A 48464-nucleotide genomic window follows, 5' to 3' on the forward strand; every position below is an offset into this window, starting at 1 on the left:
GCCACGGTGCTGCGCACCCTGTGGGCGGACGAGAACGCGGCGGCGACGCCGTGGGAGACCGACGACGGCAAGACACCCGAGGTGACCTGGGCCCCACTGCCCAGCGGTGGCGCCTTCGCCGCGCTGCTGGGCCTCGTCGGCACCGGCCTGCTCGGCGAACTGCACGACGGCGCGGGCAAGTTGGTCTGGAGGGAGACCCGCGGCCCGGCAACCGCCTTCGGCCCCGTGCGCAATCACTACAACGCTCCCGTGCCCACCGTGCTGCCGGCGATGGATCTCACGCCGAGCCCGGCCCAGTCCCGCCTGGTCGGCGTGCGCAACGGGTTCGCCGTCAGGGAGGGGGACGCCGAGCCGCTCGGTGGTGCGAGTCCCTTCACCGTGTGCTGGACCGGTGCGCTTCTGGTCGACGAGGCGGGGGAGTACCACTTCCACGCCGGCGCGCCCACCGAGGGCGACACCGCACCGGACTTCGCCCGCGCCCGCGAGCACCGCTGGCGGGTCACCCTGGGGCGCGGCCAGAAGACCTGGATCATGCTGGACCACAACGGGGCCTCCGACGACGCCCCGGCGGCCGAATCCCGGGGCGTGCGGCTGCGCCGGGGCGCCTACCGGATCACGATCGAGTACGCCCAGTCCGATCCGACCTTCGAGCGGGCCGAGGAGGTCTGTCCGGAGCACACCGGGTTCCAGCTGAAGTACCGCGGCCCGGACAGCGACGGTGTGCTGACGGAGGTCGGCTTCGACCGGCTGTTCCGGGACGCCAAGGACGGCACGCTGGGCGACGGCCTCGTGGGGTCCGAGGGCCGGTACGCCTCGGGCGAGGCCGCCGCGCAGTACCTGGAACAGCGCTACGGCGCCACCCTGCGCGACATCCGCCGCACCTACCAGCGGGCGGTGAAGGCGGCGCTGCTCGCCCGCCGGTTCGCGCTCTCCGCGACGATCGTGCCCGGATACCGGCAGTCCGAACTGGGCCACCTGATCACGCATCCGGAATCCTTCGCCGGCACGTCCTACCCCAGGACCGGGCCCTCGGCGTTCGGGGTGCACCACGCCTGGTTCGACCTCGACCTCCTGCCGGTGTCCGACCCGTACCCGCCGCAACCGGTGGGGGACCAGCGGACCGCGCCGAGCCCGCGCCGCCAGGCGGCACTCTTCGACTGGTGGGAAAGGCTCTTCGACTACTGCCTGCTGCGCGCGGAGACCGAGTCCGCCCGGGAGCGCCCGGTCTGGCTGCTCTTCGCCGATGTGCGCGAACAGCAGCCCGACGACCCGGCGCAGCTGCTCAGACATCTGGGCGTCGATCTGGCGCACTCGCCGCTGCTGCACACCTACTTCGCGACGCCACCGCATGTGCTCGACGCCGACGACCTCACCGATGAGCGGTGGGCGCTGCGGGTCTGGCAGGGCGAGAAATGGCTGACCCGGCTGCGCAGTCACTTCGCGTGCCGGTGGATCGGCGATGCCGTGCCGTGGAAGTGGGCCGCCGACGACCCCGGGGCGCAACCCGATTCAGGCAACGCGAACCTCACCCGGTTCGTGCGGGACGGCTGTTTCGAGAACGGCGAGCCGCTGCGCTACGAGGACCTGCGCGGGCTCAACGACGGTCTGCGTGAGCGGGCGAGGACGGCCCTGTTCGGGTACCTGTGCGGGATGGACCGGGTGCCGCTGCCATGGGCGCCGGGCACCTTCGCGACCGCACCGAAGGATCTCTCGGATCTCCTGGTCCAAGACGTCGAGACGGGCATCTGCCAGCGGATGAGCCGGATCGAGGAGGCCGTCCGGACCGTGCAGGCATTCGTCCAGCGGGCCCGGCTCGGGCTCGAACCCACACTGACGCCGGGGCCGGAGTTCGTCCGGCTGTGGGAGAGGAGGCTCGCCACCTACCGGGTGTGGGAGGCATGCCGGCGCCGCGAGGTCTACCGGGAGAACTGGATCGAGTGGGACGAGCTGAGCACCGCGCGGGAGTCGGAGGCGTTCGCGTTCCTGGAGTCCGAGCTGCGCCGGTCGACGCTGACCGTGCCGGTACCCGGAGGACTGGAATGGTGGCCGGTGCAACGGCCGCCGGAGCACCCGTCACTGACCCTGTTGCAGGCCCGTGAACCCTCCGGAATCCAGCTGCGGCAACCGGCCCCGGAGGGACTGGGGTTGCTGGGCTCGCCCGAGCGGGCCGCCCGTAACTCCTGGCTCGCGCCGGTGCTCGGCCTCACCCCCGACGTCCGCCTCCCGGACGACGACCGTCCCCGACGTGAAGGTGACGCGCGCGACTGCCAGGAACGTGAGGATGACAAGCGCGACCGCCAGGAGGGATCCGCGGACAGCGACGGCGGACTTCCGCTGTGGCTGTCCGCCGCGGTCCGCCTGGGCACCCGGTTCGTCCGGGTCGCCGCCGCCGGCCTCCCGCCCGCCGGGACGCATTTCGATGCCTGGCGCGAGGAGTCCCTCTGCTGCGCGCAGTGCGGCGAGGAACGGCACCACGTCGACGAGTACTACTTCTGGCTCGCCGATTCCGCGTTCTACTCGGCGCAGGGCCAGTACGCGGATGTCGGCGCTGAGCCGGACCGAACGCACCGCGACACCTCCGACTGGCACCGGCCGGAGAAGCTGCCCGCGTTGCTGGACTGGGACGCACAACCCATGGTGCATCTGTGCTGGAGCCGGGTGCGGCACGGCGAGTTCGACCCGCCGCGCCGGTCCGGCCAGGGCGTCGCGGTCACCGCGGAGACGGCCACCCTGAAGTTCTCCGGACGCACGGCGGATTCCCTGCGCTTCGAGGTGGTGGGCGCGGTCACGCCGGTGATCGGCCACGCCGACCCGACGCCACCGGGGTTCCGCTACGACCTGGCCGAGGACAACGCCGTACCGCTTCCGTTGGTCCAGACGCCGGACCCTGTGCCCAGCTTCCCCGGTGGGCTCGCCGCCTACCCCTACTTCGTCCACGTCGCCCCGGGGGCTCCGCTGTTGCCGCCCTCGCCGTTCAGCGTGGCGATGACCGTGGCCGGCGCGCTGCGCACCCACTGCCAGTACGAGTCCGCGCTCAAGTGGTACGAGCTGGCGTACCAGCCTCAGGCCCGCGACAACGCCTGGGCCTCCTGCGCCACGGACAACCAGCGGCGCCGACGAGGACAGGACCTGCCGTGCTGCCCGAGTGCGCCCGTCGGCGAGGACCGGGCCAGGAACCGGGCGGTGCTGCTGGCCCACTTGGAGACCATGGTGCAGTGGGCCGAAGCCCACGCCTGCCACAACACTGTGGAGGGCGCACAGCAAGCGGGCGTTCTCCTCGCCGCCGTACAGCGGATCTTGGGCGATCGCCCCACCGTGGTGCGGGCCCGGGACCACGTCGGCGAGTCCATGACGGTGAGCGGCCTCGTCACCCGTCCCGCGCCGCTGAACCCGCGGCTGATCGCCCTCTACGACGACACCGCGGACCGTATCGCCCTGATTCACCACTGTCTCAACCGCTACCGGCTTCCCCAGCGTGGTGCCTTCGGTCGGACCGGGCTGCGGGAAGGGTGGCAGGAGACCGCCGAGCAGTGCGCCGGTGACTGTGCGGAGGACTGCAAGTGCGGCGGCAGCCCGTACCGGTTCACCTTTCTGGTGGCCAAGGCCAACGAACTCTGCGCGGAGGTACGCCAACTGGGCGCGGCGCTGCTCGCGGCCTACGAGAAAGGTGATGCCGAAGCCCTGGCCGCGCTGCGCAACAACCACGAGCGGCAACTGCTGGACCTGGCCCTGGAGATCAGGAAGAACCAGTGGCGGGAGGCCGACTGGCAGGTGCAGGCGTTGGACAAGACCAAGGAGGGCGCGCTCGCCCGGCTGCGGTACTACCAGGAGCTGATCGCCGGGGGGCTCAACGCCGGCGAGACCGGCTATGCGGCGCTGACCGGGGTGTCGATCGCGTCCCGGATCGCCGGCAACGTGTTGGAGGGCGTCGCGCAGGGCATCGGGATCAGCCCGGACATGTGGATCGGCATCGCGGGCATCGCGGGTACCCCGCTGGAGTTCAACCAACTCCCGGTCGGCAACAAGCTGGCCTCCGGCTTCTCCACCGCGGCACGGATCATGATGGCGATCGCCGACAACGCCAACACGGGCGCGGGTCTGAGCCTCACCGAGGGCGGCTGGGACCGCAGGGAGCGGGAATGGCACCACCAGGTCGAGGTCATCGGCATCGAGATCGAGCAGATCGAACGACAGATCCTGGCCGCCCACCGGCGACGTGACATCGCACTGCGCGAGCTGAACAACCACCAGCAGCAGATCCACCACAGCGCCGAGGTCTCCGACTTCCTCCGGGACAAATTCACCGGCACGCAGCTGTACCTGCACCTCCAGCGGGAGACCGCCGCGCTCTATCGCGGCCTGTATGAGGTGACGCTGCACACCTGCCGCCGGGCGCAGCGCGCCTTCAACTACGAACGCGGCCACACAGCCCGCGCTTTCCTGCCCGAGGCCGGCTGGGACGGCCTGCACGAGGGCCTGCTGGCCGGCGAACGGTTGCAGTTGGCGGTGCGGCAGATGGAAGGGGCCTATCTCGACGCCAACTGCCGCGAGTACGAGCTGACCAAGCACATCTCGATGCGCAAGGAGTTCCCGCTCGCCTTCCTGCATCTCCAGCATGCCGGCTGGGCCGAAATCGAGATCCCTGAGTGGCTGTTCGACCTCGACCACCCCGGGCACTACATGCGCCGGATCAAGAGCGTGACGGTGACGATTCCCTGCGTGGTGGGGCCCTACACCGGCGTACACGCTCGGTTGACTCTGCTGGCCAGCAGTACCCGGATCGATCCCGCGCTCGCCGAGCCGCCGGCCGGATGCTGCTCCGGCCCCGACTCCGACGGCTACCAGACTGCCGGCGACGACCGGCGGGTGGTGCGCACCTACGCCGCGACCGAGGCGATCGCCACGTCGAGCGGCCAGAACGACTCGGGCCTCTTCGAGCTGCGCTTCACCGACGAGCGGTACCTGCCCTTCGAGTTCGCCGGGGCCGTGAGCCGCTGGCGGATCGAGATGCCCCAGGAGAACAACCAGTTCGACTTCGACACGCTCGGAGACATCGTGCTGCACGTCAACTACACGGCAAGGGAGGGCGGTGACGTTCTGCGCAGGGCCGCGAGCACGGCCGCGCGGCGCCAACTGCCGGGCGGGGGCATGCAGTTGTTCGACGTGCGGCACGACTTCCCCGACGACTGGCACCAGCTGACCGCGGCCACCGGTCCGCGGCGGTTGCCGCTCCGGTTGGGGCGGGAGCACTTCCCCTACCTTCCCGGTCATCAGGACCTACGGGTCAACAGGCTCGGCTTGTTCATCGAGACCGCGGCCCGCGATGACGTCGGCCGCTTCGCGGTGCGGTTCAGGACCGAGCATGAGGTCCCCCACGGGTCCGACGAGAACGGCCGCTGTGGCGGGCACGACATCACCTGCGTGACCAGTGCCGAATATCCAGGCCTGTTCCACGGCGAACTACACCTGCCGTTGGCACCGCTGCGTCGCGCCCGTGACCGGGAGCTGGGAGAGTTCACCCTCCCCACCGAGCTCGGCCCGGTCACCCGGATGTACATCCTGTGCGGCTATGAACTCGTGCCCTGAACGAGCCGCTGACCGGTGTCTCCCTGCCGTGGCCACCAAGGCCGTGACCCGCACGGATGCACTGCGTAGCGTCATCAACCTTGGCCGGCTCGTGCGGAAACAATCCTGGGACCAGGGCTTGGTGCCACATCAGGCAGCGTTCGTCTCTTGCGCCGTTGACTGGTAGTGGGCCGGACGCTCACACCTGGTCGTAGGAAAGGACCTGTGCTGCCCAGTTGCAGTTCCGGATCAACGGCGAGGAAGCGTTGGCAGAGGCGGTTGGAGAGGGAGGCCGCGGCCCGTATGCGAAGGAGGCACTGCCCGCCGACGGTCACGGTCCCCAGCATTCTGGAGAAGCGGTTGACCGCCGGGCGTCCTGGGTGGCGCGTGGCCGTCAGGCTGTGCGGGGTGCTGAACGAGTACGCGTCGTGAGATCGATGACGATGCGGTGCGCGGATGGGGGAGTGCAGGGGAGTGCCTGTGCCTGAGCGGTACGCGCCGCACGCCCGACCCGAGCGGCGGCATCAGCACAAGATCGCGAATCCAAGGACCCACCGCACTCCGCGCAGGGGGTCATGCCTCCCCCTTCCCCCTCGCCGGTCCCAGCCACCCCGGTCACGAACGTCAGCTGGAACTGCGGCCGAGGTCGACATCACGCATATGCTTTCAGTAGTTGGGGGACTGGCGGCTCAGCGCTCCACGCGCTTCAGGCCGCGCACGGCTGGGATTGCCAGCAGCAGGGCGCAGGCGACGAGCGCCATGGACGCGGACACGCACAGCAGCGGCACCGTCCCTGCGACGACCGCGAGCGGCCCTGCCACCGCCTGCCCAACTGGCTTCATCACCAGCGAGCCGGCCGCATCGTACGCGTGCACCCTGCCGAGGACGTCCTGCCGGATGTGCGTCTGCACGCTCGTGTGGAACATGACGATCCAGAACGCCATCCCCACGCCGCTCACCCCGTAGCACCCGGCGATGACCGGAGCGGGAAGGCCGAGAGCGACACCCAACGGCATGAGCGCCCAGAGAGGCATGGAGAGGGCGCCGGCCCGGAGTGGGTACCGCGGGCGGAGCCTGATCGCGACGATTCCGCCCACCACGCTTCCCGCGCCGAGGGACGACATGACCAGGCCGAACGTCGGTGCCCCGTAGTCGGTGACCAGCGTGCTGTTGCCGAGGGTCATGGTGGGGCCGGCGCCCGCCAACTGCCAGAGCATGAAGACGACGATGACGCTCCACAGCCAGGTTCTGGCCCGGAACTCCCGCCACCCCTCGACGAGATCGGCCCGGAACGACGAGGCGCCGTCCCGCGCGGCCGGCCCCATCGGGACCGAGCGGAGCAGGAGCAGGCAGGTGCCGCTGACCGCATAGGTCAAGGCGTCGAGGGCGACCACCGTTGCCGGTGAGGAGATCACCAGCAGCAGGCCGGCCAGCGAGGGGCCGATGACGGCAGTGACGGACTCCGAGATGCGGAGGGTGGCATTGGCCTTCTGCACGTCCTGGGCTATGCGCGGGGTGATGCTGGCGACTCCCGGCTGGAAGAGTGCGCTACCTGCCCCGACCAGGGCCAGCAGCAACAGGATCTGCCACAGTTGCGGCGTACCCAACAGGAACAGCAGCGTGAGCACCGCCTGGAAGCACAGCCGGACCGTGTCCGAGACGATCATCAGCCGTCGGGCGCCGAAGCGGTCGGACAGCACCCCACCAAAGATGATCAGTGCTGCGAACGGGGCCACGAGCGCGGCCAGCGCATAGCCCACCCCGCTCGCGCCGTAGCCCGCCCGGATCACGGCGGCCGTGATCGCGACGGGGAGCATCGCGTCGCCCAGCAGAGAGGTGGTGCGGGCGGTGAAGAACAGCCGGAAGTCCGTTGCCCACAAGGGCAGTTCAGCCGAGGTCTTCTTGACTTGCAGGTCATGGGCCATGCTCGAGCCAGCCACCGCTCACCGTCCCCCGTATGCCGTTGGTCTCGACCAGGGCGACACTTTCCTGCCTCGGATGGCCCTCGGTCAACGGAATATGTTCGGCAAGCGCAGCACGTACGCGCGTTGGTCCTCGGCCACGCCGACGCCGGGGGCGAACAATGCCTCTAGCCCACTGCTGCTCTTGCCGCGGCCACGAATGCGGCGATCGCCGGATGTGTACCGCCGCCCGCGCGGAAGGCGACCCTCGATCGACGGAACAACGGCAACTTGGTCAACACCACGCCCGCGGGCGGATGCGCAGTGGCCATTTCCGGTACGAATCCTGCCCCTTGCCCGATGGCGGCCAGGGACAGCGCCGTGCGGAAATCGTTGACCTGGTGGTGGATTCTCGGCTGGAACCCGGCCGCCTGGCAGGCGCGCACGGCCATCGCGTGACCGGTCGTGCCGTCCCGTGCGGTGATCCAAGGGGCCTCGGCATAAGGCCCGAGCAGCTCTGCCAGCGTGTTGCCGCGGCTGGTGGTCTTGGTTGCGGTGTTGGTCGCGAGGTACATGGGTTCCTCAAGCAGAGGCACCTCGTCCACGGTGGTGTCCGGTGAGGCGGGTACGAAGTCGTAGTCGTGGACCAGGGCCACGTCGAGCTCGCCGGCTCGCAGGCCGTCGGAGACGCGCGCCGAGTCGATCTCTTGCACCATCGGTTCCAGCGCGGGATGCCGTTGGGCCAGCTCGGCCAGTGCGGCGGGAACGATGGTGTGGCCACCGGAGGGAAAGGTCCCGATGCGCAGCGACCCGCCGATGCCCTCCCGCGCGCTGGCGAGTTCGGCGACCGCCAGTTCCAGGCGTTCCAGCACGGCATCGGCGTGTGCGACGAGGGACCGGCCGGCGGGCGTGAGGATCACGCGCCTGCCGCTGCGTTCCAGCAAGGCCACGCCTGCCTCGCGTTCCAGCACGCTCAGTTGCTGGGAGACAGCTGAGGCGGTGAAGGTCAGCGCCTCGGCCACGGCGGCGATCGTGCCCCGCCGGTCCAACTCGCGAAGCAGGTAGAGGCGACGAACATCGAGCATAAGTTCAGCTTAGGTATTCCGGCAGAAATCAGCAATGGACCTACAGGATCAGCATGAGCAAGGGTGGGAACATGAAGTCCGAGCTGAATTTCACAGGCCTCTACGTCCCCCTGGTGACTCCGTTCACCGACGATCTGCGCTTGGCTCCCGATGCGCTGGCCCGACTCGCCGACGAGGCGCTGTCGGCGGGTGCCTCCGGGATCGTCGCCCTCGGCACCACCGCGGAATCGGCCACATTGACCGCGGAGGAGAAGCAGACCGTGGTGCGGGTCTGCTCAGCCGCCTGCCGGGCACACGGCGCCCCGCTGATCGTCGGGGTCGGCACCAATGACACCGCCACCGCCATCGAGTCGCTGCGTGAGCTGGCGGCCAGCGGCGACGTAGCCGCGGCGCTGGTTCCCACGCCGCCCTACATCCGTCCCGGTGAAGCGGGGACCCTGGCGCATTTCACCGCGCTGGCCGACCACGGCGGCATACCGCTGATCGTGTACGACATCCCCTACCGCACCGGACAGACTCTCAGCGCCGACGCGCTTGCGGCACTCGGCCGCCTACCAGAGGTCGTCGGGGTCAAGCACGCGACCGGCGCGATCGATGCGACCACGGTCGAGTTGCTCGCCTGCGCACCGCACGGCTTCGCCGTGCTCGGCGGCGACGACGTCGTCATCGCACCCCTCGTCGCGGCGGGCGCCCACGGTGGAATTCTCGCCTCTGCCAATGTCCGTACCGCCGACTACGCCGAACTGATCTCGTTGTGGCGCCGCGGCTCCGCCGCACCCGCGCGCAGGCTCGGAGCCGAGCTGGCCCGGTTGTCCGCTGCGCTCTTCGCCGAGCCGAACCCGACAGTCATCAAGGGAGTGCTGCACGCCCAGGGACGCATTCCCAGCCCCGCCGTCCGGATGCCGCTGCTGGCCGCCTCCACCAGCTCGGTCGGTCAGGCGGCGCTCCTGGCCGGCAGCGGCGCTCCCGCAACGGCGGCTCACTGAACATGACCTTCGCGGACGTGTTGGAGGCTGCCGGAAGCGACGACCTGCCCGACGACGAGTTTGCCGGAAGAGCGCTTGGGCCAGGGGCACCAATCTGCCTCACGAGCCGTCGTGGAAGTCGGGGCGTCGATGCCCTGACTGGTCTCGGCGACGTTGCCCGAGGTCTTCACGCTCTGCGCGTCCACCACGGCCGTGGCCGGCTCCGTGCTGCGGCCGTGGGTCCGGCGGGTCCTGTCCCGGAACGGGTCGCGGGTCAGCTGGGTGGTGCCGTCCGTTTCCCACGTGGCGTAGGAGTCGTACACGGTCTTGTAGGAAGGGAAGTCGTGCGGCACGCGGCAGGTACTCCCATGGGATGCCGGTGTGGTTGACCCAGAGGATCGCGTTCGCCCAGCGGGCATCGGACACGCCACTTTACGTACGACCGAGCACTCGCATACCGAGCAACGACAGCCAAGGCAACCAGCCGCAACACCATCCCGAACTGCCCGCCGTCCAGATCAGATTCCCTCTCAAGACAGCCGTTCCGCGAGCTCGGCCACCGACTTCCCTTCATGCTCGGCGAGCAGCGATCGCAGCGCAACGCACGACTTGGCGTGGCGCATGTCGCTCAGCCCGACGCGCCGGAGGGCTCTGGCCCATGAGTGGTCGTCCGTGGTGCTCTCCGCGAGAATCTCCAGTCCCGTCGCTCCATCGAAGCGTCGGCGCAGGGGCGTCTGGAGCGCCGGCCAGCGGGCCGCGATCTCGGAAAGCACCACCAGATGGACCGCCTCTTGTACCGACAGCCTTTCCAGTCCGTGTTCCTTGTGGCCCAGCACCCGAAGATAGAACTGCCACAACGTCAAAAGCCGTTTCACTTCACGAAGCGAGAGATCGTTCTGTGCGCGCAGGCGTTTGCCGAGCTGGTCGCGGACCGTGTGGTCCGTCTCCAGGGCACGTACAAGTGCCTCGGTCTCCGATGTACGGCCGTACGACGTGGTCGAGGACGGGGCCCGAGCAGGAGCCACGACAGACTGTTGTTCGCCCGCCTCGTCGAGAGCGACGACGGCCGGCGGAGCCGACGGGGCAATCTCGCCCAGTAGCCCGGTCAGAGCGGTTTCGACGCTGCCCTGCGACGTCGGCGGCAGGGCCACCGGCAGCTGGACGAGCTTGCGCAGGAAGGTCCAGCCCACGGAAGGGTCCTGATGCGAGTCGGCCAGGTCCGCGGTCACGAGATCTGCATAGGCTCGGTCCAGATGAGCGGCGACGACTCCAGGGTCGAGCCCAAGAACAAACCGGCATCGGGCTTGGTCCTGGGCGCTCTGGCGCGTAGGGACGTACAGCGCGCCCGACAGAAACAGATTGATTGCTTCGAAAACATCGGCGGTCACCCGGGGTGAGCAGCGGTCCAGGTCGTCGATGAAGACGATCAGCTCGTGGCCGCCTTGCTTCAAGGTCGCGAGCAGCTCCCGGATGTCGTGCTGGACGAGATAGAGGTATCCGGACCGGGCGTGGTAGTACGGGTCTCGCAAGGCGTCGTTAACGCCTCCACTTCCCGCCGGGGCGAGGACACCGCTCATCACCGGGCCGTCCAGGAGCTCGCCCGGCAGGTAGGAACGCGCCCGCCCACAGGCGAGGCGCAACACCGTATGAATGACCCCCACGACGGCCAAGAGCGTCGGCAACGCCCCTGCCAGCAAAACCGCGCTGATCTGATGCCCAGCGATGTGGTAGTTCTGCCCTCCCTTGGCGAGCTGTGCGACCAGGGGAGCAAGCAGCGCGAAGACTGCTACTCGCAGCACTGGGGAGCACAGCCGCCGCAGCATCGTGCGACGCAGTTGATGACGGTCCAGGCGAACCGAGTTCCTACGCAGCCAGTACGTCTCCCGGCTCCGCCCGTGAGATCCCAGCGCAGGCTGCGCAGCCTCGACAATCGTCCGAGTCAGGCCTGCCCATATCTGATCGTTTGTCTGATGCGCCCAGGGGTTGAAGTGGGCTGTTATGGACGTCGAAGGCCGCCCCGCCCGTGCTGCATTTCCCGGCCGAGACATTTCTCTGTTCGTGGGTGCCTCGGGGGTGGTCCGAATCAGCTGCAGAAGCGCGGCCTTGACCGAAAGATGCTCGGGCGAACGCCTCCACCAACGCCTCCACCAACGCCTCCACCAACGCCGGTGCGGGTCGGTCTTGTCGCAGCGTGCCGACTGCCTGCGAAGGACTTCCCTTTCGATCAGCCGCATCATGCTCGTCTTGCCCGACCCCCATGGGCCTTCCAAAGCCACGACGGTCGGGCCCGTGGTGTCCACGAAAGCGCCGCCGGCTTCAACCGTGGTTCTGACGTTGTCTTCGCCCGTCACCAGCAGGTCGGCGACAGCTGCGACCAATGCGTCCCGGTTCAGCAGGTCCTCGTCGGCGGGCCGATCGCCGAAACCTCGGCAGCGGACAGAACCATGTCCGCCCAGAGGGTCCGACACGGCCTTTCCTGGCAGCGAGCGGCGGCTGGCCATTGCTTCTCGCAGACGCCTGCCCAGGAGGTCTGGTGAACCCGCAGTCAGGTAGGAGACCAGGTCAGGTTGGTCACCGAGCAGGCGATTCAACCAACTCAGGCCGTGCCACTGCCGGACGAAGGGAAATTCATCGCGAAGGCCTGCGAACCATGCATCCTCAGAGGGCGTCGCGTCGATCGGCACCACGAGATCCCAGTGATCCGGCTGAGGTTCGAGCCTCTGGAGCGCACGGCGAATCTGCGCTCTGCGATCCGACGTCATGCGGCCGGTGAAGGCTTTCAACTCGTACTGGACGAGGCCGCCGTCATCCGAGTGCTCAAATACATCGTATCCGCGGCCTTTACCACTGCGCTGGGCCACCTGGGCATGAGGACGAATCCGCAGAATGAGCAGAGATACCAGTGTCTCGAACATGGCAGGATTCTTGACCACCTCAGCCCACCCGAATGGCGCCCTGGATTCGGCGCGAACACCGCGCTCCCGGCGAGCCGCATCGAGAAGTTCCAGCCACCGGCGCTGGTCCCGTGTTCGGGTGTTTCCCGTGGTTTCTCCTGTCACCCTTTGCAGCAGGGAGATCAGCGCCAGGAATTCGCTCGTCAGGGCTTCGCTTGGCAGGGCGCGACCGTTGAGCCAGCCGCTGATCGTCGATGCCGCCAGACGATTCTCGCTTTGCCTGGATAACTGCCTCAGGGTCGGCCTTCCGGCCTTCTCGTACAACGCACGTAATTCGTCTCGGAACTGGTCCGCATGCTTCCCCAACTGACCGCCCTTCCGCGACGACCGGGCCGCACTGATCCAGAGGATGCGGCTCCGAGGCCTGCCAGTTTAGGCCTGATCCAGGCTTGTCAGCCATTGCCGTCGGTGAGGAACGTCGTACGCCTTGTGTGCGTGAAGACGCCCGGACTTGGAATGGGCGCCGTACCGTACGAGCCCTCCGAACGCACGCGATGCAGCAGGTCCTCGGCCCGGACCACCCGACAACGCAATCGACAGGCCCGCTTCGGCGGCGGTCCGGGCCGCCCCTCGGCGAGCGGAAGTTCAGCTACCACGGGGCCTCGTACGCCGAGCTGTTCCCCCGCCGGATCCGCGCCGCGGCTTCCGCGACGCCCTGGGCTTCCGCGACGCCGCCGTCGACGCCACCCAGGACGCCACCGCGTTCGTCTCCGGCGCCAGCCGCAGCGACCGAATTCCCCCGGAGACCCCATCGATCACGGCAGCCCCGGCGACGGAGCGGGCGTGAACATCCAGCCCGGCATACGTACGCTCGTTGACCCGCACCTGCCGCAATTGCGGCTCTACCGCCACCCAGAGCGGCGGCAGCCCCCACTACCTGCGAGCGAGGCCCCGGTTCTCCATACGGTCCAGGGCCTCCGCCGACGCCGCCTGCGGTCACACCTCCGCTGGGCTGAGCGCCCGGCGCCAGTACCCAGTGACGGCGTGGCGCAGCCGTTCGGTGTCGACGGCCTGTGGGTCAAGCAGCCGCTGCAGTCCAATCCCGCGGAGTTGCCCGACGATCGCGACCGCGACCTCGGTGGGAGTGAGGTCGGTGCGGATGGTGCCGTCCTTGATGCCGGCATGGACGTCGTCGCGCAGGTCGGCGCGGAAGGCGTCGTCCCGCTCACGGAAGATCGGCGCCAGCTCCGCCTCCGTGGCGGCCTCGGCCCACAACAGCAAGAAGGCCCGGTTGAACACACCGATCTCCCCAAGCGCGCCAACGTAGCCGTCAATCAGCCGCAGCAGGCGGTTCAACCCCGGAGGCAGGTCGCTGAGTCCCGGCACGAATCCGGCCTGCGTGGCGTGGGCGAGGCGATGGAGCAGTGCCTGCTTGGAGCCGAAGTGGTGCGTGACGATGCCTCGGCTGTAGCCGGCCCGTTCCCCTACGCGAGCCAGCGTCAACGCGCGTAGGCCGCGGTCGACGACCAGTTCGGCGGCGGCGTTCAGCAGTGCGGACTCGGCGTGGTCCCGGCGTTCGCGCTGGGTACGGCGTGCGGTGGTCATGGCTCAAGCGTACAAACTTGCGTGTCAGTCAACAAGTATGTGAGGGTAAGGCATCGCATTCCACCGCCCGGAGGTTTCGATGACCGAGAGAGATGGCCATGACCTGGATGTTCTGCTCGCGGACGCCCCCGGCGGGCCGGTGGTGATGCTCAGCGGGTTGCGGTTCCGACCACGCGGCGGCCGCGAGAACTGCCGGCGCTACGCGGAGACGATCCGCTCCTCAGTCACCGCCCACTTCGGCGTCTTTGTGGAGTACCTGGGCGAGGGCGGGCGTGAGTTGGCCGCGGAGGACGTAGCTGCCCGGGCCAGGGTGTTGGTGCGCCACCCGAACCGCCAGGCGTTCGCCCACCCGGTCCGGGACCCCGGCTACGGCACAGTCCCCCATTCGAGCGGCGAGGCGCCCGTGGCGTCGGTCCCGCAGCCGACCAAGCCGATCGCGGTCTGAGCCCGATGCCCGCGGTCTTCGTCCACGGAAACCCGGAGACGGCGGCGGTCTGGGAGCCGCTGCTGTCCGAACTGGGGCAATTCCGATCCGATCTGATCTGCCTGTCGCCACCCGGGTTCGGGACGCCGCTGCCCGCCGGGTTCGGCGCCACCCGCACCGAATACCGGGACTGGCTCGCCGATGAGCTGACGGCCCTCGGGGAGCCGGTCGACCTGGTGGGCCACGACTTGGGCGGCAGCCACGTCGTGAACGTCGTGCTGAGCCGTCCGGACCTCGTCCGCAGCTGGGTCAGCGACGTACTGGGGATCTACGACCCCGAGTACGAGTGGCACGAGCTCGCCCGCCGTTGGCGGACGCCAGGCATCGGAGAAGCCGACGTCGCCGCGCGATTCGGCGGGACGGTCGAGGAACGGACCGCGGTGCTCGTCGAACGGGGCATGGGCAGGCAGGTCGCCGCCCGCGTCGCCGCGGGGCAGAACGAGGCGATGGGCCGAGCGGTGCTCGCGGTCTACCGGTCCACCGAGCCCGACGTGACCGGCCCCGGCTTGGAGTTGGAGCGTGCGGCTGCCCGGCCGGGACTCGCGCTCCTCGCCACCGCCGACCACCTCGTCGGCACCGAGGAGCAACGGCGTCGCGCTGCACGCCGAGCAGGGGCACGGGTGCAGGTCCTCAGCGGACTTGGCCACTGGTGGATGACCGAAGACCCCGTCTCTGGCGCCTCAGCCCTGCGTGCGTTCTGGGCGACGGTCCACTGAGGACATCACTGGGGGCGGGGTTCTCAGCTGCGCACCATCGTGCAGACCCTCGCGGCGCTCGACCTGCCGCCGGACGAGATGCTGCACCACCTCGACGAGCACGCGCCGCACCTCGGTAGCGACCACGAAACCTGCGGAACGGCGAGCGGCCTCTCCGCTCGCTCGCTTTGAGCCCGCAGCCTCTGCAGAGCCCTGCCGAGGGAGCGGTGTGACCCGGAGGCGAACGCCCGACGGCCTGGACGATGTCGTGGGGGCGCCCTCGGTGTTGAGTGGCGCGACCACGAGGTGTCTCGCGAGCATCTCGGCTATCCCGAGACGGTTCTCCAGTTGGAGATCCGGTCGTCGCGCAGTCACCCAACGAGCCGTCCTTCTGTCAGCGCTGACCTTGCCGCAGTGAGAGAAGAGCGCGGACCACTGTGTTTGATTGGCTGGTCGAGATGTTCGACCATCGCGCTCCTGGCGTTCTGCGGCTCCGGTGAGAGGTCACGAGGACGCCTTGTTCAAAACGCGGGGGGAGCCGGACGCGAAGGTGCTCGACCTCAACGTCGTGGCCGTGTTCGCGAAGTGCTCGGGCAAGGTTTTCTGATGCCGGTGAAAGACCGGTTGCTGAGTTAAATGCCAGGTCAGCAGCTGCCTCTCCTGGCGGGATCGGGGCCATGTCGATGGATCCGTTGCTCTTCAGAGCGTGGGTTGTGGGAGGACCTGGCCCGGGTGCCGGTGTCGTTCGCGCCGACGGGTGGTGTGAATGTGGTGGTCTCCCCGGCGTCAGGGCTGTGGCCTGCTGGCTGGGTTGGGGCAGTGGTTCTGGGTGGATCAGCGATCGTGACCGTGCCGACTGGCTGATCATTTCAGAATGAGTTGGCGTTGAGGGCTTGGCAGTTGGGCTTGGCCGGCGGCAGAGTTCTGCGGGTGCCTGTTGATCTTGTGCCTGATGACCTGTGGGAACGCGTTGCTCCGCAGGTGTGTGGCCACGTCTGCACGAGATCCTCCTGACGCCCGACCCGGCCGCGGACCGGTGGGATCGCGTCGAGCAGCGGCAGCAGCTGAGTGACGTCGCCCGCCGACCGGAGGGTGGCATCTGCAACCCGTGCAGGAACAAGGAGCCGGATGCCAAAGAGGAATGCGCCGACTGCCACCGGATGATGACCTCGTACCGGCGTATGCCCGACGGCGCCAGCCTCTGCCGGACCTGTGCTCCGAAGAATCGTCAGATGTGCTGCCGTTACGGGCGGGTACGCCGGGTCAACGTACGGACCCCCGACGGGCCGGTCTGCGACGGCTGTTACTCCAGCCCTCCCTGCCCGTGCGGTGTCTGCGGACAGATCGCTTCCCTCAGCATCCGGGCCGACGGCTCCAGGCCGGACACCTGCGACAGGTGCTACAAGCGACACGAAAAGAGCTTGGGGCAGTTCAGTGCCAAGCGGGTCCCGGTCAGGCTGCCGGGGCGGTCAGGACGGCCTGGGCCGCCAGCCGGAGACGCCTGATCATCGGATTCGGGTCGCCCTTGCGGCTGACCAGGACGACCTGGCTCGGGGGAGCGCCCTCGACCGGGACGGTGACGAGGTGGGGACGCAGTGAGCTACGCCGATCGCCGACCGGTAGCACGGCGATCGCCCTGCCGCTCGCGACGAGTTCGAGCTTGTCCTCGTAGCTCTCGATCGGCGGCACGCCGGCCCCGAGGACCCGGTAGGAAGTCCAGTCCGCGGTCTCGAACGCGCACGGCGCCGCCTCCTCGCCGGCCAGTTCTTCCGCGGTCACCGACGTGCGGTCGGCCAAGGGATGGCCGCGCGGGACCACGAGCATCCGGGGCTCCTCGTACAGCGGCGTGGTGAGCACGTCGTCGGCGGCGAGCGGCAGCGGGGCCCGCGCGATCAGGGCGTCGACGCGCTTGTCGGACAGCGCCCCGATGTCGCGGCAGCTGAGGTACCGGGTGGCGATCTCGGCGTCCGGGTAACGGCGGCGCAGTTCCCGTACGGCGGCAGTGATCACCAAGTCTTCAACGTAGCCGATGGCGATTCGCTCGGTCTCGGCTCGTTCACGCACGGCCAGCTCGGCCTGGCGGGCGGCCTGCAGCAGGGCTTGGGCACGGGGGAGGAAACTCTGGCCGGCCGGAGTGAGCCGGGCGCCCTGGGGCCCGCGGTCCAGCAGTCGTGCGCCCAGGTACTTCTCGAGCCGTTGGATCTGGCGGCTCAGCGCCGGCTGGGCCACGTGCAAGTCGGCGGCGGCCCGGCCGAAGTGCTGGTGCGCCGCCACCACGGTGAAGTAGCGCACCAGCCGCAGTTCCAGGTCCTGTCCGCGATCGTTCACCCGTCCAGCGTACGCGTCATGCCGTTTCGGAATGATCGAGTTGCCGAACCGGTCTTGGACGGCCATGCCGGCCTGGGCCTTGACTGAAGGAGCAACGTTTCCCCAAGAAAGCGACAGGCGCGATGAAGGCGATCCAGTTCCACGAAGCGGGCGGGCCGGAAGTTTTGCGGTATGACGAGGTGCCGGTTCCCGAGATCGGCCCGGGCGAGGTGCTCGTTCGGGTCCACGCGGCGGGCATCAACCCGCCGGACTGGTACCTGCGTGAGGGGATGAAGGTCATGCCGGCCGAGATGAGGCCGGCGCTGGAGTTCCCCCTGATCCCCGGAACGGACATGTCGGGCGTGGTGCAGGCGGTCGCTCCGGACGTGCTGGGGTTCGCCGTCGGTGACGAGGTCTTCGGCATGCTGCGGTTCCCCGGATTCGACGGCCGGACGTACGCCGAGTACGTGGCCGCGCCGGCCTCGGACCTGGCTCACAAGCCGGCCGGTGTCGACCACGTCCAGGCGGCTGGGGCGCCGATGGCCGTGCTGACGGCCTGGCAGTACCTGGTTGATCTCGGCCACGACGTGCCGTCTCCTTTCACCGGCCAGGTGCACCAGCCGGTGCCGATCACGCCAGGGATGACCGTGCTGGTCAATGGGGCCGCCGGTGGAGTGGGCCACTTCGCGGTGCAGCTGGCGAAATGGAAGGGGGCACACGTCATCGCGGTGGCCTCGGGCCGGCACGAGCAGTTCCTGCGCAAGCTCGGCGCCGATGAGTTCATCGACTACACCAGGACGCAGGCCGCGGACGTGGTCAGCGGTGTCGACCTGGTGATCGACACCGTCGGGGGCCCGGACAGCTCACGCTTCCTGACCGTGCTCAAGCGCGGCGGCACCATGCTTCCGGTGTTCTTCGCCCAGTACGCCCCGGAAGAGACGGCGCGTCTGGGCATCACCGTCTCGAACATCCAGGTGCGTTCCAACGGCCCCCAACTCGCCGAGATCGGGCGCCTTTTCGACGAGGGCAAGCTCCAGGTCGGGGTGGACAGCACCTACCCGCTGTCCGAAGCGGGCAGCGCACACACGCGAGCCGCGCAGGGCCACATCCAGGGCAAGATCGTGCTGACGGTGGTCTCGTGATCGCCGAACTCCAGTAGGCGGTGGCGAACTGCGCCCACGCCCTGGACGAGCTGAATCTGCCCGAGCTGGAAGCGGTCCTGACCGAAGACACCACCTGGACGTCTTGACGGCCTCCTGGCTGCTGACGTTGAAGCAGATCGCCGCCGCGTTCGGCGATGTGCCGAGCGACCGCGCCGCGGCGGGTCAATACACCTGGCCCCGCCCTGAAAGACGTTGTCCAGCGTCAGGGTCGTTCGTGTCCTGCATTCTCGGCAAACTCGGGCTTCGCGGACTGGCGTTCAGGTTGGTCGTGTCCGCCTACTGGCGGGGGCTGGTGACTTGATGTGGGTCCCGACTACGACGACGCTCCGCCCATGGCCAGTGCGGTTCGCGCCAGCCCGCGCAGCCAGGCGTGGGCGTGGTCGGTGTCGTAGCGCTGATGCCACGACAGGTATATCGGTGCCGATGGGAGTTCGAGCGGGAGGGGGAGCACGACCAGGCCGAGGTCGGCGACCGCTGACCGCGTGGTGGCTTCGGGGACGCTGACCAGGAGATCGGAGCCGCGCGCGAACTCCAGTGCGGCTGCTTCCGTGGGCGCGGTCGCCACCACGCGGCGGGTGAGGCCGAGCCGCGCGAGGGCGTCGTCGAGGGCATCGCTGAGGTTTCCACGTCGCGAGACGGTGACGTGCTCAGCGGCGGCGTACCGCTTCGCGGTGACGGTCCTGACGCGGGTGAGGGGGTGCCCCTGCCGCACGACGATGACGAGGCGGGTCTCGCCCACGTTCTCGGCACGGATGTCCGGTGCGCTCGGGCGGTTGGCGTTCGCCTCCAGGTCGACCTCGCCGCGCCGCAACTCGGGGGTGTCGATGCTCGATTCCGCGACGAAGCGCAATCGCACGCCAGGCGCCTGTTCGCGCACGGCCGAGAGCAGTGTGGGGCCGCTCAAGGCGACCAGGGAATCGTGCCAGCGGAGGGTGAAGGTGCGTTCCAACGTTGCCAGATCGAGTTCACGGCTCGGTGCCAGCACCCCCTGGACCTGGTGCAGCAGCTCGTGCACCTGTTCCCGGACGGCGATCGCATACGGCGTCGGGGTCATGGTGCGGCCGGTGCGCACCAGGATCTGATCCCCGGTCGTGCGCCGGATCCGGCCCAGACTCCGGCTCATCGCGGGGGCGGTGACGTGCAGGCGCGCGGCCGCCCCGGCCACACTTCCCTCCTCCAGCAGCGCATCGAGCGCGGCGAGCAGATTCAAATCCAATTGCATGGGAGTAATTCTAGCCGTGCGTTACATGCATTTGAAGTTAATCAAGAGGCTGTATAGCTTCGAGACCAGAGCGCTGAACAGAGCGCCCAGTTCGGCCCGAACGGCCCCATCACCTCCTTCTCAAAAGGGAGTTCGCCATGTCCGAAACGCTTCCAACCACTGATGTCGCCGTCTCCGACGCCGACCTGCTCGGCCAGACCGCGATCGCCGTGCGCGCGGCCGGTTCGGCGCTGCGCGAGCGCTTCGGCGAGGTGGTCCGCTACCGGAACCGTGAAGAGCTGATGCGCGCGCTCGCCGCCAACGACGACACGGCCCTCGACATCCTGCGCCCCCGCCTCACGCGCCTGCGTCCGGACGCCGGCTGGGTGGCGGACGAGCTGGACGGCGGGGCGCTGCCGCCCGGCGAATGGTGGGTCGTGGATCCGGCCGAAGGCAACGTCAACCACCTGCACGCCCTGCCGGAGTGGGCGGTGACCGCCACCCTCGTGCGGGAGAACCAGCCGGTGCTCACCGCGGTCCACCTGCCGTTGACCGGCGAGACCTACACCGCGCTCACCGGCGCGGGCGCCCACCTCGACGGCCGGCCGCTGCACGTCTCCCAGACCGCGGACCTCGGCCTGAGCATCGTGGCCACCAGCCAGGCCCGGCCGGACGAGGACGAGAAGGTCGTGCGGCGCGTCGGCTCCTCGATCACCGCGATGCTCTTCGACGCGCTGGTCGTCCGCACCGCCGTGCCCGCGACCCTGCACCTGCTGAACGTGGCCGCCGGCCGGATCGACGCCTTCTGGCAGTTCGCCGGCGCCCGCGCGGATCTGCTGCCCGGGGCGCTCCTCGTCACCGAGGCCGGCGGCCAGATCTCCGACGCCGAGGGCCGCCCCTGGACCCCGCAGAGCGAGAGCCTCCTGGCCGCCGGGCCCGGCGTCCACGCCGAGGCCGTCGCCACGCTCTCACGCTGACCGCGCACCACGACCTGCACGACAACCTGCACGCACGGAAGGACCACATCATCATGACCACGATCGCAGTTCTCGGAAACGGCCGCGTCGGCGGCAATCTGGCCACAGCCCTCACCCGGGCAGGGCATGAGGTGACCGTGGCGGACCGCGCGCCGGGCGCCGCCGCCGACGCTGCCCGGACAGCCCAGATCGTCATCAACGCCACCCCGGGAGCCGGCTCGCTGGACCGGCTCGTCGCCCTGCGCGAGGAACTGCGCGACAAGATCCTCGTCGACGTCTCCAACGCCACCGTCGAGGGACCGGACGGACTGCCCGCCGACCTGATCTACCCCGGCTCAAGCCTCGCCGAGCAACTCCAGGAAGCGCTCCCCGAAACCCGCGTCGTCAAGACACTCAACACCATGCTCTTCCCGGTGATGACCGCGCCGGCCACGCTCACCCAGGCACCCGACGCCTTCCTCTCCGGCGACGACCCGCAGGCCAAGCAGACCGTCCGTGAACTGCTCATCAACCTCGGCTGGCGCAAGGAATGGATCACTGATCTCGGCGGGATCCGAACCGCCCGCGCCACGGAGGCCGCAATACTGTTCGTACCGCATGTGATGCGGTCCAGCGGATTCGCGCCCTTCGCGATCTCGGTCGCCCGCTGATCCGCAGACAGTGCACCGCCGGGGCACGGCATGACGCAGACGAAGTTCGACAAGCAGGTGGAAGAGATCGCCGAATCCCTCGCTTTCGGTATCGGCCCGTTCCTGGCCGGGCGCCCCATGGACGGGGTGAAGCGGACCGACGCGACGTTCTGGCGCTCGGGTACCCGGGTCTTGGCGAAGTCCAAGGCCGCGTGGGGCGTTCCTCCTACCGGGCCGGGTGGCAGCGCCTGGCCTTCCGGATCACCTGGCTCGCAGCGGCGGGGGAGGGCGCCTACCTGGTCGGCAGGCACCCGGACACCAGCTGGCAGGGCGGTCAGCTCGACATCCACGAGTACAACGGGCAGCTCGCCCTCGAAGCGGCCGGCCTCACCGACGAGTTCCGCGCGATCATCCACGAAGGTGGCGAGGCCGTACGCGTGCTCGACCGGCACGGCGCGGTCCTGCTTGACCAGCCCGACGACGGCACGGGCGGGCGCCCCGAGGTGCTCCGCGGAGGCCTGCGTCGGATCCTGAGCAACTCGCTGCCCGGCGAGATGATCCAGTGGGGACACAAGGTCACCAGTGTCCGCCCCCTCGGAGACGGAAGGCACGAGCTGACGTTCGCCGACGGGCCGACCGTGACGACCGGCCTCCTCGTCGGCGCGGACGGCGCCTGGTCGAGGGTCCGGCCGCTGCTCTCCGACGCGAACCCGAGTACGTCGGCACGTCGCTCATCGAGACCTACCTGTACGACGCCGACCAACGCCACCCCGCAGCGGCCAAGGCCGCCGGCGACGGTTCCCTGTTCGCCGTCACGACTGGCAAGGGGATCCTCGGCCATCGAGAGGCCGAGCCGTTCTGCACACTTACGTCGCGCTCGATAAACCGCAGGAATGGATCGACGCCATATGGCGGTAGTCGCCGGGCAGGGCGGCCTCGTCGGGAGTCGCGCTGCGGTGCGGGACCAGCAGTACCGCCCGCCCCGCCACCTGGGCGGGGGCCGGGGCGCCGGCCGCGGCGGCCTCCGTCGCGGCCCGGCTGCTCGGCCGGCCGGACCAGGACCCGCTCGGCGATCACCAGTTCCTCCCGCTCAGCCCGCACCTCCTGCAGCTGCTTGGCCAGCTCCTCGGCGAGCGCGTCCAGACTGCGGCGAGCCGTGATCCGCTCCAGCTACGGAGATCAGTGCGGCCTGCATCGACCCAGCCTTCCGCGGGCAGGGCCTGGCCGCCCGCATGGTCCTCGAGGTGGCCCCCGGCGTCCGTGCCCGCGACGAGAGGCCCTTCCTGCACACCTCCGCGCGCAACACCAACGCCATCCGGCTGCGCCACCGCACGGCGTTCCTCGCGGCGCGGGTTCCGGAGACAGCGCGGCAGCAATAACGCAGAGGTGCGAGCGGGCGGTGGGCGATCGCCCACCGCGGCTGGACGTACACTCCACACATGGGTCGCACATGCGCAGTGAGGGAGTGCCTGTTCCAGGCCGCTCATGCCCTGTGCCCGCCCGCCGCGTGCGCGACGGCCATCGACCCGGTGAACGCGCCGGCGATCTGCTGTCGCGCGGTGCACGGCCACGGCTAGCGATTCCGGGTAATTCTCGGCATTTCCAAGATCATTCCGCCCCTGCAGACGGGCCATATTCTGCGCGGCCGCCCCTCCCCGCCTCTGTAACCACACGGCGACGGTCCTCGCCACAAGTTCCTGCTTTGTCATCCTTTGGCGCCCTGGCGCCACCTGCGCGCCGACCGTCGGACGACCGGCAGCCGGTGCATCTTCGAGAGGACCCTTGTGAAGTTGAGCGAGCTGCTCGCCGGGCACGATCATGAAGTCATCGAGGGTGATCCGGAGACGAGGATCACCGGAGGCACCTGCTTCGACGCCCACCGCGCCGCTCCGGGATCCCTGTTCATCGCGGTACCCGGTCATCGCGAGGGCGGCCCCGAGTCCGTCGGACCGGCTCTCGCACGCGGCGCGGTGGCGATACTCATCGACTCCGCGACGGCGCAACTTCCGGTCGCGACCTGGGCGTCGGCAGCTGGTGTATGCGTCGTAGCCGTCGCGGACACGCGCAAGGCGGCCGCGGTCGTCGCCTCCCGCTACCACGGAGAGCCAGGCCGGCAGATGAAGATGGTGGCCGTCACGGGCACCAACGGGAAGACGTCGGTTTCCTCCATGGTGGAGTCGGTGCTGAGGGTCGCCGAGCACGCCAGGGTGGGGGTCATCGGGACGGGCGGCAGCCGGATCGGCGACGAACTGATCCCGATGCCGAGGTCGGTACTGACCACACCGGAGTCGCCGGACTTCCAGTATCTGCTCGGGTGCATGCGCGACCGCGGTGTCGGCACCGTGGCGCTCGAAGCCACGTCGATGGGCCTGCTGACCCACCGCCTGGACCACTCGTTCATCGACGTAGGGGTGTTCACCAACCTGACACAGGATCACCTGGACGACCACGGCACCATGGAGAACTACCGGGACGCGAAACTGCGTCTGTTTCAGGGGCTGTGCCGGCGTGCGGTGGTCAACGCCGACGACCCGGTCGGAGCCTGCATCGGGGCGATGATGCCCGGCGCGGTCGTCACGTACGGCATCGACGCGGAGGCGGACTACCGGGCGACCGACCTCACCATGGACGCCCTCGGCACCCGCTTCACTCTGCACCACGCCGGCCACAAGTATCCGGCGGCGATCCCCGTGCCTGGACGGTTCTCCGTCTCCAACGCACTGGCCACTGTCGCAGCCTGCCACCTCATCGGGCACAATCTGGCCGGACTGGTCGCCGCACTCGAGCAGATGCCTCCGCTCCCAGGAAGGTTCGAACGCTACGAGACCCCGGACGGCACGTCCGTCATCGTGGACTATGCGCACTCCCCGGACTCACTGGAGAAGGTGCTGACCACCATCCGCAACTTCGCCTCCGGCCGGGTCGTCACGGTCTTCGGCTGCGGCGGGGACCGGGACGTCACCAAGCGCGCCCGGATGGGGGAGATCGCCGGCACCTACTCCGATCTGTGCGTTCTCACTTCGGACAATCCCCGCAACGAAGACCCCCGGGCGATCATGGATCAGATCGTCCCGGGCCTGCTCGCGAGCGGCACCACTTTCGAGCGGTTCGCGGACCGCCGCCGCGCCATCTCCTTCGCCCTGTCCGCCGCGGGTCAGGGCGACGTCATCCTGATCGCGGGCAAAGGCAGCGAGCCCTACCAGATCGTCAACGAGGAACTGCTGCCGTTCAGCGACATGGCGACGGTACGCGAACTCGTCACGCGGTAGGGCGTACCGGCCTTCTTGACGCCCGGCGCTGGTTGCAGTGCCGGGCACGAGGAATTGCAGCTGCTCCAGACACCGACCTGCTGGCTGATGCGCAATGGCAGGTCCGCGGCCCTGGCCGAAGCGAAGGTGGTCGTCCGGCACATCGTCGGCCTCCAGTGCCGTCAGGGGCCCGCTGCCCGCTCCACGCGAGCCCTTGGGGCCCCGCGGCTACCTGGGGGACGTGCGGGCCGCCCGCATTTCCGTCGGCGTGGACGCCTGATGGCGCTGATCGGGGCGGGCTGGGGTCGGCCCGTCCGGCTGCTCCATGCCACAGCTCGGTGCGTTCAGCACCCGGCACCAGACCAATCGCCCACCTCAAGAACTGGCGCGTGCTCTGCAAGGTACGCACCGACCCGAAATGGGCGACCGCCCTGGTCAGGGCCCTGCTCGTCCTGACGAACCGAAGTCGTCCGCTGACCGACGATCTTCACCGAAGCCATCCGCCCTCAACCAGCACGAGCATCCAGAATCCCGCGCACGCCAGACCCGTGACCAGCAACTTCACGATGCACACCGCTCAATGAAGAAGTATCAGTGAGTAGAGGAGCCGCGGGGGGCGAGCCGGGTCTTGGCGCGGCTCGCCCACCGTGGCTCAGGGGCGACGGGCGATCCAGGTGGTGCGGCTGGTGCGCATGCTCAGGTCGTCACGGCGCACGATGCTGTGCGGCTGCGTCTCGTCCAGCAGGGCGTCCAAGGCGGCCAGGTCGTCCATGTCGAGGACCTCGGTGGCGTGGGAGCGCAGCTTGGCCAGGCAGACCTGGGCGTAGCTGCTCAGGGCTGGTGCCGCCTGTGTGCGGTCGAGACGGATCTCGAAGGTGCGGCGCGCCTCGACGGTGAATCCGGCGTCCGTGAGCCGGTCGGTCCATTCGTGGGACGGCAGGGTGTTCGTGGCCGCGTGCAGGCGGGCCTCCAGGCCGGGCCGGCCGATGCCGGTGTCCTCGGGCAGGAAGCGGGGGAAGAAGTCCATCTCGGTGACGGCCAGGAGCCCGCCCGGCCGCAGGCGCTCGAACCCCTGGGCCAGGGTGCGGGCGGGATCGGCCACATGGTGCAGGAAGGCTGCGGCCCACATCAGGTCGTACGGCCCGTCCTGACCGGTCTGCGGCCACTGCTCGTCGAGATTCGCCTCCAGCGTGCTGATCCGGTCCGCGACACCGTGCGCGGCTGCCTGCTTGTGCAGGCGGTGCAGCATCTGCGGAGAGATGTCCACCGCCATCACCGCCGCCATGGGGAACCGGTGGGCGAGGGCGAGGCTGCCGGTGCCGGGTCCGCTGCCCAGATCCAGGATCCGGACCGGGGCGCGGTGCGTGAGATCGGCAAGCCAGCCGGTCAGCTCCGCGAGATAGGGCGCCAGGACTTCGGCATCCAGCTCCAGCAGCTGCGCCATCGCGATATCGGAGCCACTTGCCCGCTCGTGTCCGATGTGGCCCTGAGTGTCGTGGTGTGTGCTCATGCTTGGACGGTAGAGCGACTGTTGTCGCCACGTCATACACTCTTGCCGGTGGAGCAAGAATCGACATTGGACGCCACCGTCAGGATGCGGATCAGGTCCCTGCGCAAAGCGCGCGGCTGGTCACTGGACAACCTCGCCGAACGCGCGGGCATCAGCCCTTCCCAGCTCAGCCGCATCGAGACCGGACACCGCCGCATCAGCCTCGACCAGCTCACCGCCATCTCCGGAGCGCTGGGCAAGTCCCTCGACGAGCTCGTCGAGTCCCCCGACGATTCCGACGTAGTCATCCGCCCCGACCGCGACGACAGCCGCGGCCTGACCACCTGGCTCCTCACCAAAGACAACGGCCCCCAGGGCCTGACCGTCGCCAAAATGCGCATCACCGAGCCGGCGGGCAGCGTCACGCCCGACGACTTCGGCGTCCATCCCGGCCGGGACTGGTTCACCGTGCTGTCCGGCACCGTCATCCTCTACCTCGGCGAACGCGTCATCCGTATCGAGGCCGGCCAGGCCGCCTCGTTCTCCACCATGACCCCGCACACCCTCCGCAGCGAGCGCGGCCCCGCCGAGATCCTGTGCATCCTCGACCACAACGGCGAACGCAGTCACCTCCATACCTGAAGCGACCACAACACCCCTCGCCGTGCGGCCCTGCGTCTGCCTTGATGCCGCGCCATCGGGACGCGCCGCAGAGCGCCGCCGGCCGATGGGGCGGGGCACCCGGCCGCTCCACACCGAGGGAGGGCACCTTGACCGCGGTGAGCTGGCCGGCCAGGCCGAGTTGGCCGCCGAGTTCGATGCCCGCGGTCGCGCTCACGACGGGATGCCAGCGCCGATGCCGCCCTGCACGAACAGCCGCAGACCGGCGTCGGCCGGGATCACCAGCCGGGTGTCGCCGACGACTTGGGTGGCGTCCTCCCGGTCCGGGTCGTAGCTGACCTCGATTCCGGGGCCCCGTGTCGAATTCGAGCTCGCCGGCAACTTCGAAGCCCTCGTTCTCTTTCAGTGTTGCCTGGAACCAGCCCTTGGCCAGTTTCTCGATGCCGAAGTTCACCCGGCCCGCGGCGGCGAGACCCTTGGGGTGTCGTGCGGTGAGTGCGAGGTGCCCGCCGGTGACCGTGAACGGGCCGGGGAGGTTGAAGCTGTCCGCCGTGAGGAGTCCGTATACGCCCACACCGCGTTCGTCGAGCACGATGCCGATGTCGGCCCGTCCTGCGAGCAGAGGCAGGCCGGGCAGGATTCTCCCGAGGCCGACGAAACCATGGTTGACGTCGAAGTCCAGCTGCACCGTTTCGATGGGGCTGAACATATCGGCGACGAGGGGGTACCGGCTGGTGGAGAGATATCCGCCGTAGCCGATGCCCTGGATGCTCCGCACGGGGAGCTCGAAGGGGGCCTGGTGGATGACCTGATGCCCTTGAAGGCGCTTCCCTTGACCGAGCCGACTTCTTCTCCGGTCGCGCCGGTGTGCGAGCCGCTGAGGGACCAGTCGACGTCGCGCTGACGACGTCGGCGCGCCGGGCTGCCGCGACCGGGTCGGGCCGGGACGCCGTATCGGGCCGCGCCGCGCGAATGCGCCGGCGGGCGGAAGAGGCCATCCTGGACGACATCCTCGGCATCGGCCAGTGAGTCCAACAGCCGGTGCGCGAGGTTGGTCAGCCGGCTTTCGACGTCTGCGGATCCGATGGGAGCGACGGGCTGACATCCACGAAGGACTCCTCAAGCTCGCCTGCTGCCTGATCACCCATCGACAACTGGGCTCATTGCGCTGGCCGTTGTGAGTGGTGCGGGTTACGTCCTGCCGTGGCGGCCGCGGCGCGGCCCCGGCATGAGCAAACCTCGCCGGCACCTCCTTGGTCCCCCCTTCAGCCTGACGACTTCGCGATCGCGCCTGGCGGGCACCGTGGCCCAGCATCGGGACCGGGCGGTGCCCGGTCGGGTCATGCTCGCGTGAGCACGATCTTCTTACCGCCGGCCCGTCCGGTAACCACCCGGGCGAACGCAGCCGGCCCTTCGCTCAGCGGCATGGGTTCCGGTGCGAGTTTCAAGGTTCCCGCGGCAGCCTGCTCCGCCAGCTGGACAAGCTGCGTGGCGTTGGGCTCGACATAGAGGTCCCCACTCGTGATGCCTCGTTCCTCCGGAGGCGCGTCCGAGGTCAGGGAGCACAGTCGGCCGCCGTCCCGCACCAAAGGCAGGGCGGCGTCCGCCGTGCCGGCGGCGATGATGAGGGCGGCGTCGAACCCGCCGCGTACCTTGGCCGACCAGTTCGGGTCGTGGTAATCGACGACCTCCCTCGCTCCCAGACCGAGCAGGCGCTCTGCGGCGGCAGCAGACGCGGTCGTGGTCACCTCGATGCCCTTGGCCGCGGCGAGCTGGATGGCCAGGGATCCGGTGGCCCCGCCTCCGTTGGTGATCAGGAGCCGCTGTCCTCGGCCGAGGTCCAGCTTCTTCAAGGACTGCACCGCGGTGAGTCCGTTGACCGGCAGCGCCGCCGCCTGCACGGCGTCCAGCCCGGGTGGGCAGGCTGCCGCGTGATCCGCGTTGATCAGAACGCGTTCGGCCCAGAAGCCGCTTCCCCCGGGCAGCGGGGCCTCGTGTGCGAGCACCCGGTCGCCTACGGCAAACCCGGTGACACCCTCGCCGACGGCCACCACCTTGCCCGCGCCCTCCACTCCCAGCGCCGCCGGGGGGCGCAGCCCCACGTCCCAACCAGCGCCGTTGAGCAGTTCGTCCCACGGGCCGACCCCCGCCGCCTCAACCGCCACCAGGATCTGACCGGGCCCTGGCGATGACGGTTCGGGCAACTCCAGCAGGGCGACTTCCTTCTCGGCCCCGGACACTCCGCACGCCTTCACAGCAGATCTTTGTCCTCTCACTCAGTCCGGCCGACCGGGAGGTACGGGCCGGAAATCCAAAGCAGGCACCAGTGTCGACCTCGGGATCCCCTACAGAGGTCGCTTGTGGTCTCAGCCGCATTGGTGTCGAGCCTAAGCAGATAATGGCCCGGACATATGGCCCATTTGAAGCGTGACTGTCTGGGCCAATCGTGGAATGGATCTGCGTCTGGGACCTTGGGTCGGGTTGCGGCGTACGTCATCGTGTTCGAGTAGCGAAAGCGCCGCTCACGCTGCGGCAGCAGCGGCTCCAGGCCACGTTCAGCCGAAGAAGAACCGGACGATGCCGGAGTCGGTTGCCGAGCCGACCCAGCCGTGGGGTCAGCGAGGGCGGGCGGCGGAAGCAGCCGTCAGCGCAGCGTCCAGAAACAGTCCCTTGAGCAGTCGCCAGTTCAAGCCCTGTTCCGCACGCCACCGAAAAGCCATGGCCATGCGGCCCGCCGCTGAGATCCACACCGTGTCGGAGTTCGGCCGGTACGGGAGCCAACCGCGGTCGAGGAGGATGCTCGTCCGTATCCGGGGGATGCGGTACATCCCGGCGGCGATGCCGGCGAGGAGCCCTTGCCCGTCACGGACGAAGTGAGCGCGGTGCTCGTCGCGGTCGATGAGCGTCAGGTCCTCGAACTGCCTGGTGGTGAGCTTCTTCGGGTCGACGGCCATCTCCAGAGTCCGGGACCTCGCGACTCGACCGGGGATGGTGAGGGCACCGTATTCACGAGTGGAGAACATCCGGTTCTTGGACGCCGCGCGGCCGATCATCAGGTCGGCCTCCCAGCCGGTCACGTATCCCCTCTCGTTTACCCCGGGGCCTATGACGATCCGGGGGCGTGCACATGCTGTTCGCCGACCCGCAAGACACCCCGCCGGAGGCCGGAGCCGGCCGCAAGGTCGTGACCGCGGTCATCGCCGGTGTGGAGTAAGAGCAGCATCCAGCACCAGGACGCTGCTTTCGGCGACGGCCATCTCGATGCCTCCCTCCGGGGGCAGGCCCGTGCCCGCCGGTACCCGTCGGTTACCCGGGGGCCGTCCCGTCACGCAGCTACGGACGACGGCGGCGCGTGGCCCACAACCGCCCCGGTAGTCCATCGCCGGCGTGTTCACGCCTCGCGGGTGGCGTAGTCGAGGGCGCGCCCGCTCAGCGTCTCCTCGACCACGTCGAGGAGAGCAAGGACGGCTTTGGCGATCGTGGCGGGTTTCTCGCCCGCCACGATGCGCCGGCCGATCTCGCTGTAGACCAGCGAGTGGAACCAGCCGATCTGGCCGGCCACCACGCGTGGCGTCGGGTCATCGGGCGGGGCGCCGGTCTCCTCGGCCAGGACCGCGGTGAGCGCATCGGTCATCTGCCGGCCGAGGTCCTCCAGCCTGGCGGTGAGCGTGGGGGCGGCCCGCATCATCTCGAAGACCGGGGCGAATCCCGTGCTCAGGCCGATCTTGCGGTCGCGGCGCCGCAGTTCGTCGCGGAGCCGGGCGAGCACGGCCCGCGCGGCGGACTCGCCCGGCTGCCGGGCGCGCACCATGTCGGCGAGCCGTTGCGGGGACGCCTCGTCCGGCGGGAGCACGAGGTCTTCCTTGGACTCGTAGTAGTTGTAGAGGGTGTTGACCGACACCTCCGCGGCCGCCGCGACCTCGGCGATGGTGACGTGGTCGAAGCCCCGCGCCACGAACAGACCGATGGCTGTCTCGGAGATGCGCTGCCGCGTCTGCCGCTTCTTGCGCTCCCGCAGCCCCTCACTCATGGCGCGAGTCTAACCGCACTCCTCTTTTGCAGCGCATTGCAACAATGCCGGCCGCTGTGGCCTCCGCTCCGGTTCCGCCGCGCGGTCTGTGGGAAGCCACCGGTCGGACAACCGGGCCCGTGCCGCGAGGTGGTGGACATAGGCCTCGCGGACCTCCTCCGGCCCCGAGAACCCCGGCTCACCGGCCAGCCAGACGTCCGGGACCGCAGCGACGACCTGGCGGAGCAACTCCGGGGTGACCCGCTGCGCGAGGTCGGCGTCCGCCGCCGCCAGGTCGAGGTGACGCGACCCCAGCGCGTGCCAACGGAAGTCATAGGCCCTGCCGGCTGCGTCCGAGGCGTCCGCCCAGCGGTGGTGGAAGACCAGGGCGGCGCCGTGGTCGATCAGCCACAGGCGGGGCGTGTGGTGGCCGGAGGTGGGCCAGGTCAGGAGGTTGGGGCTGTGTACGGTGCGGTCCACGTTGGCGGTGAACGCGTCCAGCCAGACGATCCGGGCAGCTTCCACCGGGTCGACCTCCGGCCCGCCCGGCGTGAAGTCGGCGGCTCCCGGCAGGAGGTCCACGCCGAGATTGAGCCCCGCGCTGGCGTGCAGGAGATCCTGCACCTCCTGGTGCGGCTCCTCCCGCGCGACCGCGGGGTCGAACCGCACCAGTACCAACTCCGGTGTGCGAAAGCCAAGGTGACGGGCGAGTTCGCCGACGATCACCTCCGCGACGAGCGCCTTCCGTCCCTGCGCGGAGCCGGTGAACTTGACGACGTACGTCCCCAGGTCGTCGGCCTCGACGATGCCGGGGACCGAACCTCCGCTCCGCAACGGGGTCACGTAGCGGACGGCCGTCACCGTGCGCAGTTCGTCCGTGGATGTCGCCATACGTTCCCGCCCCCTGCTCCCGACCGGCAACCGGCCGAACCGAACCCGCGAAGCCCAAAAAGTGAAGTGCACTGCAAATATACAGTCCACTAGAGTTTCGCCGGACACTTCGACAGGTGCTTCAACGGGAGGACGACCATGGACATGGAGATGACACCTGGTGGGCGCGACGCGGCGGTGCGGCGCGCCAACGCGGCTCTGCAGACGTACACGCTCTCGGGCGACGGCTGGCGCCGCAGCCCCGGCGAGACCCTGCAACAGGTCCTCGCCGACCTGCTGTTCTGGTGTGACGACACCCAGCGCGACTTCGACGCGGCCCTGGAACGCGCGCGGTCCCGGCATGCCGGCGGGCTTATGTAAGGCGCCAATGCGGCGATACTCGGCGTTGGTCTTCCGCCACCCCCATCAGGAGCGACCGGCCGGGGCCGGGTTCAGCCGCTCGATGCGCTCACCGCCTTCACCAGCATCGACCGACGTGTCAGTTCCAGCCAGGAGCCGGGGGAGACGCCATCGTGGTGGGATCGGCAGCGGTTGGTTCGTGTGGAGCTGCGGGTCTGCGCCACGTCCGCCGAGCCAGGCGAGCAAGGTGTGGCCAGGACCGGTGACGGTGGGGCCGGTCGAGGAAAGGTGCCAGGTTCGGCTGAGGTCTTCGGCCTCGATGCGGGTGGCGGGAAGTGTGGGCCGGTGAGCGCGGTGAGGGTGTCGTCGAGGGCCCAAGTGGCGCACTCAGCAGTCCAGTTGGCGGTGGAATAGCCGAACTTCAGGTCTACGTGGTGGGTTTCGAGTTCGCGTCGGCAGCGGGGGAGGGTGAACCAGGCCGGGTGGCGCCAGCCTGCCAGTGCGGGGACCAGCGCGGTCCAGCCTTCGACGGGCATGGCTGCTGCCTCATCGAGCAGGAGATCGAGGCTGCCGGTCAGGTCGGCGACAAGGTTGAGTGGGCTGGCGGTCAGGACGTGCCGCGAAAGATCACCCACGGCGGTTGTCGGATACCGCTCGGCTTGCCGCACCGCACTCGATCGCGTTCCGAGTCGTAAGCGCCCGATCAGTGCTGCGCCAGCGGATGTTCCGTCCTGACTTTCCGGTCCGTGGTACACGAAAGCTGCACTCCACGCCGCCGGGACCGGACCCCGTGGTAACTTCTGTATACGAGGTGTATGCGATTCTGGAGGTAGGAGGTAGTGGTGACGTCCGGTCGGGAGAAGGCTTACGCGTACCTCAAGGACATCGTCCTGACGGATCCGGCGATGCAGGGCGAGTTCCTGTCCGAGCAGGACATCGCCGATCGGATCAGCGTCTCCCGGACCCCGATCCGCGAGGCCCTGCTGCTGCTCGCTGCCGAGGACCTGGTGCAGCTCGTGCCGAAGCGGGGCGCCCGCGTCGCCTCGCTCTCCGGCCGGGAGATCTCCGAACTCATGGAGCTGCGCGGCATCGTGGAGCGGTACGCGGCCGAGCAGGCCGTCCGCTCCGGCACCACGCCGGTGCGGGAGCTCCAGGAGCTGCTGGCCCGGCAGGCCGAACTGACCGGGCCGGAGCAGGCACGGGAGTTCATCGCGCTGGACCACACCTTCCATGCCACCCTCGTGGCCGCCGTCGGCAATTCGCTCCTGGAGCGGCACTACGACGGGCTGCGCAGTCGGCAGGTCCGGGCGGGCGTCGTCGCCCTGTTCAGCAGTCCGGGCCGCCAGGAAACGGTGCTCGACGAGCACCGCGCGATCCTCGACGCCCTCACCAAGGGTGACGCGACCGCCGCCCGCGCGGCGATCGACGCCCACCTCGAATCGACCCTGAAGGTGCTCCTGGCCGGCTGAAGGGCCGCTCCCGGATCAGTCGGGCTGGTCCTGATCAGTCCGCCGATCCGCCCGCGCTGCCCAGCCGGCGGTTGGCCAACACCGGGATCTTCTCGCGCACCGCCGCGACCTCCTCGGTGTCGATCCCGGCGACCAGCAGCCCCGGCTCCGCGCCGAGGCTCTCTCGTACGGTCCCGTCGGGGCCGACGAGCGCGCTGTGACCGATCCCGGTCGGTGCCGTGCCCACCACGGTCGCGCCGCTCGCCGAGGGATCGGCCTGGCCGACGGCCGCGACCCACAGCGTGGCGTCCAACGCCCGTGCGCGGACGAGCAGTTCCCACTGCTCGCGCTTGCTGGGGCCGGCGCCCCAGGACGCGGCGAGCAGCGTGGCCTCGGCACCCTCGTCGGCGTGCGCCCGGAACAGCTCGGGGAACCGGACGTCGTAGCAGGTGGCGAGGCCGAGCCGGATCCCGTCGACGTCGATCGTGACGACCCGGGAGCCCGCGGCGACACTGTCGGACTCCTCGAAGCCGAACGCGTCGTACAGATGGATCTTGTCGTACGCGGCCTCGACGCCGGGGCCCGTCGCGAGCAGGGTGTTGGCGACGCGGCCGTCCGACGCCGGGGTGAACATGCCGGCGACGACCACCACGCCCGCCTCCGCCGCGATCGCGCGCACGGACTGCGCCCAGGGCCCGTCGAGTGGTTCTGCGAGGGGGGCGAGGGGCGTGCCGAAGCAAGCCATCGACGCCTCCGGAAAGGCGACGACCCGGGCGCCCGCGGCGGCCGCACGCTCGGTCTGCTCCTCGATGAGCCGGAGGTTTTTGGACGGCTCGGGCCCGGTGGTGATCTGGCTGAGCGCGATCTTCACGGTGGTCGCCCCTTCGGCGATGCGGTTCGGTGCGGACGGTACGGAACTCACTTCACGAACCTCGGGGGTTCGGCCGCGGAGAGAACACCCTTGTCCCACCCCGGTTCGGCGGGCAGGCCGACCAGCGAGGCGTCCTCGGCCTCGGCGCGGTCCGCGTCGCGCCCCAGGGACAGCCCGACGATCGTCACCGCGGCGGCCACCGCGATGTACAGGGCGAGCGGCAGCCAGCTGTGGAACGAGCCGAGCAGCGCGGTGAACATCAGCGGGGCCACCGCGCCGCCGATGAGGCCCGCGAGGGTGTACGCGAGCGAGGACCCGGTGTAGCGCAGCCGGGGCGAGAACTGCTCGGCGATGAACGCGGCCTGTGGGCCGTACATCAGCGAGTGCAGGGCGAGTGCGACCACGACGCCCAGCACGAGCGGCAGCCAGGAGCCGCCGTCCGTGATCAGGAAGAACACGAACGGCCACACACCGGCCGCGGCCGCCGCGCTCCCGTACAGCAGACGCCGGTTGACCCGGTCGGAGAGCGCGCCGGCGAGCGGGATGAGGCCGACCTGGAGCACGGAGCCCACCAGTACGGCGGCCAGCGCGGAGCCGCGCGACATGTCGAGCTCGGTAGTGGCGTACGTGAGGACGAAGACGGTGAACATCGCGTACAGCACATCGGGGGCGACGCGGCACAGGATCGCGGCGGCCAGGGCGCGCGGCTGCCTTCTGAACACCTCGCGCACCGGCGCCTCGGGGCGGTTCTGCGCGGCCTCCATCGCCTTGAAGACCGGGGTCTCCTCCAGCTTCACGCGGATCCACAGCCCGAATGCGACCAGGGCGCCGGACAGCAGGAATGCCGCCCGCCAGCCCCAGGACATGAACTGATCCTCCGTCAGCAGGGCGCCGAGCCCGGCCAGTACACCGTTGGCGAGGAGGTTGCCCGCGGGTGGGCCCACCTGCGCGGCGGAGGCGTAGAAACCGCGCTTGCGGGGATCGCCGAACTCGCTGGACAACAGCACGGCGCCGCCCCACTCGCCACCGACGCCGACACCCTGCGCGAAGCGGAGCAGCACCAGGACGATCGGCGCGGTCACGCCGATCGTCCCGTACGAGGGCAGCAGGCCGATAGCGAACGTCGCCACGCCGATCAGCACGAGTGTCGCGATGAGGACCTTCTTGCGGCCGATGACATCGCCGAGCCGGCCGAAGACCAGACCGCCGAGCGGGCGCGACACATAGCCGACCGCGTACGTGGAGAACGCGAGCAGCGTGCCGGTGAACGGGTCCTCCGAGGGAAAGAACTGATCGCCGAAGACCAGGGCGGCCGCGGCGGAGTACACGGCGAAGTCGTACCACTCCAGTGCCGTGCCCGTGAGGCTTGCGAAGAACGCCCGGCGGATACCGGAACGGCCCGCCGTGGCCGCCGGAGACGTGCCAGGCGCCTCTGTGTTCTCAGGGGTGTGCTGCATCGCTGTGCCGTCCTTGCTTCAGCTGTCCAACCATCGAGTATGGGTCGACCCATCGGCATACTTCTTGTATACAGGTCGTATGCGCAACCCCCGCGCTGGAAATTTCGTCTCGTGACGCCGGCCCGGCGCCGCCCCGAGACCCGTGATCCCTGGAGATGCGATGGCTGTCCTGACCTTCGAGCTGCCCGACGGCTCCACCCGTGACGTCGACGTCGTGCAGGTGCTGAACGCCGGATACGCGGGGCGCAGCCAGGAGGACGTGGCCGCGCACGTCGCCGAACTGGCGGAGCTCGGCGTGCCCGCGCCGACGGTCACCCCCGCGCTCTACCCGGTCTCGCCGTACCTGGCGCAGCAGACCGAGCGCGTCGCGGTCCAGCACGGCCGGACCTCGGGCGAGGCCGAGTGGGCGCTCGTGGTGGCGGCCGACGGGGAACTGCTGCTCACGGCCGCCTGCGACCACACCGACCGGGAGCTGGAGGTGCACGGCGTGGCCTGGAGCAAGAACGCGGGGCCGGACGTGCTCGCCCGTCGTGCCTGGCGCCTCGCCGATGTGGAGTCCCGCCTCGACGAGCTGACGCTGCGTGCCTGGGTCACACACAAGGGTGAGGAGACCGAGATCCAGAACGGCACCCTGGCTGAGCTGCTCACGCCCGGGTACTGGGCCGACGTCCTGCGCTCCCGCGGCGACCTCGTCCCCGGGACGGTCCTGATCTCGGGGACCATCCCGATGACGGAGGGCGTCGAGCAGTTCGCCGACCACTGGCGCGTCGAACTCGGCGACCCGGCGACCGGCGACACCATCCCGCTCGGGTACGACGTGGTGCGTATGCCCGAGCCGATCGGCTGAGCCCGGTCGTACCGAGAAACGCGGAGGCGCGGTGTACATGCGGCAGTGCCACACCTGCCGTATGGATGTGCCGTCACCGGCCTGCCCGTCCCTCAGGTCGAGCGCTGCGAGGAGCTGGTCCTGGGCGCCCTGGGAGTCTGTGGAGCGGCCGGGGTCGGGCGCGGCGTCGTTCCAGGAGGCCACCAGATGGGGGTCGGTGTGTTGGTTGGCGAGGCCGGGTCCGTAGAAGTAGGTGAGCAGGTCGCGGGCGTTCTTGCCGCGGGTGATGGCGGCGATCAACCAGGCCGCCTCTTTCTGAACGGTGCGCGCGAGGCGCGCAGGCTGTGGCTGCCGAGCGGTGGTCGGCTCCCGGCCCACGACGACATCGATTCCGGTGAGCAAGAGCGGAACGGGCCGGGCGGCTCCGGTCGCCGCCATGGCGGTTGGTGAACTCCTCCTGCGCGATGGGGCATCGTGGCCCCGGTGCGGTGTGTGCCGTGCACCTGCGGGGTGAGAGGCTCGGTGAAGGGCCGCTCGCGCATCGGCTCACGGCGCGCGGGCAGGCGCTCGTACCGGGACGGCGGCGCAGACCGACGGGTGCGCGCGCCGTGCATCTCGGGGCCGTGACCAGCGGGATCGGCCGCTGATGCGGGGGAGGGCGACGTGACAACCGTGCGTTAAGTGCGTGTTAGGTGGACGCCCAGCGGGATGAGGATGCTTGCCCTCCGAGACGCCGCATGACCGACGGCGTCCTGTGCCTGTCGAGGAGCATGGATGGACCGCATTCCCGTGTGTATCCGCGCGGATGACCAGATCTCACAGCTCGGAGTGACCGCGGAGCTCAGACCGCGACCGGAGGTGCGGGTGCTCGGCGCCGACGAGATGGACGAGGCGAGAGTCACCGTGGTCGTCACCGGCGCCGTGACCGAGGAAACCCCGCAGGTCCTGCGGTCGGTCGCGGCCCAGATGGGCAAGGCCCGACTGGTGCTGGTCACCCCGGAGATCGACGAGTCCGACCTGGTGCCGGTGGTCGAGGCGGGTGTGATGGGGGTGGTCCGCCGCCGGGAGGCCACACCGGAACGACTGGTGACGGTGCTGCAGTCGGCGGCGGCGGGGGAGGGAGCCGTACCCCCTGACCTGCTGGGCCGGCTGCTCGACCAGGTCGGGCGGGTGCAGCGCCAGGTGCTGGGGCCGCGCGGCCTGAACTTCAACAACCTCACGGAGCGGGAGGTCCAGGTGCTGCGGCTGGCCGCCGAGGGCTTCGACACCGACGAGATCGCGGCCGCGGTCGCCTACTCCGCGCGGACGGTGAAGCAGGTCCTCCACGACTTCCAGAATCGCTTTCAACTCCGCAACCGATGCCATGCCGTGGCGTACGCCATGCGCAACGGCTTGATCTGAGGGAGACGTTCCCCGATCCCGCCCTGGAACGTCGCCTCATGGGGCGAATTACGCGGAACGCGGGACGACGTTGAGCGCTGCCCCTAGGGTCTCTCGGACGACGCCTCCCGCTGCCGGAATCCGTGCCTGAAGCGGCGGGGTGGCGTGTCCGGTTGGGTGCGGAGTTGTGGGTGGCGATGGTGGTTGAGCCGGGGCAGGGTCGGGAGCCGGGGGAGTGCGGGGAGCCGGGGCCCGGTGGGCGGGGCGAGCAGTGTGACGCGGAACTGATAGTGCGTGCCCGGGCCGGCGACGAGGCCGCTTTCGGTGTGCTGTACGAGCGCCATTCGGCGTCGGCCAGGCGGCTGGCCGGGCTCTATGCCTCGACTCCGGCGGATGCGGAGGACATCGCGGCGGAGGGTTTCACCCAGGTGCTCAGTGCGGTGCGGGCGGGGGGCGGTCCGCGGGAGGCGTTTCGGCCGTACGTGTTGACGACGGTGCGTCGGATCGCGGTGAGGAAGGTGGCGAGGGCGAAGCGGGACGTGCCGAATTCGCCGGAGCTGGAGAGTCTGGCGCCGCAGATTCCGTTCGAGGATCCGGTGGCGGCGGATCTGGAATCGTCGCTGGTGGCACGGGCGTTCGCGGCGTTGCCTGAGCGTTGGCAGGCGGTCCTGTGGCACACCGTGGTGGAGGGGGAGAGCCCGGCCCAGGTGGCGAAGCATCTGGGGTTATCGGCCAATGGGGTCGCCGCGCTGGCCCTCCGTGCGCGTGAGGGTCTGCGCAAGGAGTATGTGCAGGCGCATTTGTCGGCGGAGAAGGTGGAGCGGGAGTGCCGCGGGTGTGCTTCGAAGCTGGCTGCTTATGTCCGTGGGCCGCTCGGTGAGCGGGCTCGACGGAGTGTGGAGGCGCACCTCGCCGAGTGCGACCGCTGTGCGCTGCTCTTGCTTGAACTGCGGGAGATTTCCGGGCGTTTGCGCGGCGTCATGGGTCCGCTGGTCTTGGGACCGCTCTTCGCCGGGTACTTCGCCTCACTGGCTGACGCGTCACCGGACGGTGCGGGGGAGCCGGCCGACCCGAGGGACGACGCCGGACTCGGTGGGGGCATGGCGGGCGGCGGTGGTTCCTCGAGCGCCGCGGTCGCCGTCACGACGATGGCCGCCGTCGTCGCCGCTCTCACGGTGGCCGGCGTGCTCCTCGTGCCAGGTAGCTCCACCGAGCACCCCGAAAGGGCAGGCAGAGCCCCCGCCACCGAGCCCGGTTCCACCCCGAGGCCCCACACCGCCCCCGCACCACCCGAACCCACGGCACCCGGCGAGACGCCGCCCCTGCTGACGGCCCCGCGGCGGCGGGGCGGTCACAGGGCCGAGCCGGGTCCGCAGCCGGATCCGGGCGCGCCCGGTAAGCACACGCCCGAGGAGCCGTCCAGCCCCGCTCCGTCCACCACCCCGCCCCACGGCCCCGAGCCCGTTCCGAACCCCAAGCTCAACGACGGCGCCTTCGAGTCGCCACCGGTCGGTGACGCGCCCCATATCCCTTACCGGGACGGCCAGTTCATCGGCGCATGGCGGGTCGAGAACTCGGTGAACCTCACCGGTCCGAAGGGGTGGCAGCCGGCGACCGGCGCGCAGTCCCTCGATATGAACGGCGATCAGCCCGGGTCCACGGCAGGGGCGATCAGCCAGAGCATCGCCACCAAGCCCGCCGCGCAGTACGTCGTGAGCTTCTACCTGGCCGGCAACCCCAGCTGCGGGAACGTCGTGAGATCCCTGACCGTCCAGGTCGCCGGCGTCTCGAAGGGCTTCTCCTTCGACACCACCGGGCATTCCGCCGCCGCGATGGGGTGGCGGCCGGAGACCGTGCGCTTCACCGCGACCGGCGACCGGGCCACCCTGCGGCTGGCCAGTACCAGCGACCCGACCAGCCCTTGCGGACCGACCGTCGACGACGTCAAGGTCACTGCCGGTCAGCCGGGAAACTGAGCCGTCCGGCCGCGACCGGCAGGTCCGCCACCTCGCCTCGGCCGGGGCGGCGCGACGGGCGGGTGTGCTGGTCGACGCACGCAGCCCGTTCGTCGGCGTCGAGGCCGAGCGAGGCGAGCGTGGCGAGGTACCGCCGTCGGGTCCGCTCGGCGGCGGCGGGCGCGCCGATGCGGTGGTAGGCACGCAGCAGCAGGTGCCACCCCGTGTCGTGGAAGCGGTCGACGGCAAGGCACTTCTGGGCTGCGGCCACGGCTTCCTGCGAGTTGCCGGCCTGGAGCTCGGCGGCGGCGAGTTCCGCGGCGGCGTCGGCTGCCTGGTGCCGGTAGATCTCGCGGTCCTGCTGCAGCCATTCGGCGGGGCCGTCCTCGGGGAGCAGCTCACCGTGGTACTGGGCGAGCGCGTCCCGCAGGCCCTGTACGGCCGAGACGCTGTCCCCGGAGGCCTTCGCCTGCCTGCTCCGGGTCAGCGCGGTCTGGAACGCCAGCGTGTCGAGGTAGGCGCCGACGGGCAGGTTGAGCAGGTAGGCGTCACCGACACGGACCACCAGTCGTGGTTTGCCGAGATCCCGGTCGGGTTCCAGGAGACTACGCAGGCTGGAGACGGCCACTTGCAGATTGGCCGTGGCCGACTTGGGCGGCATGTCCGGCCAGAGAGCCTCGATGAGCGCCTCCCGGTGTACGGGCCGGCCCGCACGCATGGTGAGCAGCCGCATGGCGGCGCGGGCGCGGGGGCGGACTCTCGTCCAGTCGATCACCATGTCACCCACGGTCATCCGGAATCCGCCGAAGCACCTGATCGCCACCCGGGGGTTCCGCTCGTCGGTGTGGGCGGAGGCCGGCAGCGGGTGCCATCGGCCGATCGGGCCGTTCGGTACGGCGGCCGGCAATGGGCTGGTGGAGCCGGGCGGGATGGCGCGCCGTGAGCTGTGACGCCGCTCGCCGTCGGGGTGCCGGACCGTGAGCGGCGCGCCGGCATCCTCGACGCTCACCGGGTGCCCGCTCCGTACGGCGCCGGGTGCGAGGCCCGGTGGCTCCTCGTCGGCATCGAGCAGCGCGAGGAGTTCCCGGGTCCAGGAACGGATCAGGTGGGCATCCGTCGCGCGACGGCACCAGGTCGGCGAGGCCGGGTTCCGGCCGCAGCCTTCACAGCAGACGCCGGCCAGGGAAGAAGCCAAGCGGCGCAGTGCCCGGACGGTGACCTCGTCGCCGCCGTCCGCCTCGTGGAGGAGGCGGAGGGCGACCCGCAGCAGCCGCAGCCCGACGTCGGCTTTGGACCGGTCGCTCGCCTCTGGTCCGGTGGCGTGGTGGCCGCCCGTGTCATCGGCGAGGGGGCCCCTGGACGAGGGCGCGTCAGGCTTTCGCACGTCGGCATCCTTCTCCTGTCCCGGTTGTGCTGCACAGTTCGTGTCCACACCTCTTCAGAGACGTCCGATGCGGCGCTATGACGGGAGAACTCCAACATTTTCCGGTGCCGCCGCCGGATCCCGCTCGGGGCCGCCCCGCGCGGCTGGAGAGGCTGCCCTGGCGACCGCGCCCAACGGTCGCCAAGGAACGGCATCGGCCGGCGAGCGCCCTTTCATGCGGCTCGACCACCCCGAAATCCGCCCCGATCGCGGCTGCGGAAACGCGTTCCGGACGCCGACCATGTGTGACCGGCGGTCGATGCGGCCGGTGACCGCGCAGGAGGGACGACGCCTTGTCCTGCGCGGTCGCCGACGAGCCCGCCCATGGCCCGCTCGACGCGGCCGGTTCCTGACTGTGGGCGGGAGGAGACCGGCCGGTCGGGCGGCGCCGGGCGGTCGGTGGGGCGCGCCCCTCTGCTCTGGGAAGACGACGACCGGTCCGGACATCGACCCTGCGCGACGGAGACGGTGAGGAGCCGCTACCCATGTACACCGAGACACAAGGACTCTCTGCTCTGCGGACCGTCGGGGGCTGCGAGTTACGGGCCGCTGGCATCGACTGGGACGCGGTCCGAGTGCCGCGCAGCATCGGCATACGCGCGTTGGCGATCCTGGGGACCCGCAGCGGCGCGGTGATCGAGGACCCGTACGAGCCGGCCGTCTACTGGTTCGTCCGCGAGGGGGCGACCACCGGGTGGGACGTCCCGGACACCCGTCCGCTCAGCGTGAACCAGCACCTCGTCGTCCCGCCGCCGCATCGCGTCGAAGGGCCGGGACCGCACTGGCGGATCCGCCGCACCGACGGACGGCTGATCACCGACGTCCAGGCGCTGCGCCGGGCCATCGAGGTCGCGGTCGCACCGTTCCGAGGCCCTTGAGACGAGACGGCTCGACCGCCGCCCAACCGAGCGGTTCGCCGCTGACCTGCCAGGTCCCACGGCCGTACGACACACGGTCACGGACACCCCCTGGACGCCGTCCTCTCCCTTCCCCCGGAGGACGGCACGGCCCGCCCTTCGCCGGCGGGCGGGCCGCACCAGCCGTCCCGTCCCTCTTCGGTCCCACTGCCGACCGGAGCGGGGCGGGGCGGCCGCGACGTCAACGAGCAAAAGAGGCAGCGGAGTTGAGCAGTCCGGGCAGGGGGAGTTGCTCGCCGCGGCCGAGAACCACCGCGGCCGAAGACGGCCGTGGCCAACCCTGCCCGCTGTGCGCCGAGGGAGAATCGGGTGGAGCTACAGACCGCCGCACCAGCGATGATGGTGTTCGGGATCTTCATCATCGTGATGATCATCATCGGTGTCTGGGCCTACTGGGAGACCGACAGCTTCCGAGAATTCGCGCTCGGCGGCCGACGGCTCAACGCCCTGATAACCGCCCTGTCGGCAGAGGCCAGCGATATGTCGGGCTGGCTGTTCATCGGCCTTCCGGGCGCCGTGTACGCCGAAGGAATCGGGGCCACGTGGATCGCCGTCGGCCTCATCATCGGCACATACCTCAACTGGCGTTTCGTCGCACCGCGGTTGCGCACCTACACCGAACGCGCCAACGACTCGGTGACCCTGTCCGCGTACCTCGAAGAACGGTTCGAGGACCGCAGCGGGATTCTTCGCATGCTCTCGGCGACCGTCATCGTCGTGTTCTTCACCCTCTACGTGGCGAGCGGATTCGTGGCGGGCGGTGTGCTCTTCCACCAGGTCTTCGGCGTCGACTTCGCCTTCGGCCTCACCGTCATCGCCGTGGTGATGGTCATCTACTCCCTCCTCGGCGGCTTCCGCGCCGTGAGCACGACCCATGTGGTGCAGGGCGCGCTGATGCTCTTCGTGGCGTGCGTCCTCCCCGTCGTCATCATCGGGCACCTCGACGGCCTCTGCGCGCTGCACCATGCGATCGCCGACAAGAGCCCGGCACTGCTCGACATGGGGGCGAAGCCCGGTTTCGCCGACGGCCGGTGGAGCGCGGGCGAGCCGCTGGGTCTCGTCGCGGTGAGTTCCCTGCTCGCCTGGGGGCTCGGCTATTTCGGGCAGCCGCATATCCTGGTCCGCTTCATGGCCATCCGCAGTCCGCACGACATCCCGCTCGCCCGGCGTATCGCCATGGGGTGGGTCGTCCTCTCGCTGACCGGCGCGAGCCTCGTGGGACTCCTCGGTATCGCCGCGCTCCGCACCTCGGTCGGCGACCGGGAGATGGTCTTCATCGAACTGGTCAAGCGGTCGGTCGATCCCTGGTTCGCCGGTGTGCTGTACGTGGGGGTGCTGGCCGCGATCAAGTCGACCGCGGACAGCCAGCTCCTGGTGACGGCGACCTCCGTCACCGAGGACTTCTTCCGCGCACTGCGCAACCGGCGGGCCACGGACGCGACATTGGTGACGGTGACACATGCGGCGCTGGTCGGCGTCGCGCTGGTCGCCTATGTGATCGCGCTCAGCGGAGGCAGCGTCCTGGACATCGTCGCCCACGCCTGGGCCGGCTTCGGCGCGGCCTTCGGCCCGGTGTTCCTGCTCTCGCTCTACTGGCCGCGCATGACCAAGGCGGGAGCGACCGCCGGCATCGTCACGGGCGCACTCACGGTCATCCTGTGGAAGCACATCGACCCGCTGCTCGGCCCGCTCCGGACGGGAATCTACGAGATGGTGCCGGGCGTACTCGCGGCCACAACGGCCGCGCTGCTCTTCGGAACCTTCGTCGGTCGCCCTCCGCGGCGCTCCTGGACAGCCGAGTCCACCGGTCGAGCCGCTCCTGACGCACCGCCCCAGACCCAGCCATCCTGAGGAGAACCATGGCCGGACCGGCTCACCGCCCGCCGCGCCCGCACGACGCGTACCCGCCTCCAGGAGGCCACGTCGCCTCCTCCCGGCGCGTGCCGCCCGGCAGCACACGACCGAGCCCTGCCGGTGGGGGTGACACCACATGATCGTTCCCTTCACCTGCTGGCAGCGCTACGGCGATGTGCAGGTCGTACGGGACCGCTACGGCGAGATGGCGGCATGGATCGACAGCCTGACGGCACACAGCAGCGGCCTGATCAGGCCGGCCGGCGGATACGGGGAGTGGCTGGGCGTCGAGGACGGTACGCCGCTGGACCTCATCGGCACCGCCTACTTCGCCGAGTCCACGGCGATGATGGCTCAGATGGCCCGTGCCCTGGGCAAGAGCTACGACACCCTGCGCTTCCTGGCACTGTGGTCGGAGATCCGCGACGCCTTCCGCACGAAGTTCGTCGCCGCCGACGGGCGGACCGGCAACGGCAGTCAGACGTCGTACGTGCTCGCGCTGGGCTTCCACCTGGTGCCCGGCGGGCTCGTCAAGGCCGCGGCCGACAGGTTGGCCGCCGGCATCAAGGCGCACGGCGGGCACCTGACGACCGGCTTCCTCGACACCGGGGGACTGCTGCCGATCCTGACCGCCACCGGGCGCTCCGACATCGCCTACCAATTGCTGGAACAGAAGACGGTCCCTTCGTGGGGCTGCCAGATCGGCAACGGCGCGACGAGGATCTGGGCGCGCGAGGGCCGGACCCGCACCAACGGAGTCCCCGACGACCCCGCTCTGTACTCGCTCAACCATTTCGGGCTGGGCGCGGTCGGCGACTGGATCCACCGCACCGTGGGCGGCATCGATCCCGACCCCGCGCACCCCGGATACAAGCACTTCTTCCTCCGGCCCGCCTGCGGCTCCGGTCCGCACTGCGTTCCCGGGCGGGCGGACGAGCGCTACCTCGCCCCGTACGGGCAGGTCCGCAGCTGCTGGGAGCGGTCGGCCGGCACTTTCGTCCTGCGCGCGACCGTGCCTTGGAACACCACGGCGACCGTCTTCGTACCCGCGACCTCCCGCAACGCGGTGAACGCACCACCGGGCGCCCGCTTCATCCGCACGGGCGGCGGCGCGGTCGTCTACGAGGTCGGCTCGGGCTCTCACACCTTCACCGCCCACTGATTCCGGTGATATCGCAGCGCACTGTGCCTACGCACGCGCAGCGGCAATTCTCAGCGAGACGTCCGGCACCGAAAATCAAGGCCCGGGAACTATTTCCCCATAGGGCGCCGTATCGGGCACCACAAAGTTCTCGAACGGCTGACCCCAATGGCCTTTCCGGCGCCAACTCAGCGTCTACAGAATGGCTCTGTCCAAGCGGGCAGCTTCCGAAGACAGCCACTCAAGAGGATCAACCGCCCCAACAAGCGGTCCATTTTGAAGCCGCCCGAGAAATCAGACTCCATTGCTTCAGCGACAACCAATCGAAAGGACACCATGCGGGCCATAGGAATTTCCCTCTCCGCCACCACCGCAGCGGCCCTCCTCATTGCCGGTGCGGGCACCGCGATGGCCGCCCCGGCACACACCACCGGCCGGGCAAGCGGCCCGGCCACCTCGTCCCTCTCCGCCGTCAGCCGCTTCGACGACGGCAGCTTCGAATCCCCCAAGGTGAAGCCGAACACCTTCGACGAATTCGCGACCGGGCAGTCCTTCGGGCCCTGGAGAGTCACCAGCGGAAACGTCGACCTGATCGGCGCCGGATACTGGCAGGCGGCCGAGGGAGACCAGTCCCTGGACCTCAATGGCACCGACGCGGGGGCCGCGTCCCAGACCTTCACCACGAAGGCCGGGACGAGGTACACGGTGACGTATTCGCTCGCCGGCAACCCCGAACTCGACCGCGTCCCGGTCCTGAAGACGGGCAAGGTTCTCGTCGACGGGCAGAACGTCCAGGACTTCTCCTTCGACGTCACCGGCAAGACGAAGGCCAACATGGGTTATGTGAGGCGACAGGTGACCTTCGTGGCCACCGGCCCCTCCACGACTCTGACATTCGCCAGCACCACTCTCCACAGCGCCACCGGACCGGTCGTCGACGATGTCATGGTCGAACGCTGCAAGCCCGATTGCTGCGACTGATCCGCACCCAGACGCCTCCGCGCGCCCTGACGCAGTGATCTGCTGCTCAGCCTCTGGACGGTGACAGTGGCCCCGGCGAAACCGGGGCCACTGTCTCGTGGTCGGGCCAGGGCACCGAAGCCGGAGCAGGGCGGGTAGGGCCTTGGCCGTGGCGCGGCCGGCGAGAGCCCTGCCATCCGTCTCGATGGCCTGTCGGTGGCGACGACTAACCGCCCGGGCATCTCCGGAACCGTTCCCCACGTCTGCAGCACCTGCGGGGTGACATGGAAGAAGACGCACGAGGGGCGGTCCTCGCGAGGGTCCCAGCCGTCCTTGGCGGCGAAGCCGTCGTCCACCTCGGCCGGAAGCTCCTCGCGGGGCAGCCTGCGCGCGGTGCCGTGGCCCAGGACCACGTCCCGGCTATGGCCGAAGCAGAGCCGGACCCGGCCCGAGGCACACAGGTTGCGCCCGGTCGGATCGGTGTCGCGGGCGGACAGCCACACTGCCTCGCCGTCCCACCAGGAAGCCAGCGGAACGAGGCACGGCTCGCCGGTAGCGTCGGCTGTGGCGACCCATAGGCCGTTGTCCCGCGCGAGCCGTTCCAGCGCCTCGTGCTTGCGCCGCTCCGGGCTACGGGGTCCGCCGGGGTGAAGGTCAACTGTCTTGATGTGGCGAGGCTTTGGCGTGAGTCGCGCCGCCACATCCGGCCGCGGAACTGAGCCGCAAGACGGAGGACCGCCCTCGTACCGGGCGTACGCAGACAACCCGGCGTACCGAGCGTACGCAGACAACCCGGCAACGCAGCAGCGGGCATGCCGGGCGGGACTTCCCTGACGCCGCGATCGATCCGGCTCCCGCCCCAGGCCCCGCGAAGGCCTCGAGTCGGCGGCCGTCGGTTGGGCGGACGCACTTTCGTGCGACATAACCGCCCTCAAGGCCACCCCGATTGCGGTGTGGGAGGAGAAACCGGGCGCAGACGATGTGACGGGTGGTCGATGCGGCCCGTCGCCACCCCACCCTGCCCCGCCGCCGACCGCCGACCTGTCCCACCTGACTTACCCCGACCCGTACCCAGGAGACGGCCTTGAGCGCACCGAACGCCGACAAGCCCGAGAGGCATGACAAGCCCGATCAGCACGACAAGCGCGACGAACCCGGCAAGCGCCGTACGTCGTCGAGGAGGAGTGCCCGGCGTGCCGCTGTCCTCGCGGCGGCGGCAGCGTTCACGGCGCTCGTGGCGACCTCGCTCATCAGCGACCAGACGCCCGCCACGGCCGGCCCGTCGACGACTGCGGCCGACGACGGCGGCAACACGTTCTATACGACCGACGAAGAGGTCGTCGGCCTCCTGGAGCAGACCGCGCCCCTGAACCAGAAGGAAGCCATCAGGGGATATCCGGCTCTGGGGCAGGACCCGCGTGGGGTCACGCTCGATGCCGTCGAGCAGAGCTATCCGCTCGACCAAGCGATACGCGACGTGAAGGACCGGCTGGGGAGCGGGTTCGACTTCGAGCCCGGCGTGGAGGTCGTCGACAGCCCCGACGTTCGCAGGAGCAGCAGTGATGACCTGGAGCCGTGGTTGGGCGGCGGCATGAGCGCCAAGCACTACTGCGGCATGGACGACTCGAACGGTACCGATTGCGGGTTCGTCGGCGTCCTGGACCAGAAGTACCCAACGGTCCAGTCCACGGCGGAGGTTACGGGGAGGGCGAAACTCACGTACAAGACACAGGCCACCGTCGGGCGGGACACCAGTCAGACGAAGGGCTGGTCCGCCGGTGGAAAGGTCAGTACGACATTCAAACCGGAGGCGCCCGGACCCGATGCGGGCGGAGAATTCAACTTCAGCTACAGCGAGTCGACGACCACCACCAACAGGTGGACCAGCATGGTCGAGCAGGACACGGAGATCGACGTTCCCGACGGCAGCGTGGGATGGCTCGACGGGCGCGCCAACGGCGGCTGGTATACCGGATACATCGTCTACAAGATCAACCTCACCCCCGCCGACGGAGCGCCGAAGCAGAAGATCGTGGCCATCCCCGAGCGTGTGCTGATCCAGGCACCTGGGAAGTCCGCTCCGATGACATGGGTCAAGCGGGACTCCGAGAAGTAGCGCCCGAAGGGTGCAGTTCACCGCCGAGCGGTCCGGCCGGGAGCACAC

At 69.6% G+C, this 48464-nt stretch carries 39 protein-coding genes and 3 pseudogenes (1 of these 42 running past the window's edge); 24 read left to right on the top strand and 18 right to left on the bottom strand.

Annotation, left to right across the window (positions count from 1 at the left end; all coding sequences use genetic code 11):
• Positions 1–5586, top strand: the 3' portion of a protein-coding gene (locus ACFV1J_RS02780; protein WP_385855373.1) for a neuraminidase-like domain-containing protein. The gene continues 4299 nt to the left of window position 1, outside the view; the window shows 5586 of its 9885 coding nt (coding positions 4300–9885); its start codon lies off the left edge, out of view; its stop codon occupies positions 5584–5586.
• A gap of 668 nt (positions 5587–6254) precedes the next feature.
• Here ACFV1J_RS02780 and ACFV1J_RS02785 read toward each other — a convergent pair.
• Positions 6255–7505 (bottom strand): MFS transporter, encoded by a 1251-nt coding sequence (locus ACFV1J_RS02785; protein ID WP_385855374.1) that lies wholly within the window; start codon positions 7503–7505, stop codon positions 6255–6257.
• Positions 7506–7654: 149 nt separating this feature from the next.
• The gene (locus tag ACFV1J_RS02790) at positions 7655–8551 is read right to left on the bottom strand and encodes a LysR substrate-binding domain-containing protein (RefSeq protein ID WP_385855375.1); all 897 of its coding nucleotides are present in this window, start codon (positions 8549–8551) and stop codon (positions 7655–7657) included.
• A gap of 71 nt (positions 8552–8622) precedes the next feature.
• On the opposite strand from ACFV1J_RS02790, the gene dapA reads away from it, so the two are divergent.
• Positions 8623–9537 carry a 4-hydroxy-tetrahydrodipicolinate synthase gene (dapA, locus tag ACFV1J_RS02795; protein ID WP_385855376.1) on the top strand — a complete coding sequence of 305 codons (915 nt, stop codon included), beginning with the start codon at positions 8623–8625 and terminating at the stop codon, positions 9535–9537.
• Here dapA and ACFV1J_RS02800 read toward each other — a convergent pair.
• The 3 genes from ACFV1J_RS02800 to ACFV1J_RS02810 all read right to left on the bottom strand — a co-directional run bounded on the left by ACFV1J_RS02800 (position 9531) and on the right by ACFV1J_RS02810 (position 14015).
• A complete protein-coding gene (locus tag ACFV1J_RS02800; protein ID WP_385855377.1) occupies positions 9531–9869 on the bottom strand; it encodes a hypothetical protein in 339 nt (112 codons plus the stop codon). The genes dapA and ACFV1J_RS02800 overlap by 7 nt on opposite strands.
• Before the next feature lie 177 nt (positions 9870–10046).
• Positions 10047–12734 (bottom strand): P-loop NTPase fold protein, encoded by a 2688-nt coding sequence (locus tag ACFV1J_RS02805; protein WP_385855378.1) that lies wholly within the window; start codon positions 12732–12734, stop codon positions 10047–10049.
• Between the two features lie 672 nt (positions 12735–13406).
• Complete coding sequence (locus ACFV1J_RS02810) at positions 13407–14015, bottom strand: TetR/AcrR family transcriptional regulator (RefSeq protein ID WP_385855379.1); 609 nt, start codon at positions 14013–14015, stop codon at positions 13407–13409.
• A gap of 79 nt (positions 14016–14094) precedes the next feature.
• Between ACFV1J_RS02810 and ACFV1J_RS02815 the strand changes: the two genes are divergently transcribed.
• The 3 genes from ACFV1J_RS02815 to ACFV1J_RS02825 are packed head-to-tail and all read left to right on the top strand — an operon-like array spanning position 14095 to position 15386.
• Positions 14095–14460, top strand: coding sequence for a hypothetical protein (locus ACFV1J_RS02815; RefSeq protein ID WP_385855380.1), 366 nt, complete (start codon positions 14095–14097; stop codon positions 14458–14460).
• A 5-nt stretch (positions 14461–14465) separates the two neighbouring features.
• A complete protein-coding gene (locus ACFV1J_RS02820; RefSeq protein ID WP_385855381.1) occupies positions 14466–15215 on the top strand; it encodes an alpha/beta fold hydrolase in 750 nt (249 codons plus the stop codon).
• Between the two features lie 39 nt (positions 15216–15254).
• Entirely contained in the window at positions 15255–15386 is a 132-nt protein-coding gene (locus tag ACFV1J_RS02825) for a hypothetical protein (protein ID WP_385855382.1), read from the top strand.
• Positions 15387–16646: 1260 nt separating this feature from the next.
• Here ACFV1J_RS02825 and ACFV1J_RS02830 read toward each other — a convergent pair.
• Positions 16647–17522, bottom strand: coding sequence for a LysR family transcriptional regulator (locus tag ACFV1J_RS02830; RefSeq protein ID WP_385855383.1), 876 nt, complete (start codon positions 17520–17522; stop codon positions 16647–16649).
• A gap of 122 nt (positions 17523–17644) precedes the next feature.
• Between ACFV1J_RS02830 and ACFV1J_RS02835 the strand changes: the two genes are divergently transcribed.
• A complete protein-coding gene (locus ACFV1J_RS02835) occupies positions 17645–18643 on the top strand; it encodes an NADP-dependent oxidoreductase (RefSeq protein ID WP_385855384.1) in 999 nt (332 codons plus the stop codon).
• A 334-nt stretch (positions 18644–18977) separates the two neighbouring features.
• On the opposite strand, the gene ACFV1J_RS02840 is transcribed toward ACFV1J_RS02835, so the two are convergent.
• The gene (locus ACFV1J_RS02840; protein ID WP_385855385.1) at positions 18978–19886 is read right to left on the bottom strand and encodes a LysR family transcriptional regulator; all 909 of its coding nucleotides are present in this window, start codon (positions 19884–19886) and stop codon (positions 18978–18980) included.
• Positions 19887–20023: 137 nt separating this feature from the next.
• Between ACFV1J_RS02840 and ACFV1J_RS02845 the strand changes: the two genes are divergently transcribed.
• The 5 genes and pseudogenes from ACFV1J_RS02845 to ACFV1J_RS02865 all read left to right on the top strand — a co-directional run bounded on the left by ACFV1J_RS02845 (position 20024) and on the right by ACFV1J_RS02865 (position 24740).
• A complete protein-coding gene (locus ACFV1J_RS02845; protein WP_385855386.1) occupies positions 20024–20842 on the top strand; it encodes a 3'(2'),5'-bisphosphate nucleotidase CysQ in 819 nt (272 codons plus the stop codon).
• Positions 20843–20895: 53 nt separating this feature from the next.
• The gene (locus tag ACFV1J_RS02850; RefSeq protein ID WP_385855387.1) at positions 20896–21492 is read left to right on the top strand and encodes an NADPH-dependent F420 reductase; all 597 of its coding nucleotides are present in this window, start codon (positions 20896–20898) and stop codon (positions 21490–21492) included.
• 293 nt (positions 21493–21785) lie between these two features.
• A pseudogene (locus ACFV1J_RS02855) lies at positions 21786–22380 on the top strand (FAD-dependent oxidoreductase); the annotation flags it as partial.
• Positions 22381–22691: 311 nt separating this feature from the next.
• Entirely contained in the window at positions 22692–22850 is a 159-nt protein-coding gene (locus ACFV1J_RS02860) for a hypothetical protein (RefSeq protein WP_385855436.1), read from the top strand.
• 405 nt (positions 22851–23255) lie between these two features.
• A complete protein-coding gene (locus ACFV1J_RS02865) occupies positions 23256–24740 on the top strand; it encodes a UDP-N-acetylmuramoyl-L-alanyl-D-glutamate--2,6-diaminopimelate ligase (RefSeq protein ID WP_385855388.1) in 1485 nt (494 codons plus the stop codon).
• A gap of 631 nt (positions 24741–25371) precedes the next feature.
• Here ACFV1J_RS02865 and ACFV1J_RS02870 read toward each other — a convergent pair.
• Positions 25372–26229: a class I SAM-dependent methyltransferase gene (locus ACFV1J_RS02870; protein WP_385855389.1), complete on the bottom strand. Its 858-nt coding sequence runs from the start codon at positions 26227–26229 to the stop codon at positions 25372–25374.
• An 84-nt stretch (positions 26230–26313) separates the two neighbouring features.
• Between ACFV1J_RS02870 and ACFV1J_RS02875 the strand changes: the two genes are divergently transcribed.
• Positions 26314–26850, top strand: a complete 537-nt coding sequence (locus ACFV1J_RS02875; RefSeq protein WP_385855437.1) for a helix-turn-helix domain-containing protein — start codon at positions 26314–26316, stop codon at positions 26848–26850.
• Positions 26851–27042: 192 nt separating this feature from the next.
• Here the strand turns inward: ACFV1J_RS02875 and ACFV1J_RS02880 are convergent, their stop codons facing one another.
• Positions 27043–27210: a hypothetical protein gene (locus ACFV1J_RS02880; RefSeq protein ID WP_385855390.1), complete on the bottom strand. Its 168-nt coding sequence runs from the start codon at positions 27208–27210 to the stop codon at positions 27043–27045.
• 121 nt (positions 27211–27331) lie between these two features.
• On the opposite strand from ACFV1J_RS02880, the gene ACFV1J_RS02885 reads away from it, so the two are divergent.
• Complete coding sequence (locus ACFV1J_RS02885; RefSeq protein WP_385855391.1) at positions 27332–27733, top strand: hypothetical protein; 402 nt, start codon at positions 27332–27334, stop codon at positions 27731–27733.
• A 148-nt stretch (positions 27734–27881) separates the two neighbouring features.
• Positions 27882–28010 (top strand): annotated as a pseudogene (locus tag ACFV1J_RS02890) (IS5/IS1182 family transposase); the annotation flags it as partial.
• 159 nt (positions 28011–28169) lie between these two features.
• On the opposite strand, the gene ACFV1J_RS02895 reads toward ACFV1J_RS02890, so the two are convergent.
• The 4 genes from ACFV1J_RS02895 to ACFV1J_RS02910 all read right to left on the bottom strand — a co-directional run bounded on the left by ACFV1J_RS02895 (position 28170) and on the right by ACFV1J_RS02910 (position 31729).
• Positions 28170–29069, bottom strand: coding sequence for an NADP-dependent oxidoreductase (locus ACFV1J_RS02895; protein ID WP_385855392.1), 900 nt, complete (start codon positions 29067–29069; stop codon positions 28170–28172).
• 375 nt (positions 29070–29444) lie between these two features.
• Positions 29445–29906 carry a hypothetical protein gene (locus tag ACFV1J_RS02900; protein ID WP_385855393.1) on the bottom strand — a complete coding sequence of 154 codons (462 nt, stop codon included), beginning with the start codon at positions 29904–29906 and terminating at the stop codon, positions 29445–29447.
• 314 nt (positions 29907–30220) lie between these two features.
• The gene (locus tag ACFV1J_RS02905) at positions 30221–30859 is read right to left on the bottom strand and encodes a TetR/AcrR family transcriptional regulator (protein WP_385855394.1); all 639 of its coding nucleotides are present in this window, start codon (positions 30857–30859) and stop codon (positions 30221–30223) included.
• Positions 30860–30868: 9 nt separating this feature from the next.
• Complete coding sequence (locus ACFV1J_RS02910; protein ID WP_385855395.1) at positions 30869–31729, bottom strand: HipA family kinase; 861 nt, start codon at positions 31727–31729, stop codon at positions 30869–30871.
• Positions 31730–31867: 138 nt separating this feature from the next.
• Here ACFV1J_RS02910 and ACFV1J_RS02915 point away from each other — a divergent pair, with 138 nt between their 5' ends.
• Positions 31868–32089, top strand: a complete 222-nt coding sequence (locus ACFV1J_RS02915; protein WP_385855396.1) for a hypothetical protein — start codon at positions 31868–31870, stop codon at positions 32087–32089.
• Positions 32090–32160: 71 nt separating this feature from the next.
• Here ACFV1J_RS02915 and ACFV1J_RS02920 read toward each other — a convergent pair whose 3' ends face one another.
• The gene (locus ACFV1J_RS02920) at positions 32161–32703 is read right to left on the bottom strand and encodes a hypothetical protein (protein WP_385855397.1); all 543 of its coding nucleotides are present in this window, start codon (positions 32701–32703) and stop codon (positions 32161–32163) included.
• Between the two features lie 207 nt (positions 32704–32910).
• Here ACFV1J_RS02920 and ACFV1J_RS02925 point away from each other — a divergent pair, with 207 nt between their 5' ends.
• On the top strand, positions 32911–33537 hold the full coding sequence (locus ACFV1J_RS02925; protein WP_351530993.1) for a GntR family transcriptional regulator: 627 nt from the start codon (positions 32911–32913) through the stop codon (positions 33535–33537).
• A gap of 34 nt (positions 33538–33571) precedes the next feature.
• Here ACFV1J_RS02925 and ACFV1J_RS02930 read toward each other — a convergent pair whose 3' ends face one another.
• Positions 33572–34387 (bottom strand): carbon-nitrogen hydrolase family protein, encoded by an 816-nt coding sequence (locus ACFV1J_RS02930; RefSeq protein ID WP_385855438.1) that lies wholly within the window; start codon positions 34385–34387, stop codon positions 33572–33574.
• A 47-nt stretch (positions 34388–34434) separates the two neighbouring features.
• Positions 34435–35844, bottom strand: coding sequence for an MFS transporter (locus tag ACFV1J_RS02935; protein WP_385855398.1), 1410 nt, complete (start codon positions 35842–35844; stop codon positions 34435–34437).
• A gap of 160 nt (positions 35845–36004) precedes the next feature.
• Here ACFV1J_RS02935 and ACFV1J_RS02940 point away from each other — a divergent pair, with 160 nt between their 5' ends.
• From ACFV1J_RS02940 to ACFV1J_RS02950, 3 genes are all read left to right on the top strand, one after another.
• Positions 36005–36691 carry a DUF2848 domain-containing protein gene (locus tag ACFV1J_RS02940; RefSeq protein WP_385855399.1) on the top strand — a complete coding sequence of 229 codons (687 nt, stop codon included), beginning with the start codon at positions 36005–36007 and terminating at the stop codon, positions 36689–36691.
• Positions 36692–37444: 753 nt separating this feature from the next.
• Complete coding sequence (locus ACFV1J_RS02945; RefSeq protein WP_385855400.1) at positions 37445–38071, top strand: LuxR C-terminal-related transcriptional regulator; 627 nt, start codon at positions 37445–37447, stop codon at positions 38069–38071.
• Between the two features lie 269 nt (positions 38072–38340).
• Positions 38341–40026 (top strand): sigma-70 family RNA polymerase sigma factor, encoded by a 1686-nt coding sequence (locus ACFV1J_RS02950; RefSeq protein WP_385855401.1) that lies wholly within the window; start codon positions 38341–38343, stop codon positions 40024–40026.
• On the opposite strand, the gene ACFV1J_RS02955 is transcribed toward ACFV1J_RS02950, so the two are convergent.
• Entirely contained in the window at positions 40001–41389 is a 1389-nt protein-coding gene (locus ACFV1J_RS02955) for a BTAD domain-containing putative transcriptional regulator (protein WP_385855402.1), read from the bottom strand. The genes ACFV1J_RS02950 and ACFV1J_RS02955 overlap by 26 nt on opposite strands.
• A gap of 524 nt (positions 41390–41913) precedes the next feature.
• On the opposite strand from ACFV1J_RS02955, the gene ACFV1J_RS02960 reads away from it, so the two are divergent.
• From ACFV1J_RS02960 to ACFV1J_RS02975, 4 genes are all read left to right on the top strand, one after another.
• Complete coding sequence (locus tag ACFV1J_RS02960) at positions 41914–42306, top strand: hypothetical protein (RefSeq protein ID WP_385855403.1); 393 nt, start codon at positions 41914–41916, stop codon at positions 42304–42306.
• Positions 42307–42654: 348 nt separating this feature from the next.
• Positions 42655–44196, top strand: coding sequence for a sodium/proline symporter PutP (putP, locus tag ACFV1J_RS02965; protein ID WP_385855404.1), 1542 nt, complete (start codon positions 42655–42657; stop codon positions 44194–44196).
• A 139-nt stretch (positions 44197–44335) separates the two neighbouring features.
• Complete coding sequence (locus ACFV1J_RS02970) at positions 44336–45361, top strand: alpha-L-rhamnosidase C-terminal domain-containing protein (RefSeq protein ID WP_385855405.1); 1026 nt, start codon at positions 44336–44338, stop codon at positions 45359–45361.
• A gap of 315 nt (positions 45362–45676) precedes the next feature.
• On the top strand, positions 45677–46321 hold the full coding sequence (locus ACFV1J_RS02975) for a choice-of-anchor C family protein (protein ID WP_385855406.1): 645 nt from the start codon (positions 45677–45679) through the stop codon (positions 46319–46321).
• A gap of 359 nt (positions 46322–46680) precedes the next feature.
• Here the strand turns inward: ACFV1J_RS02975 and ACFV1J_RS02980 are convergent.
• Positions 46681–47223, bottom strand: a pseudogene (locus ACFV1J_RS02980) (pyridoxamine 5'-phosphate oxidase family protein); the annotation flags it as partial.
• A 161-nt stretch (positions 47224–47384) separates the two neighbouring features.
• On the opposite strand from ACFV1J_RS02980, the gene ACFV1J_RS02985 reads away from it, so the two are divergent.
• Entirely contained in the window at positions 47385–48416 is a 1032-nt protein-coding gene (locus tag ACFV1J_RS02985) for a hypothetical protein (RefSeq protein ID WP_385855407.1), read from the top strand.
• Positions 48417–48464 lie beyond the last annotated feature (48 nt).

The sequence above is a fragment of the Streptomyces sp. NPDC059649 genome (assembly GCF_042734445.1).
Taxonomy (GTDB): domain Bacteria; phylum Actinomycetota; class Actinomycetes; order Streptomycetales; family Streptomycetaceae; genus Streptomyces.

Bases quoted from the DNA above. Each gene is read 5' to 3' on its own strand.
- ACFV1J_RS02910 (WP_385855395.1), bottom strand. From the start codon at position 31,729: ATGGCGACATCCACGGACGAACTGCGCACGGTGACGGCCGTCCGCTAC.
- ACFV1J_RS02915 (WP_385855396.1), top strand. From the start codon at position 31,868: ATGGACATGGAGATGACACCTGGTGGGCGCGACGCGGCGGTGCGGCGC.
- dapA (WP_385855376.1), top strand. From the start codon at position 8,623: ATGAAGTCCGAGCTGAATTTCACAGGCCTCTACGTCCCCCTGGTGACT.
- ACFV1J_RS02790 (WP_385855375.1), bottom strand. From the start codon at position 8,551: ATGCTCGATGTTCGTCGCCTCTACCTGCTTCGCGAGTTGGACCGGCGG.
- ACFV1J_RS02945 (WP_385855400.1), top strand. From the start codon at position 37,445: ATGGACCGCATTCCCGTGTGTATCCGCGCGGATGACCAGATCTCACAG.
- ACFV1J_RS02970 (WP_385855405.1), top strand. From the start codon at position 44,336: ATGATCGTTCCCTTCACCTGCTGGCAGCGCTACGGCGATGTGCAGGTC.
- ACFV1J_RS02845 (WP_385855386.1), top strand. From the start codon at position 20,024: ATGTCCGAAACGCTTCCAACCACTGATGTCGCCGTCTCCGACGCCGAC.
- ACFV1J_RS02935 (WP_385855398.1), bottom strand. From the start codon at position 35,844: ATGCAGCACACCCCTGAGAACACAGAGGCGCCTGGCACGTCTCCGGCG.
- ACFV1J_RS02905 (WP_385855394.1), bottom strand. From the start codon at position 30,859: ATGAGTGAGGGGCTGCGGGAGCGCAAGAAGCGGCAGACGCGGCAGCGC.
- ACFV1J_RS02815 (WP_385855380.1), top strand. From the start codon at position 14,095: ATGACCGAGAGAGATGGCCATGACCTGGATGTTCTGCTCGCGGACGCC.
- ACFV1J_RS02820 (WP_385855381.1), top strand. From the start codon at position 14,466: ATGCCCGCGGTCTTCGTCCACGGAAACCCGGAGACGGCGGCGGTCTGG.
- ACFV1J_RS02940 (WP_385855399.1), top strand. From the start codon at position 36,005: ATGGCTGTCCTGACCTTCGAGCTGCCCGACGGCTCCACCCGTGACGTC.
- ACFV1J_RS02870 (WP_385855389.1), bottom strand. From the start codon at position 26,229: ATGAGCACACACCACGACACTCAGGGCCACATCGGACACGAGCGGGCA.
- ACFV1J_RS02975 (WP_385855406.1), top strand. From the start codon at position 45,677: ATGCGGGCCATAGGAATTTCCCTCTCCGCCACCACCGCAGCGGCCCTC.
- ACFV1J_RS02840 (WP_385855385.1), bottom strand. From the start codon at position 19,886: ATGCAATTGGATTTGAATCTGCTCGCCGCGCTCGATGCGCTGCTGGAG.
- ACFV1J_RS02850 (WP_385855387.1), top strand. From the start codon at position 20,896: ATGACCACGATCGCAGTTCTCGGAAACGGCCGCGTCGGCGGCAATCTG.
- ACFV1J_RS02810 (WP_385855379.1), bottom strand. From the start codon at position 14,015: ATGACCACCGCACGCCGTACCCAGCGCGAACGCCGGGACCACGCCGAG.
- ACFV1J_RS02960 (WP_385855403.1), top strand. From the start codon at position 41,914: ATGTACACCGAGACACAAGGACTCTCTGCTCTGCGGACCGTCGGGGGC.
- ACFV1J_RS02835 (WP_385855384.1), top strand. From the start codon at position 17,645: ATGAAGGCGATCCAGTTCCACGAAGCGGGCGGGCCGGAAGTTTTGCGG.
- ACFV1J_RS02875 (WP_385855437.1), top strand. From the start codon at position 26,314: ATGCGGATCAGGTCCCTGCGCAAAGCGCGCGGCTGGTCACTGGACAAC.